Annotated in this window: 43 protein-coding genes (1 of these 43 only partly in view); 27 read left to right on the forward strand and 16 right to left on the reverse strand. The window is 71.0% G+C overall.

Annotated features, from left to right (window positions below; translation table 11 throughout):
* The first annotated feature begins 372 nt into the window (after positions 1-372).
* The 5 genes from tkt to AB0M26_RS20280 all read left to right on the forward strand — a co-directional run bounded on the left by tkt (position 373) and on the right by AB0M26_RS20280 (position 8,180).
* Positions 373-2,463 (forward strand): transketolase, encoded by a 2,091-nt coding sequence (tkt, locus tag AB0M26_RS20260; RefSeq protein ID WP_365262971.1) that lies wholly within the window; start codon positions 373-375, stop codon positions 2,461-2,463.
* A 14-nt stretch (positions 2,464-2,477) separates the two neighbouring features.
* Positions 2,478-3,491 carry a phosphogluconate dehydrogenase (NAD(+)-dependent, decarboxylating) gene (gnd, locus tag AB0M26_RS20265; protein ID WP_365263144.1) on the forward strand — a complete coding sequence of 338 codons (1,014 nt, stop codon included), beginning with the start codon at positions 2,478-2,480 and terminating at the stop codon, positions 3,489-3,491.
* Between the two features lie 3 nt (positions 3,492-3,494).
* The gene (zwf, locus tag AB0M26_RS20270) at positions 3,495-4,952 is read left to right on the forward strand and encodes a glucose-6-phosphate dehydrogenase (RefSeq protein WP_365262974.1); all 1,458 of its coding nucleotides are present in this window, start codon (positions 3,495-3,497) and stop codon (positions 4,950-4,952) included.
* A gap of 88 nt (positions 4,953-5,040) precedes the next feature.
* Positions 5,041-5,790 carry a beta-phosphoglucomutase family hydrolase gene (locus AB0M26_RS20275; protein ID WP_365262977.1) on the forward strand — a complete coding sequence of 250 codons (750 nt, stop codon included), beginning with the start codon at positions 5,041-5,043 and terminating at the stop codon, positions 5,788-5,790.
* Entirely contained in the window at positions 5,787-8,180 is a 2,394-nt protein-coding gene (locus AB0M26_RS20280) for a glycosyl hydrolase family 65 protein (RefSeq protein ID WP_365262979.1), read from the forward strand. Before AB0M26_RS20275 ends, AB0M26_RS20280 begins: the two co-directional genes overlap by 4 nt.
* A gap of 79 nt (positions 8,181-8,259) precedes the next feature.
* Here the strand turns inward: AB0M26_RS20280 and AB0M26_RS20285 are convergent, their stop codons facing one another.
* On the reverse strand, positions 8,260-8,907 hold the full coding sequence (locus AB0M26_RS20285; protein WP_365262981.1) for a DUF4360 domain-containing protein: 648 nt from the start codon (positions 8,905-8,907) through the stop codon (positions 8,260-8,262).
* Positions 8,908-9,439: 532 nt separating this feature from the next.
* On the opposite strand from AB0M26_RS20285, the gene AB0M26_RS20290 reads away from it, so the two are divergent.
* Positions 9,440-9,805, forward strand: coding sequence for a hypothetical protein (locus AB0M26_RS20290; protein WP_365262984.1), 366 nt, complete (start codon positions 9,440-9,442; stop codon positions 9,803-9,805).
* A gap of 125 nt (positions 9,806-9,930) precedes the next feature.
* Here AB0M26_RS20290 and AB0M26_RS20295 read toward each other — a convergent pair whose 3' ends face one another.
* Together AB0M26_RS20295 and AB0M26_RS20300 are read right to left on the reverse strand one after the other, a co-directional pair.
* Positions 9,931-10,854, reverse strand: coding sequence for a sugar kinase (locus AB0M26_RS20295; RefSeq protein WP_365263147.1), 924 nt, complete (start codon positions 10,852-10,854; stop codon positions 9,931-9,933).
* Between the two features lie 89 nt (positions 10,855-10,943).
* Entirely contained in the window at positions 10,944-11,861 is a 918-nt protein-coding gene (locus AB0M26_RS20300; RefSeq protein WP_365262986.1) for a pseudouridine-5'-phosphate glycosidase, read from the reverse strand.
* A gap of 581 nt (positions 11,862-12,442) precedes the next feature.
* On the opposite strand from AB0M26_RS20300, the gene AB0M26_RS20305 reads away from it, so the two are divergent.
* The 3 genes from AB0M26_RS20305 to AB0M26_RS20315 all read left to right on the forward strand — a co-directional run bounded on the left by AB0M26_RS20305 (position 12,443) and on the right by AB0M26_RS20315 (position 15,407).
* A complete protein-coding gene (locus tag AB0M26_RS20305; RefSeq protein WP_365262989.1) occupies positions 12,443-13,777 on the forward strand; it encodes a glycoside hydrolase domain-containing protein in 1,335 nt (444 codons plus the stop codon).
* Positions 13,778-13,801: 24 nt separating this feature from the next.
* The gene (locus tag AB0M26_RS20310) at positions 13,802-14,443 is read left to right on the forward strand and encodes a uridine kinase (RefSeq protein WP_365262992.1); all 642 of its coding nucleotides are present in this window, start codon (positions 13,802-13,804) and stop codon (positions 14,441-14,443) included.
* A gap of 379 nt (positions 14,444-14,822) precedes the next feature.
* Positions 14,823-15,407 (forward strand): hypothetical protein, encoded by a 585-nt coding sequence (locus tag AB0M26_RS20315; RefSeq protein ID WP_365262995.1) that lies wholly within the window; start codon positions 14,823-14,825, stop codon positions 15,405-15,407.
* Between the two features lie 429 nt (positions 15,408-15,836).
* Here the strand turns inward: AB0M26_RS20315 and AB0M26_RS20320 are convergent, their stop codons facing one another.
* Together AB0M26_RS20320 and AB0M26_RS20325 are read right to left on the reverse strand one after the other, a co-directional pair.
* On the reverse strand, positions 15,837-16,409 hold the full coding sequence (locus tag AB0M26_RS20320) for a methylated-DNA--[protein]-cysteine S-methyltransferase (protein WP_365262997.1): 573 nt from the start codon (positions 16,407-16,409) through the stop codon (positions 15,837-15,839).
* 199 nt (positions 16,410-16,608) lie between these two features.
* A complete protein-coding gene (locus AB0M26_RS20325; RefSeq protein WP_365263000.1) occupies positions 16,609-17,541 on the reverse strand; it encodes a glycerophosphodiester phosphodiesterase family protein in 933 nt (310 codons plus the stop codon).
* 234 nt (positions 17,542-17,775) lie between these two features.
* Between AB0M26_RS20325 and uvrB the strand changes: the two genes are divergently transcribed.
* From uvrB to AB0M26_RS20345, 4 genes are all read left to right on the forward strand, one after another.
* Positions 17,776-19,926, forward strand: a complete 2,151-nt coding sequence (uvrB, locus tag AB0M26_RS20330) for an excinuclease ABC subunit UvrB (RefSeq protein ID WP_365263003.1) — start codon at positions 17,776-17,778, stop codon at positions 19,924-19,926.
* Between the two features lie 131 nt (positions 19,927-20,057).
* Positions 20,058-20,636, forward strand: a complete 579-nt coding sequence (locus AB0M26_RS20335; RefSeq protein ID WP_365263006.1) for a TerD family protein — start codon at positions 20,058-20,060, stop codon at positions 20,634-20,636.
* A 200-nt stretch (positions 20,637-20,836) separates the two neighbouring features.
* On the forward strand, positions 20,837-22,792 hold the full coding sequence (locus tag AB0M26_RS20340) for a TerD family protein (RefSeq protein ID WP_365263008.1): 1,956 nt from the start codon (positions 20,837-20,839) through the stop codon (positions 22,790-22,792).
* Between the two features lie 222 nt (positions 22,793-23,014).
* Positions 23,015-24,103 (forward strand): TerC family protein, encoded by a 1,089-nt coding sequence (locus AB0M26_RS20345; RefSeq protein WP_365263011.1) that lies wholly within the window; start codon positions 23,015-23,017, stop codon positions 24,101-24,103.
* A gap of 600 nt (positions 24,104-24,703) precedes the next feature.
* Here AB0M26_RS20345 and AB0M26_RS20350 read toward each other — a convergent pair.
* The 4 genes from AB0M26_RS20350 to AB0M26_RS20365 form a co-directional block, all read right to left on the reverse strand.
* On the reverse strand, positions 24,704-25,990 hold the full coding sequence (locus AB0M26_RS20350) for an MFS transporter (RefSeq protein WP_365263014.1): 1,287 nt from the start codon (positions 25,988-25,990) through the stop codon (positions 24,704-24,706).
* A gap of 301 nt (positions 25,991-26,291) precedes the next feature.
* Positions 26,292-27,338 carry a S66 peptidase family protein gene (locus AB0M26_RS20355; protein ID WP_365263017.1) on the reverse strand — a complete coding sequence of 349 codons (1,047 nt, stop codon included), beginning with the start codon at positions 27,336-27,338 and terminating at the stop codon, positions 26,292-26,294.
* Between the two features lie 145 nt (positions 27,339-27,483).
* On the reverse strand, positions 27,484-28,140 hold the full coding sequence (locus AB0M26_RS20360; protein WP_365263020.1) for an MBL fold metallo-hydrolase: 657 nt from the start codon (positions 28,138-28,140) through the stop codon (positions 27,484-27,486).
* Between the two features lie 4 nt (positions 28,141-28,144).
* Positions 28,145-28,945: a maleylpyruvate isomerase family mycothiol-dependent enzyme gene (locus AB0M26_RS20365; RefSeq protein ID WP_365263023.1), complete on the reverse strand. Its 801-nt coding sequence runs from the start codon at positions 28,943-28,945 to the stop codon at positions 28,145-28,147.
* Positions 28,946-29,121: 176 nt separating this feature from the next.
* Here AB0M26_RS20365 and uvrA point away from each other — a divergent pair, with 176 nt between their 5' ends.
* Entirely contained in the window at positions 29,122-32,151 is a 3,030-nt protein-coding gene (uvrA, locus tag AB0M26_RS20370) for an excinuclease ABC subunit UvrA (RefSeq protein WP_365263026.1), read from the forward strand.
* Between the two features lie 514 nt (positions 32,152-32,665).
* Here uvrA and AB0M26_RS20375 read toward each other — a convergent pair.
* A complete protein-coding gene (locus tag AB0M26_RS20375; RefSeq protein WP_365263029.1) occupies positions 32,666-33,625 on the reverse strand; it encodes a carbohydrate kinase in 960 nt (319 codons plus the stop codon).
* A 211-nt stretch (positions 33,626-33,836) separates the two neighbouring features.
* On the opposite strand from AB0M26_RS20375, the gene AB0M26_RS20380 reads away from it, so the two are divergent.
* Together AB0M26_RS20380 and AB0M26_RS20385 are read left to right on the forward strand one after the other, a co-directional pair.
* Positions 33,837-34,955 (forward strand): histidine kinase, encoded by a 1,119-nt coding sequence (locus AB0M26_RS20380; protein ID WP_365263032.1) that lies wholly within the window; start codon positions 33,837-33,839, stop codon positions 34,953-34,955.
* Positions 34,952-35,608 carry a response regulator transcription factor gene (locus tag AB0M26_RS20385; RefSeq protein ID WP_365263035.1) on the forward strand — a complete coding sequence of 219 codons (657 nt, stop codon included), beginning with the start codon at positions 34,952-34,954 and terminating at the stop codon, positions 35,606-35,608. The genes AB0M26_RS20380 and AB0M26_RS20385 overlap by 4 nt, the downstream gene beginning before the upstream one ends.
* A gap of 171 nt (positions 35,609-35,779) precedes the next feature.
* Here AB0M26_RS20385 and AB0M26_RS20390 read toward each other — a convergent pair whose 3' ends face one another.
* The 3 genes from AB0M26_RS20390 to AB0M26_RS20400 form a co-directional block, all read right to left on the reverse strand.
* Positions 35,780-36,526, reverse strand: a complete 747-nt coding sequence (locus tag AB0M26_RS20390) for a hypothetical protein (RefSeq protein WP_365263038.1) — start codon at positions 36,524-36,526, stop codon at positions 35,780-35,782.
* 69 nt (positions 36,527-36,595) lie between these two features.
* Entirely contained in the window at positions 36,596-37,513 is a 918-nt protein-coding gene (locus tag AB0M26_RS20395) for an ATP-binding cassette domain-containing protein (protein WP_365263149.1), read from the reverse strand.
* Positions 37,514-37,786: 273 nt separating this feature from the next.
* Positions 37,787-38,749 carry a hypothetical protein gene (locus AB0M26_RS20400; RefSeq protein ID WP_365263042.1) on the reverse strand — a complete coding sequence of 321 codons (963 nt, stop codon included), beginning with the start codon at positions 38,747-38,749 and terminating at the stop codon, positions 37,787-37,789.
* Positions 38,750-39,786: 1,037 nt separating this feature from the next.
* On the opposite strand from AB0M26_RS20400, the gene uvrC reads away from it, so the two are divergent.
* From uvrC to pgi, 11 genes are all read left to right on the forward strand, one after another.
* Positions 39,787-41,871, forward strand: coding sequence for an excinuclease ABC subunit UvrC (uvrC, locus tag AB0M26_RS20405; RefSeq protein WP_365263045.1), 2,085 nt, complete (start codon positions 39,787-39,789; stop codon positions 41,869-41,871).
* Positions 41,868-42,803: an RNase adapter RapZ gene (rapZ, locus tag AB0M26_RS20410; RefSeq protein WP_365263048.1), complete on the forward strand. Its 936-nt coding sequence runs from the start codon at positions 41,868-41,870 to the stop codon at positions 42,801-42,803. The genes uvrC and rapZ overlap by 4 nt, the downstream gene beginning before the upstream one ends.
* A complete protein-coding gene (yvcK, locus tag AB0M26_RS20415) occupies positions 42,800-43,912 on the forward strand; it encodes a uridine diphosphate-N-acetylglucosamine-binding protein YvcK (protein ID WP_365263050.1) in 1,113 nt (370 codons plus the stop codon). The genes rapZ and yvcK overlap by 4 nt, the downstream gene beginning before the upstream one ends.
* On the forward strand, positions 43,903-44,892 hold the full coding sequence (gene whiA / locus AB0M26_RS20420) for a DNA-binding protein WhiA (protein WP_365263053.1): 990 nt from the start codon (positions 43,903-43,905) through the stop codon (positions 44,890-44,892). The genes yvcK and whiA overlap by 10 nt, the downstream gene beginning before the upstream one ends.
* Before the next feature lie 177 nt (positions 44,893-45,069).
* The gene (locus AB0M26_RS20425; protein ID WP_365263056.1) at positions 45,070-48,015 is read left to right on the forward strand and encodes a M14 family zinc carboxypeptidase; all 2,946 of its coding nucleotides are present in this window, start codon (positions 45,070-45,072) and stop codon (positions 48,013-48,015) included.
* 137 nt (positions 48,016-48,152) lie between these two features.
* Positions 48,153-49,157, forward strand: coding sequence for a type I glyceraldehyde-3-phosphate dehydrogenase (gene gap, locus AB0M26_RS20430; protein WP_365263058.1), 1,005 nt, complete (start codon positions 48,153-48,155; stop codon positions 49,155-49,157).
* Positions 49,158-49,259: 102 nt separating this feature from the next.
* Complete coding sequence (locus AB0M26_RS20435; protein WP_365263061.1) at positions 49,260-50,462, forward strand: phosphoglycerate kinase; 1,203 nt, start codon at positions 49,260-49,262, stop codon at positions 50,460-50,462.
* 135 nt (positions 50,463-50,597) lie between these two features.
* Positions 50,598-51,374: a triose-phosphate isomerase gene (gene tpiA, locus AB0M26_RS20440; RefSeq protein ID WP_365263064.1), complete on the forward strand. Its 777-nt coding sequence runs from the start codon at positions 50,598-50,600 to the stop codon at positions 51,372-51,374.
* Between the two features lie 164 nt (positions 51,375-51,538).
* A complete protein-coding gene (secG, locus tag AB0M26_RS20445) occupies positions 51,539-51,775 on the forward strand; it encodes a preprotein translocase subunit SecG (RefSeq protein WP_365263067.1) in 237 nt (78 codons plus the stop codon).
* A gap of 239 nt (positions 51,776-52,014) precedes the next feature.
* Positions 52,015-52,302 carry an RNA polymerase-binding protein RbpA gene (locus tag AB0M26_RS20450; RefSeq protein ID WP_365263152.1) on the forward strand — a complete coding sequence of 96 codons (288 nt, stop codon included), beginning with the start codon at positions 52,015-52,017 and terminating at the stop codon, positions 52,300-52,302.
* A 252-nt stretch (positions 52,303-52,554) separates the two neighbouring features.
* Positions 52,555-54,228: a glucose-6-phosphate isomerase gene (gene pgi, locus AB0M26_RS20455; RefSeq protein ID WP_365263155.1), complete on the forward strand. Its 1,674-nt coding sequence runs from the start codon at positions 52,555-52,557 to the stop codon at positions 54,226-54,228.
* 89 nt (positions 54,229-54,317) lie between these two features.
* Here the strand turns inward: pgi and pgl are convergent, their stop codons facing one another.
* The 3 genes in view from pgl to zwf (AB0M26_RS20470) are tightly spaced (each overlapping or abutting the next) and all read right to left on the reverse strand, a layout consistent with a single transcriptional unit that may run on beyond the window.
* Positions 54,318-55,100: a 6-phosphogluconolactonase gene (gene pgl, locus AB0M26_RS20460; RefSeq protein WP_365263070.1), complete on the reverse strand. Its 783-nt coding sequence runs from the start codon at positions 55,098-55,100 to the stop codon at positions 54,318-54,320.
* Entirely contained in the window at positions 55,097-56,185 is a 1,089-nt protein-coding gene (gene opcA / locus AB0M26_RS20465) for a glucose-6-phosphate dehydrogenase assembly protein OpcA (RefSeq protein ID WP_365263073.1), read from the reverse strand. Before opcA ends, pgl begins: the two co-directional genes overlap by 4 nt.
* On the reverse strand, positions 56,182-57,671 hold the 3' portion of the coding sequence (zwf, locus tag AB0M26_RS20470; protein ID WP_365263076.1) for a glucose-6-phosphate dehydrogenase. It continues 34 nt past the right edge of the window; only the last 1,490 of its 1,524 coding nucleotides appear in the window; its start codon lies beyond the right edge, outside the window; its stop codon occupies positions 56,182-56,184. The genes opcA and zwf (AB0M26_RS20470) overlap by 4 nt, the downstream gene beginning before the upstream one ends.

Genomic DNA, 57,671 nt, shown 5'->3' on the forward strand with positions numbered 1-57,671 from the left:
CGCTCCGCCCGGCCTCGGCGGAGGTCCGCTCCCGCCCCGCCCTGGCTCCGCCCGGCCTCGGCGGAGGTCCGCTCCCGCCCCGCCCTGGCTCCGCCCGGCCTCGGCGGAGGTCCGCTCCCGCCCCGCCCTGGCTCCGCCCGCCCCGGCGCCGCACCGCCCCGACGGGCCCTTCACCGGTGCATCGGGGCAGGCGGGAGGGCGACGGCAGGGCCCCGGGGCCGTTCACCCGCGCCGGGTGAAGTCCCCGCCGGCCCCGTCGGCCACCCTCGGAGCAGGCCCGCGGCCGGGCTCCCTGCTCGTGCCCGCGCGGCCGGCCGGGACGACTCGTCCCGGTGATCGTGCTCGATCCGGCGATCGGAAGAGGTGCCGCCCATGACCGACCCGGACACGCTGGCGGTGAACACCATCCGCGGCCTGTGCATGGACGCCGTCCAGCGGGCCGACTCCGGCCACCCGGGTACGCCCATGGGCATCGCGCCCGTCGCGTACACGCTGTGGCAGCGTTTTCTGCGCTTCGACCCGGGCAATCCGATCTGGCCGAACCGTGACCGCTTCGTCCTCTCCGAGGGCCACGCCTCCACCCTGCTGTGGTCCCTGCTGCACCTGACCGGTGTCCGCGCCGTGGACCCCGACTACGAGGTGCTGGGCCGCCCCGCGGTCACCCTGGACGACCTGAAATCGTTCCGCAGTCTCGACTCGCACTGCCCCGGCCACCCCGAATACCGCTGGACGAGCGGCGTCGAGGCAACCACCGGGCCGCTCGGACAAGGTGTGGCCATCTCGGTCGGCATGGCGATCGCCGGGCAGTGGCTCGCCGCGCGCTACAACCGCGACGGCTTCCCGATCTTCGACTTCGACGTCTACGCGCTCGCCGGTGACGGCTGCATGATGGAGGGCATCGCATCGGAGGCCGCCTCGCTCGCCGGCCACGAGCAACTGTCCCGTCTGTGCTGGATCTACGACGCGAACCGGGTCACCATCGAGGGCCATACGGACATCACCTTCACCGAGGACGTGGCGGCCCGCTTCCTCGCGTACGGCTGGAATGTGACGACCGTCGCCGACGCCAACGAACTCGACCAGGCCGCCCGCGCGTTCCACACGTTCAAGGCCGAGACCGAGCGCCCCACCCTTGTCCTGGTGCACAGCCACATCGGCTACGGCTCCCCCGTCGAGGACTCGCCGAAGGCCCACGGAGCCCCCTTCGGAGCCGAGGGAGTCCGCACGACCAAGCGCTTCCTCGGCCTGGACCCGGAGGCCGACTTCGTCATCGCCGACGGAGTACGCGACCACTTCGACCACGGCATCGGCGCCCGTGGCGAGGAGCTGCGCATCGAATGGGAGAAGCGGTTCGAGGACTACCGGGCCGCGTACCCCTCTCTCGCGGACGAGGTGGAGCGCATGCAGCGCCGCGAGCTGCCCGGAGGATGGGAGGAGGCGCTGCCCGCCTTCCCCCCCGACCCCACCGGCATGGCCACCCGGGCGTCCAGCGGCCGGGTGCTCAACTCCGTTGCGCAGGCCGTTCCGTGGCTTCTCGGCGGCTCGGCCGACCTGTCCCCGTCGACCAAGACGCGCCTGACGTTCGACGGAGCCGGGGACTTCGAGCCCGACGACCGGACCGGCCGCAATCTGCACCTGGGCATACGGGAACACGCCTCGGCCGCCGTCGCCAACGGCATGGCGCTGACCAAACTCCGCCCGTACTGGTCCGGGTTCCTAATCTTTTCCGACTACGCCAAGGCGGCCATCCGCCTGTCCGCGCTGATGGAGATCCCCACCGTCCACATCTTCACGCACGACTCCATCGGGGTCGGCGAGGACGGCCCCACCCACCAGCCGGTCGAGCAACTCGCCGGTCTCCGCGCGATGCCCGGGCTGCTGGTCTTCCGGCCGGCGGACGCCAACGAGGTCACCGAGACCTGGCGCGTCGTGGCCGCGCTGCGCCATGAGCCCGCCGCGCTGATCCTCTCCCGGCAGGCCCTGCCCACGCTGGACCGGTCGGAGCTCGCGCCCGCGTCGGGCGTGGCACGGGGCGCGTACGTGCTGGCCGACGCGCCGTCCGGCGCACCGGACGTGATCCTGCTCGCGACCGGCTCCGAGGTCGCGCTCGCACTCGCCGCGCGCGACGAACTGGCCGCAGGGGGCATCGGGGCCCGGGTGGTGAGCATGCCGTGCTGGGAGCTGTTCGACCGCCAGCCCCGGGATTACCGAGACGAGGTGCTGCCGCCCGGGGTGCGGGCCCGGGTCGCGGTGGAGCAGGCGTCCACCTTCGGCTGGGACCGCTGGGTGGGCGACCGCGGCTCGATCGTCGGCATGCACACCTACGGCGCCTCCGCGCCGCTCAGGCAACTGCTCACCAAGTTCGGGTTCACCCCTGAGCGGGTGTCCGCCGTCGCCCGCGACTGCGTCGCGGCCACCGCCGGCCACGGGCCGGAGCGACAGGAAACGGAGGACCGGTCATGACCACGGACGCGCCCATGCAGCTCGGCATGGTCGGGCTCGGCCGGATGGGCTCCAATCTGGTGCGCCGGCTGATGCGCGACGGACACCGCTGCGTCGTCTACGACATCGGCCCCGAGGCCGTCGAGGAGCTGGAACGCGAGGGTGCCACAGGGGCCTCTTCGCTCCAGGACTTCGTGGCGAAACTGGAGAAGCCCAGGGCCGTCTGGTTGATGCTGCCCGCCGGAGTCGTCCAGCCCACGCTCGAACTACTGGCGGGGATGCTGGAGCCCGGAGACACGGTCATCGACGGCGGCAATTCGTACTACCGCGACGACATGGCCCGTGCCCAGCAGCTCGCACCGAACGGCATCCACTACGTCGACTGCGGGACGTCGGGAGGCGTCTGGGGCCTGGAGCGCGGCTACTGCCTGATGATCGGCGGCGAGGACGAGCCGGTCCGGCGGCTGGACCCGCTCTTCCGCACCATCGCCCCCGGCGCCCGGAGCGCCGGGCCCACACCGGGACGGACCAAGAGCGACGGGACAGCGCCCGAGGGTTATCTGCACTGCGGGCCCAGCGGCGCCGGGCACTTCGTGAAGATGGTCCACAACGGTGTCGAGTACGGGATGATGGCCGCCATCGCGGAGGGCCTCAGCGTCATCGAGCACGCCGACGCCGGCATGAGCGACCGGACCGTGGACGCCGAGACGGCCCCGCTGCGCGAACCCGAGGCGTACCAGTACGACATCGATGTGGCCGAGGTCGCCGAGGTGTGGCGCCGCGGCTCGGTCGTCGGCTCCTGGCTGATCGATCTGATCGCCGATGCCCTGGCCCGCTCGCCGCACCTCGACTCGTACACCGGGCGTGTCTCGGACTCGGGGGAGGGCCGCTGGACGGTCCTGGCGGCGGTCGACGAGAGCGTGCCGGCCCCCGTCATCAACGCCGCGCTGACCGAACGCTACGAGTCGCGCGGGCTGGGGGAGTTCGGCGACAAGGTGCTGTCCGCCATGCGCGGCGAATTCGGCGGTCATGCCGAGAAGGCGGCGTGAACCATGATGTCCGCGCGCCAGTCCCGGTCGAGCAAGGGGCCGGTCCCCGACCCGCACGTCATCGTGCTGTTCGGTGCGACCGGCGACCTGGCCCGCCGCAAGCTGCTGCCCGGTCTGTTCCACCTCGCCAAGGCCGGGCTGCTGCCGTCCCGTTACCGGATCGTCGGCTCGGCGCCCGCGCGGGCCGCGCTCGGCGACGACGCCTTCCGCAAGCACGCCAGAGAGGCCGTCGAGGAGTTCGGGCGGGCGAAGCCCGATGGCCGCGCGTGGCAGGAGTTCGAGGAGACGCTGCACTTCGGCGCCGCGGACCCGGACGACCCCGAACCGCTCCTCGCGGCCGTACGGGAGGCCGAGCAGGCCATCGGGGGGAGTCCCCGCAGGCTGTTCCATCTGGCGGTGCCGCCCGCAGCGTTCACGAGTGTCGTCGAGATGCTCGGCGCGACGGGGGTCGCCGAGGGCGCCCGGCTGATCGTGGAGAAGCCCTTCGGCACGGATCTGCCCTCGGCCCGGGCGCTCAACGAGACGATCCACTCCGTCGTGGACGAGTCGCGGGTGTTCCGTATCGACCACTTCCTCGGCAAGGAGTCCGTGGACAACATCCTCGCGCTCCGTTTCGCCAACGGGCTGTTCGAGCCCATCTGGAACCGCGAGCACATCAGCCATGTGCAGATCGACGTCCCCGAGAGCATCGGCATCGAGGGCCGCGCCCAGTTCTTCGAGGGCACCGGAACCTTCCGCGACATGGTCGTGACGCATCTCTTCCAGCTCCTCGGCTTCGTCGCCATGGAGCCGCCGACCTCCCTGAACGCCAAGTGCCTGCGGGACGAGACGGAGAAGGTCTTCGAGACCATGGAACCGCTCGACCCCGCCCATGTCGTCCGGGGCCAGTACGAGGGGTACCGCGACGAGCCGGGCGTCGACCCGCACTCCGACACCGAGACCTTCGTCGCCCTGCGCGTCGCACTCGACAACTGGCGTTGGGCCGGCGTCCCGTTCTACCTGCGCTCCGGCAAATCCCTCGGGCAGGGCCGGCACATGGTCGCCCTCGGGTTCCGTGAGCCCGCCCTGCGCATGTTCCCCGACGAGGCGCGGCGGGGCGCCGACGCCCGCGGCAACCGGCTCGTCATCGACTTCGCGGACCCCGGCCGGATCTCCGCCCGTTTCCTGGCGAAGGACCCCGGCCCAGCCATGCGCCTCGGCACGGCCGAGATGACCTTCAGCTACGCCGAGTCCTTCAACACCCTGCACGCCCTGGAGGGCTATGAGCGCCTGATCCTCGACGCCATGCTCGGCGACCAGTCGCTCTTCACCCGTGCCGACGGGATCGAGCGCCTCTGGGAGGCGTCCACCCCGGTGCTGGAGGACCCGCCTCCGGTGCAGCCGTACGCGCCGGGCTCCTGGGGGCCCGCCGCCGCCCGCCGGCTGATCGCCCCCTACCACTGGCATCTGCCGGACGGGTAGAGCCGTCCCGGAGACGTACCGGCAGGAGAGCCCGCGGCCGCAGCGCGTCGTGCCCCGCGGCCCGCCGGTCGCTTCTAGGCTCGGTGCCATGCTCGGGCTTCCGGATCACGTGCGTACCTGCCTCTTCGACCTCGATGGTGTGCTCACCCGGACCGCTGAGGTCCACGCGGCCGCGTGGAAGGACATGTTCGACGCCTATCTGCGGCAGCGGTCCGACCGCGAGGGCGTCCCGTTCGTGCCCTTCGACCCGGTGCGCGACTACGACCAGTACGTGGACGGCCGCCCGCGCGCCGACGGGGTCCGCACCTTCTTCGCCGCCCGCGGAATCGACCTGCCCGAGGGCACGCCCGACGATCCCCCCGACGCCGAGACCGTGCACGGCCTCGGAAACCGCAAGAACGACCTGGTGCTGCGCAAGATCCAGGGACAGGGCGTGCAGACGTACGAGGGCTCGGTCGCCTACGTCCGGGCCGCCCGGGACGCGGGGCTGCGGCGCGCCGTCGTCTCCTCGAGCGCCAACTGCCAGGCGGTACTGGAAGCGGCGGGCATCGCCGACCTCTTCGAGACACGGATCGACGGGATCGTCGCCCGCGAACAGCGCCTGCGCGGCAAGCCGCAGCCGGACACCTACCTCGCCGCCGCCCGGGCCCTCGGCGCGGAGCCCGGCGATGCGGCGGTCTACGAGGACGCCCTCGCGGGAGTGGAGGCCGGGCGTTCGGGGAACTTCGGAGTGGTGGTGGGCGTCGACCGGGCCGGACAGGCCGATGAGCTGCGCCGGCACGGTGCCGACATCGTCGTCCAGGACCTCGCCGATCTGCTGGAGGGCCGGAAGAAATGATCAGCCACCCCAACTACGCGGTGGAACCGTGGTGTCTGCGCGAGATCGGGCTCGACCTGCCGGTACTGGCGCAGAGCGAGTCCGTCTTCGCCCTGGCCAACGGACACATCGGCTGGCGCGGCAACCTCGACGAGGGTGAGCCGCACGCCCTTCCCGGCACCTACCTCAACGGTGTCCACGAGTTGCACGACCTGCCGTACGCGGAAGCCGGCTATGGCTATCCCGAGTCCGGCCAGACGATGATCAATGTCACCAACGGGAAGATCATCCGGCTGCTGGTCGACGACGAGCCCTGCGACCTGCGCTACGGCGAACTCACCGCGCACGAACGCCTCCTGGACTTCCGCGCCGGAGTGCTGCGCCGCACCGCCGAGTGGACCTCCCCGGCCGGACGCAGCGTCCGCATCACCTCCACACGGTTGGTCTCCCTCACCCAGCGGGCCGTCGCCGCGGTCCTCTACGAGGTCGAGCCGCTCAACGGACCGGCCGACCTCGTCCTGCAGTCCGAGCTCGTCGCGAACGAGCAACTCCCCGGCAACGACGACGATCCGCGGAACGCCGCCGTCATCGAATCCCCCCTCCTGGCCGAGGAGGACTTCGCTCAGGGAACCCGGCTGCGCCTGGTCCACCGCACCAGGCGCAGCTCCCAGCGCGTGGCGGCCGCCGCCGACCACATCGTCGAGGGACCGCAGCCGACCGACTGGTCGGCGGAGAGCGAGCCGGACGTCAGCAGGCTCACCGTCACCAGCAGGGTCCGGCCCGGCCAGCGGCTGCGGCTGGTGAAGTTCGTGGCGCAGGGCTGGTCGGGGGAGCGCTCGCTGCCCGCCGTGCACGACCAGGTCGACGCGGCGCTCGCCGCTGCCCGTTCCACTGGCTGGGAGGGCCTGCTCCGCGACCAGCGCGCGTATCTCGACGACTTCTGGTCCCGTGCGGACGTGGAGGTGGAGGGCGACCCGCAGATCCAGCAGGCCGTACGGTTCGCGCTGTTCCATCTGCTGCAGGCCTCGGCGCGCGCCGAACGGCGGGCCATCCCCGCAAAGGGCCTGACAGGCCCGGGCTACGACGGACACTCGTTCTGGGACATCGAGTCGTTCGTCCTCACCGTCCTCACCTACACCGCCCCGGACGTCGTCGCGCCGGCCCTGTGCTGGCGGCACGAGACCCTTCCGGCGGCCCGGGACCGTGCGCACCAACTCGGGCTCAGAGGCGCGGCGTTCCCCTGGCGCACCATCACCGGACAGGAGTGCTCGGCGTACTGGCCGGCGGGCACGGCCGCCTTCCATGTGAACGCCGCCGTCGCCGACGCCGCACTGCGCTACGTGAAGGCCACCGGGGACGAGGACTTCGAGCGAGGGCCGGGGCTGGACCTGCTGGTCCACACGGCCCGCCTCTGGCGCTCGCTCGGCCACCACGACACCGAGGGCACCTTCCACATCGACGGGGTCACCGGCCCCGACGAGTACAGCGCCGTGGCCCGCGACAACCTCTACACCAATCTGATGGCCCAGCAGAATCTCGTCGCCGCGGCGGAGGCGGCCGTACGCCACCCGGACCGGGCACGGGAACTCGGGGTCGACGAGGAGGAGACCGCCGAGTGGCGGGACGCCGCCGTCCGGATCGCCGTGCCGTACAACAAGACGCTCGGCGTCCACGAGCAGTCGGAGGGCTCCACACGGCTGCAGGTGTGGGACTTCGAAAACACCACGCCCGACCAGTACCCGCTGCTGCTGCACTTCCCGTACTTTGACCTCTACCGCAAGCAGGTGGTCAAGCAGGCGGACCTGGTGCTGGCGATGCACGTCCGCGGCGACGCCTTCACCGCGGAGGAGAAGGCGCGCAACTTCACGTACTACGAGGCGCTGACCGTACGGGATTCGTCGCTCTCGGCGTGCACCCAGGCCGTGATGGCCGCGGAGACCGGCCATCTGCGCCTGGCCTACGCCTACTTGGGCGAAGCGGCCCTGATGGATCTGGAGGATCTGGAGCACAACACGCGGGACGGGCTGCACATCGCGTCCCTTGCGGGCACGTGGATCGCCCTGGTGTCCGGCTTCGGCGGTATGCGGCGGCCCGCCGACCACGACGACGGTGGGATCTTCGGATTCGCGCCGCGGTTGCCGGAGCGGCTGTCCCGGCTGGCGTTCAGCGTCGTCGTGCAGGGGCGGCGGCTGCGGGTGGAGATCGGCGGGGAGACGGCGCGCTACACGCTGGTCCACGGGGAGCCGTTGAGGATCCTGCACCACGGCGACCACGTGACCGTCTCGGCGAAGGAACCGGTCGAGCGGCCGGTGCCTCCGCTGCTGCAGCGCCCGGAACCGGGCCAGCCGAAGGGCCGGCGCCCCGCCGATCGCTCGGGCGGGACGCCGGGCCGGGGGGAAGCGGCGGACTGACGGCGCGCGTGATGGCGTGCCGGGTGCGTCCCCGGGTGCGTACGTGCCGTACCCACGGGCGCGCCCGCCCCGGCAGCGGTTACCGCTTCCCCTCGCACTCCTTCCAGGCCAGGTGGTAGACCGTGCTGACGCTGGTGTCGGTGGAGTCCATCGTCATGAAGCTGGTCTTGCGCGGATCGGAGGTGCCCCGGTTCACGCGCAGCTCGGTGTTGATGTTGAAGTTGCGCTGCTCACCGCAGGGCGCCCACACGAGCTGCGCGACGTCGGTCACGTCGGAAGCCTGCCAGTTGTCGTTGTAGGGGCCCTGGAAGCTGTGGCTCTTGGAGACCGTCTGCGGCATTCCCTGGAAGTAGTAGTTGGCCCGTGACTGGCCGCTCGCGCCGTTCTCGAGGTACGCGAACCCGCGGTAGTCGGCCCGGGCGATGGCGTAGGTGAAGCCGCCGGGGACATGGACGATCAGGTTGAGCTGACAGTTCTTGCGGAACCACGTCGGATCCGCGTTCCCGCCCGCCTGGGCGAGGTAGTCGCTGTACGTCACGGTGAAGGCCGTGTTGTCGGGCGAGACGGCCACGGCCGCGGTGCCCTCGGGGCACCCGGACCCGTTGACGGTCGCGAGCTCGATCACGATCTTGTCCGGCGGCACGTCGAGTGCGGGGGCACCGTGGGCAGACGTGGTCGCGCAGAACAGCGCGGCCACCGCACCGAGCACGGCCAGGGTTCTTCGCATGGGGGGTGCTCCATTCGTTCGTCGCTGGTCCCAAACACCCGCCTGCAGCACGGCAGATGGCGATGAACAGGGCGGGTGTTGGTGAAGGATGTGCTGAGATTTCGTGCACATGTCAGCAGGTTGCGACCGTCATGTGAAGGGCGCCCAGGGGTGACCGCACCCCCCGAGGCGCCCGCAGGAAGAGATCCGGCCGACTGCGGGAACGGCCGGAATTGGGGTGGTGGGCGGAATCGACCGGGGGTGTGCTCGGCGGCCGGACGTCCCCAGGTCGGGGTCGTCCGTGGCGCGGCGGTGGCGGCGGCCGGTACGGGGCGGCGGAAACCGGCCGACCCGGCCGCTTGTCCGGCCACGAGAAGAGCCCGGGAGTCGGCGAGATCGGCCAATTCCCGCTGCATGTCCCCGGATGCCCGGCCACCCACTGGGCGGTGCCGTCGCCGACAAGGCACCGACCATCCTGAAAGCGATGTACCCAGGCACTAGAATCCCGTATCCCCAGCCGGAATCGGTGGGCCAGGGCCGCAGAATCGTGGCCATGACGACCGTCGTCTCCGACCTCGGCACGGTCACGGGACCGCCCCGCTGCACCGCCCACGGCCGCACCGCCGACCACCCCGTGGCGATGGCCCCCGAGCGGGGATCCACGGCGGACATCGGCCCGGCGGACACGGACACGGACACGGGTACGGGCAAGGCGGGCACGGGCAAGGCGGGCACGGGCAGCGGCGATGTGACGGCCCCCGTCGTCTCCTGCTGTCCGCACCTGACCGGCCGGGCACCGGCGCCCTCCACTATGCCCTCGTCAGCGACGGCTCGCTCCCCTCGTCCGAACTGCACGCCGCCGCACAGCGCGAGCTCAACGAGGGGGCGGCCCGTTCCGGCTTCCCCGCCGTACCGGTGAGGTGACGCCGGCCCTGACGTGGGACGCACAGGCGCACACGGCCCCACGCGCGGGCCGCACTGCCTCCACCGGAGTCGGGTCCTGTCTTCGGATCACCGGGGATGCCGGGCCAGGCGGGGGCCACCTCAGCGGCAGGGAAGGCTGTCCCTCGTAGTGCCGGATCCCGACGCTCGCGCGGGCGGCCGCGCACCGATGCGTGTGACCGCTTCCGCCGCGGTCTCACACGCGCTCTCCGCCGCCGCGATCGGCGCGAGGCCCGAGAGGCGGGCGGAGAGGAAGGCGCCCGTGAACGCGTCGCCCGCCCCCGTCGTGTCCACGCACCGGGCGGTCACGGCAGCGACACGGGCACCGGACTTCCCGGTCTGCGCCAACAGGGCGCCGTCCGGCCCGAGTTTCATCACCACCAGCGCAAAACGACCGCCAAGGACGGAAGCCGCCTCCTCGGGGTCCCGTGTTCCCGCGAGAAGCCGGGCCTCCTCGAGGCTGGGGAGCAGGACGTCCACGCCGGAGAGGGCGTCGAGGAGCCGTTCGGTGCCGAAGGCGCTGATGAAGCCCGTCGACGCCGGGTCCACGCTCACCGGGATGCCGTGCGCCCGCGCCGACTCCGCCGCGGCGTGCGCCAACGCGCGGGAGGTGTCCGCGAAGAAGAGGTAGCCCGAGAGGTGGAGATGGGAGACCCCCTCCAGGAACGCGTCGTTCCAGTCCCCGGGGCCGAGGTTGAGGGCGGCACCGCTGTCGGTGACCAGGGTCCGCTCGGCCGTGGCGTCCACCAGGGAGATGACCACCGCCGTCGGGGCGTGCGGGTCGATACGGAGCATGGGACGTACGCCGGACCGGTGGAGCGCGTCCTCGTGCCAGGACGCCGAGTCCTCGCCCACGCACGCCAGCAGGCGTACGTCGGCCGCGCCCGTGTGGGCCGCCCAGCACGCGACGTTCGCGCCCGCGCCACCCGGCAGTGTCGAGATCCGTGCGGCGGTGTCGGTCGCCGGGGTCAGGGGAGTGGTGTGGCGGGCGACGACGTCCGTGACCACGTCGCCGATGACCAGCAGCGCGCCAGGAGTCCCGGTCCCGCCGCCCGCCGGTCGGCTCCCGCCGGCCGCCGGAGCGGTCCCTGTTCCGGTGGCCCGGCCGTCCCCGCTCACGCCGCCGACCACGCCGCAGCGATCTGCGCCGCCAGGCGCACATTGCCGCGGACCGCAGCGAGGTTGGCCTCCAGCGACGCTCCCGCCGTATGGCGGACCAGGTAGTCCAGGAGGAACGGGGTGACCGCCTGACCCGTGATGTCCTCGCGCGCGCACGCCTCCAGCGCGTCCTCCAGTACGCGGTCGTGGAGTGCCGGGTCGAGCTGATGGTGCGTCGGAACCGGGTTGGCCACGATGAGTGCCGACTCGCGTTCGCCCAGCTGGTCCTGGGCGGTCATGATCGACGCCACGCCTCTGGGTTCCTGCACGGTCCAGTCGACCGGTTCGCCCGAGCTGCTCACGTAGAAGCCGGGGAAGAAGTCGGTCCGGTAGCCCACCACGGCGACGCCGAGCGTCTCCAGGCGCTGCAGCGTCGCCGGCACGTCGAGGATCGACTTCACGCCGGCGCAGACGACCGTGATGCGCGTACGGGCCAGCAGCCCAAGGTCCGCCGACTCGTCCTGCGTCGTCGTCCACTCCCGGTGAACGCCCCCGAGGCCGCCCGTCGCGAACACGCGGATCCCCGCCCGCCGTGCCAGGAACGCCGTCCCGGACACCGTCGTCGCCCCGCTCGCCCCCGCCGCCAGCGCCGGCGCCAGGTCACGATGGCCCAGCTTGCGCAGCGAGGGGTCGTCGGCGATCCGCTCGAGCTGGGACTTGTTCAGGCCCACGTGGACGCGTCCGTCGAGGACCGCGATCGTTGCGGGCACGGCGCCATGGGCCCGGACGATCTCCTCCAGTTCCTCCGCCACCCGCAGATTGCGAGGACGTGGCAGGCCGTGCGCGATGATCGTCGACTCCAGGGCGATCACGGGGTGACGGTCCGCCAGCGCTCCCCGTACCTCCTCGGACTGGACCATCAAGGGTGTGGGCATCGCTGTTCGGCTCCCGTCTCGTCGGTGGTGCAGTGCTGCCGTCCGCTTCGGCGGCTTCCCTCTTCGGCGGCCTTCCCTCTCCCGCCCTTCGCGCAAGGCCCGTCCCGCGCGTCCGCCCAGTCGTCCGCGTGCGCCTGTCGTCCGCGTCCGCCCGTTGTCCGCGTGCGGCGTCCATATGGGTACGGTCGCCGCCTCCCTCGGCGCGGCCATACGGGTACGGCCTGGAGCCGCGTACAGCCGTCGTCCGTGAGCGGCGGTCCGCGTACGACCGTGCCGATCAGCCGCTTCCTACCCATCCCTGGCATGCGCGCCACGCGCCCAAACCTGCGTGGCAGTCCTTGACTCCGACGTCGTTTGGATGGAAAACCATGACACAAGATGACAAATGCTGATAGTCCGCTGCGATGCCTCGAGCGCGAGAGAGCTCACAAAAGCTCACGGGAGAGCTCACCGGATGAGCTCGACGGAACGCTCACGGGAAGACTCATGACCGAGGTCATGAGAACGCTCATGAGACAGCCCTCGTGTGAGCCGGAGAACTCGAGGACCGCCCGGACCCGGCCGACTCCACGGGGGCCTTCATGCGCAAGCTCCGCGCCACGCAGCGCACCAGACCGCGTCTCACCCTTCTCGTCGCCGCCGTCATCGGCGGCGCGCTGACGTTCGTCCTCGCCCCGCCCGCCGCCGCCGACCCCGCGACCCCGGTCGCCTATCCCTCGGGCGGGACCTCCACTCGCTACTCCGGGCTCGCCTTCGACACCTGCTCCGCGCCGGCCCTCGACGCCATGAAGGCCTGGGGCAGCTCGCCGTACCGCGCCGTCGGGATCTACTTCGGTGGCGTCAACCGCACCTGCGCCCAGCCGCGGCTCACACCGGACTGGGTCGGCGAGGTCTCCGGACTCGGCTGGCGGCTCCTGCCCATCTACAAGGGACTCCAGCCGGCTTGCGGTGCCCGCGACAGTGACCAGAAGATCACGTCCTCGGGAGCGGCCGCCGAGGGGAGGGCGGCCGCCAGGGATGCCGTCGCCAAGGCCAAGACGCTGGGCCTCCTCCCGGGAAGCGCGTTCTACAACGACATCGAGAACTACTCGCTGACCGACAGCGGCTGCCGTACCGCAGTCCTCACCTACCTCTCCTCGTGGACGAAGGAACTGCACGCCCGCGGCTACCTCTCCGGCGTCTACATGAACCTCAATCACGGGGCGAAGGACCTCGCGGACTCCTACAACTCCTCGTCCTACGCCCGCCCCGACGCCCTCTGGATCGCCCGCTACGACGGCACCCAGTCCCTCACCGGCTGGGAGGGCATCGCCGCGTCGAAGTGGGCCTCGCACCAGCGCGCCAAGCAGTACTCCAACAGCCACGACGAGACCTACGGCGGCGTGCGGATCAACATCGACAGCGACCGGCTGGACGCGCCGGTGGCCACAGTCGCCCACCCGTACAAGGTGACCAGCTCCTCCGCTCTCTCGGCGCGCAGCGGGCCCTCGACGACCGCGTCGGTCGTCCGCTCGCTCGAGGCGGGCGCGTCGGTGAACGTGGTGTGCCAGACGCCCGGTACCAAGGTCGGCAACAGCTCCGTGTGGACCAAGCTCTCGGACGGTACGTACATCGCCGACAGTTACGTGAACACCCCCTCGGACACCGGGTACAGCGCGATCCTGCCGCGCTGTGCGTACCCGTACCAGATCTCGGCCACCGGCGGGGTCAACCTGCGCACCGGCGCGGGCACCTCGAACGCCACCGCGGGCACGCTCCCCGGCGGCGCACTCGCCTGGGTCGTCTGCCAGGCACAGGGGACCTCGGTGAGTGGCACAAAGGTGTGGAACAAGCTCGACACCGGTCGCTGGGTCTCCGACCACTACGTGTCCAACGGCAGCAATACGACGTACAGCAAGCCCGCGCCGCGCTGCTGAGCCCGGCACAGGCATGATGGGGACGTGCGGCTCGAAGCGATCTCCTGGGAACGGCTGACCGGCTCCCTGGCCGGCCGGATCGCGGAGACGGAAGCCGCCGACGGCAGCCCATGGCTGCGCGTCGCCGTCGACGGAGCACCGGCCGCCGGCCCCGAGGGGCCGGCGGCCGCTCTCATGGACGCCCTGCGCCTGCTGGGCCGGCCGGTCCTCACGGTGGCCGCGGGCGGATTCCTCCGGCCGGCGTCCCTGCGCTACGAGTACGGGCGCGAGGACCCCGACACGTACTACGACGGGTGGCTCGACACGGGCGCGCTGTGGCGGGAGGTCTTCGACCCGCTGGAGCCGGACGGCAATGGACGGGTCCTGCCGGACCTGTGGGACCCGGACACCGACCGCGCCACGCGCACCCCCTACGCCGAACTGCCGGCCGGCGGCGTGCTGATCCTGCACGGGCCGCTCCTCCTCGGACGGTGGTTCCCGCTGGACCTGACGGTGCATCTGATGATGTCGCGCGCCGCGCTCGCCCGCCGGACGCAGGAGCGGGACCGCTGGACCCTTCCGGCCTTCGCGCGGTACGAGGAGGAGGTGGGGCCGGTGGAGACGGCCGACGTGGTCGTGCGCGTGGACGATCCCCGGCACCCGGCATGGAGCGGGTGGCGGGCGTAGGCGGCCGGGGTCGGGTGTCCCGAACGGTGTGCCGCAGTGCCAACTCCTTTGCGGGCGCGGCGCCGTGTTGATGGTGCGGTGCCGTGAGCGCAACCGCTTGTCGCATGTATCTGTCCCTGTACTGACAAGACTGGAGCCATCGTGCGCCTCCGTACGGCGCCGTCCAGTACCGGTCCTGCTCCGGAAACAGCCACGCCCGCGAGAGCAACCACTGGGACTGTCCCGTACTACGACTGCGGCGGCTGCTGACCGCGCGCAACCCCCCTGCTTCCGTGCTCCCTTTCGTTCCGCCGGGACGTGCTGGCGTACTGGTTGCCCGGGCTCGCCCCGGGCCGCGGGCAACCAGTGCCGGGCGGCACACAGGAGGGAGCGGTGTGCGGTGAAGTGGCGGCGGAAACGGCAGGAGCGGCGCGACCACGACCTCAACGAGGACGCCAAGCAGCTGTTCAACCGGGGCGACCGGGAAGGGGCGTTGCGCCTCTGGCGGGAGTTGGCCACAGCAGGGGACGGCACCGCGGCCGCGAACATGGTGATCGAGTGCGCCGCTGACGAGTTGTACGACGAGGCGTTGCGGTGGTGGGGCAAGGCCGTCGAACGCGGCATGGACATCCCGGTCCACGAACCCGGCGTACGGCTGCGCGCCATGCAGCGCAGGTCGGCGGCCGAGGGGTGGTGGCGCACGGCCGCCGAGGCGCGGAACGACGACACCAGCCGTGAGTACCTGGGCGCGGCCCTGCGTGAACAGGGGCGGCCGGACGAGGCCGAGGCGTGGCTGCGGCCGGGCGCCGAGCGGGGACACGGGGGCTGCGCCCGTGAGTTGGCGACGCTGTACGCGCTGCGGAAGGAGGAGGCGACCGGCGAGGCCAGGCGCGCTCATGCGGAGCGCGCGCTCAATTGGGCGCAGAGGGCGGCGGTCGCGGGCGACGCCCGAGCCAGGGTGCTGCTGCTCCGCCTCGACCGCTGAGGGTGCGAAGGGCAGTCCCGAGTACGGCCGAGCGGTCGGACCCGGAGGGGGCTGGGCCGTGTCTTCTGGATCGGCTCGGATCAGCCTGCGGCGTCTGGTGCGGTGCATCGCAAGGCGGAGGAGTGTCCTCGTAGTGGGCCTACTCGGATGCGCCGACAACGCAGCGAGGTGCCGTGCCAGATGTCGCGGCCCGAGCTGATCCAGAAGACACGGCCTAGGGCTCAAGGGACGGAAGGGCTGGGCCGGGGGGCCCGGAGGGCAGGAGTATCGCGAGACCGGGGGCACGGCACGGCGCGGAACGCGGGCCACGCGCCGGGTGGTCGACCCGATGCGCGGTTCTGTGCCCCGGTCGGTGCGCAGCAGGGCACCGTCGGGCCGGGCACCGCGGCATGCCGGGCACGGCGCCGTGCGGTGCGCCGCGGACGCGGTTCAGAACAGCGGCTGCGGCAGCACGCCTTCGAGGGCGAGCAGGGCGCGCTTGGTCTCAAGTCCGCCGCCGAACCCCCCTATGCCGCCGTCGCTCTCGACCACACGGTGGCAGGGGACGACGACCGGCAGGGGATTGGACCCCATGGCCACGCCCACCGCGCGTGCCGCGCCGGGCTCACCGACCCGCTCGGCGAGGTCCGCGTAGCCGACCACCGTGCCGTACGGGACGCCGTCCGCCAGTTCGCGCAGCACCTGGCGGTTGAAGCCGCCGGACAGCGACCAGTCCAGCGGAAGACCGAAGGTGCGGAGCGTGCCGGCGAAGTACGCGCCGAGCTGATCCGTCGCCTCCTTCACGATGCGGTCCGCAGCCGTGCGGTCCCCGGCGGCCCCGCCGTCAGGGACAGCACCCGCCTCCACGGGCTCCGCGCCCAGCCGGGCCGCCAGGCGCTCCCGTGCCGTGCGGGCCGTCTCCTCGTCGGCGTGGAAGACGACGCTGACGAGCCCCCTGGGGGTCGCGGCGAGCAGCAGCGGCCCGATCGGGGTGGCTGTCACGGTCCAGCTCACGGTGGTCATGCTCCGGAGCGTAGTGCCGGGGTCCGACACTCCCGCCGCCGCGGCGGAACCGCAGACCGTACCGCCCCGGCGACGTGCTGCCGTCCGGGCTCCGGCGCGGTTCGGCCCGCAGTGCGGTTCCGCGGTGCGGCTCGCAGTGCGGCCGCGCCCCCGGCGGGGCGCGGCCGCGAGGGTCGCCGTGGGCTCCCGGGAGCAGGAGCTACGGCGTGGCGGTGGCGCCGGCCGGTTCGCGTGAGGCCCCGGGACCGGTGTCCGCGGAGACGCCCCCGGTGGCGTCGCGCACGACGTCGGGCTTGTTGGTGATGATGCCGTCGACCCCGTACCCGGCCAGGCGGGCTGCGGTGGGGCCGTCGTTCACCGTCCAGGTGAACAGCTCCAGCGAGTGCCCGTGCGGACCCCGGAGGCTGTGAACGGCCTTGACGTAGTCGGGGTTCACCGTCCCGTGGCTGGGGTTGATCTGGTCCGTGAACTCCGCGTACGCCGGGAGGTCGGCGACCGCCGGGGTGCCGAGGAATCCCGTCTTCACGTCGGGGCGGAACAGATGGACCGTCCTGATCGCGTCCGCGCTGAACGACTGGATGATCAGCTTGCTCCGCACGTGGCCCCGGTCGAGCCAGCCCTCGCGGAACAGCACCCATAGGGTCTGGACCTCGACGCCCGGGTAGAGCTCGGGCGCCTTCAGCTCCAGCAGCAGTTTCTGGTGGTTGTCCTCGACCCGGTCCAGGTACTCCCGGAGCGTGGGCACCCGCGCGCCCTCGTACTCCGGGGAGAACCAGCTCCCGGCGTCGAGCCGCTTGATCTCGGCCAGGGTGAAGTCGGCGACGTTCCAGGGGGAGCGGTCCGGGAAGACCTCCTCCGCGTCGGTAGTGCGCTTGAGATTGGTGTCGTGGATGACGACCAACGCGCCGTCCCTGGTCCGCTGGACGTCGTTCTCCACCCAGATGGTGTCGAGCTCGTCGGCCTTGTCGACCGCCTCGAGCGTGTTCTCGGGGGCGTACGCCGATGCGCCGCGGTGCGCCACGACCACAGGGCCGTGGTCCTTCTCGGCGGCGTGCGCCGTGGATGTCGGGACGATCAGAGCGGAGAACCCCAGAAGCGCACCAAGAGCGGCGGCGACAGCGCGTGTATGCACATGGACTCCTCGCGTCGGCAGTGCACGGACGCGAGGAGAGTCCCAGTCGGGTCCCAACGGGGGACAGGCGCAGAATGGCCAAAAGTTGAACGGGACACCTCAGGAAATGCGGAGTGCGGCAAACCACTCGCGGCGCTGTCCCGGCGCGCCCCCGAGCGCCCCTCGTACGCGCCCTGGGCGCCCCCTCGAGTGCTCCGGCGTCCGTTGTCAGTGGCGAGTCGTACGGTGGATGCCATGCGGCCCGTATCCCACATCGAACGCACCATGGCGCCCTTCGAGGTCATCAGCCCCTACCAGCCGAGCGGTGACCAGCCGACCGCGATCACCGAGCTGGAGCGGCGAATCAAGACCGGTGAGAAGGACGTCGTGCTGCTGGGCGCCACCGGCACCGGCAAGTCGGCGACCACCGCCTGGATGATCGAGAGGCTCCAGCGGCCGACGCTCGTGCTCGCTCCGAACAAGACGCTCGCGGCCCAGCTCGCGAACGAGTTCCGCGAGCTCCTGCCCAACAACGCCGTCGAGTACTTCGTGTCGTACTACGACTACTACCAGCCGGAGGCGTACGTCCCGCAGTCGGACACCTACATTGAGAAGGACTCCTCGATCAACGAAGAGGTCGAGCGCCTCCGCCACTCGGCGACGAACTCCCTGCTCACCCGGCGCGATGTGGTCGTGGTCGCCTCCGTCTCCTGCATCTACGGCCTGGGTACCCCGCAGGAGTACGTGGACCGCATGGTCCCGCTGGAGGTCGGCCAGGAGATCGACCGCGACGCGCTGCTGCGCCGCTTCGTCGACATCCAGTACACCCGCAACGACCTGGCCTTCACCCGGGGCACCTTCCGGGTGCGGGGCGACACCATCGAGATCTTCCCGGTCTATGAGGAGCTGGCCGTTCGTATCGAGATGTTCGGCGACGAGATCGAGGCACTCTCCACGCTCCACCCGGTCACCGGCGAGGTCATGAGCGAGGACGACCAGCTCTACGTCTTCCCGGCCAGCCACTACATCGCGGGGCCCGAGCGGATGGAGCGGGCCATCGCCGGCATCGAGGCCGAGCTGGAGGCGCGGCTGGCCGAGCTCGAGAAGCAGGGCAAGCTGCTGGAGGCGCAGCGGCTGCGCATGCGCACCACATACGACATCGAGATGATGCGGCAGATCGGCAGCTGCTCCGGCATCGAGAACTACTCGCTGCACATCGACGACCGTGAGACGGGCTCGGCACCGCACACCCTGCTCGACTATTTCCCCGAGGACTTCGTCCTGGTTATCGACGAGTCCCATGTCACGGTGCCGCAGATCGGCGCGATGTACGAGGGCGACGCCTCCCGCAAGCGGACACTGGTCGACCACGGTTTCCGGCTGCCCTCCGCCATGGACAACCGCCCGCTGAAGTGGGAGGAGTTCCTGCACCGCATCGACCAGACCGTCTACCTGTCCGCCACCCCGGGGCAGTACGAGCTGTCACGCTCCGGCGGCGACGTGGTCGAGCAGATCATCCGCCCCACCGGGCTCGTCGATCCCGAGGTGGTCGTCAAGTCCACCGAGGGTCAGATCGACGACCTCGTGCATGAGATCCGCACCCGCGCGGAGAAGGACGAGCGCATCCTGGTCACCACGCTGACCAAGAAGATGGCCGAGGATTTGACCGACTACTTCCTGGAGCTCGGCATCCGGGTCCGCTATCTGCACAGCGACGTCGACACGCTCCGCCGTGTGGAGCTGCTGCGCGAGCTGCGGTCCGGCGAGTTCGACGTCCTGGTCGGCATCAACCTGCTGCGCGAGGGGCTCGACCTGCCCGAGGTCTCGCTCGTGGCCATCCTCGACGCCGACAAGGAGGGCTTCCTGCGGTCCGGCACGTCGCTGATCCAGACCATCGGCCGGGCCGCGCGCAATGTCTCCGGCCAGGTGCACATGTACGCCGACAAGATGACCCCGGCGATGGAGAAGGCCATCGACGAGACCAACCGCCGCCGGGAGAAGCAGATCGCGTACAACACGGAGCGGGGCCTCGACCCCCAGCCGCTCCGGAAGAAGATCAACGACATCGTGGCGACCATCGCCCGCGAGGAGGTCGACACCGAGGAACTGCTGGGCTCGGGCTACCGCCAGGCCAAGGAGGCCAGGCAGAAGGCTCCGGTGCCCGCGCTGGGCGGCAAGGCGCGCGGCACGGGCAGGGCAGCGGCCGGCGGCAAGGGCGGCGCCAAGGACGGGGCGGTGCTGACGGACCGGCCCGCGACCGAGCTGGCTGAACTCATCGAGGAGATGACGGAGCGGATGCGGGCCGCGGCCGCGGATCTGCAGTTCGAGGTCGCCGCCCGTCTGCGGGACGAAGTCGGCGAGCTGAAGAAGGAGCTGAGGCAGATGAGAGAGGCGGGGTTGTCCTGATCCGCGGTTGTTGCAAGAAAGCCACAAAGTGGCACGGCCCGTGCACCCCGGTCCTTGCCGGTGCGTAGGGTTTCAGACGCGGCTGCCACAGGGAGGGCGGCTGCGATGGATTTGTTGAGAGGGGACAGCGCGTGAGCGTCAACTTGTCCAAAGGGCAGGGCATCAGCCTGCAGAAGTCCGACGGGGGCACCCTGAGCGCGGTGCGCATGGGCCTGGGCTGGCAGGCGGCTCCCCGGCGCGGACTGTTCGGCTCCCGCACACGGGAGATCGACCTCGACGCATCGGCCGTGCTGTTCGCCGACAAGCAGCCCGTGGACGTCGTCTTCTTCCGTCACCTCGTCAGTGACGACGGTTCCGTGCGGCACACCGGCGACAACCTGGTCGGCGGTGCCGGACAGGGCGGCGACGACGAGGCCATCCTCGTCGACCTCCAGCGCGTCCCGGTCCACATCGACCAGATCGTCTTCACGGTGAACTCCTTCACCGGCCAGACGTTCGCCGAGGTGCAGAACGCCTTCTGCCGTCTCGTCGACGAGTCCAACGGCCAGGAGCTCGCGCGCTACACGCTCACCGGCGGCGGCCAGTACACCGCGCAGATCATGGCCAAGGTCCACCGGTCAGGGAACGGCTGGCAGATGACGGCGGTCGGAAATCCCGCCAACGGCCGTACGTTCCAGGACCTGATGCCGGCGATCCTGCCCCATCTCTGACCGGAGGCCGGCCCGCGGTGACGCGGCGCCGGCCATCGCAGCACCGACGGCTCCCGGAGGCACCGCCCCCGGGAGCCGCGTGGCACCGGCGGAGTCGCGCAGTGCCCGCGGAGTCGCGCGGACCGGAGGCGTACCGGCTGCGCGGCACCGGAGCGCGCACCAGCACCACCGACACGTAGCACACAACGAGGGGGAGCACGATGACGGTCGAGCTGGTGCGCGGGCAGAACCACCCACTGCCCGGGGCCCGTTGGGAGATCCGGGTCTCGGCGGGCAAACCGGTCGTGGCCGGGGCCACGCTGAGCGACGACCGTGGCAACATCCGCGGCACCGACTGGGTCGCCCACCCCGCCTCGCCGAACACCCCCGGCCTCGAAGTCCCCAAGCAGGCCGCGGCCGACCACCGGCTCGCTGTCGATCTCGACGCGATACCCGCGGCCGTCCACCGGGTGAGCGTGCTGCTCGCCCTGCCGGTCGGGGTTGGCGGCCCGGTGAGCTTCGCCGGCCTCGCCGCCCCCTTCGTCGCCGTCACCGGCCTTGACGGCACCGAGGTCGCCAGCTACACCATCACCGGACTCGACGCCGAGTCCGCCGTGATCGCCCTCGAGCTCTACCGCAGGCAAGGGGCCTGGAAGGTGCGGGCCGTCGGCCAGGGGTACGCGGGCGGGCTGGCCGCCATGTTCCAGGACCAGGGCCTGGCGCAGGCCGCCGACCTCGCCGCCGCGATCAACGAGGCCGTCGCCGACGGCATCGCTCGCTCCGTACCGGCGCCACCACCCCGGCCGTCCGGCGAGGGCGGCCGTCTCAGGACCGTCACGGCGGGCGGCAGCACGGGCAACGGCAGTGCTGTCACCGGGGCCGCGCCGCCGGGTCCGGAACCAGCGACACCGGGTCAGTCACCCGTACCGGCCGCACAGCCCGTGACCGGCGGTGGCCCGGTCAACTACCAGCATCCGGGGCGCACTCCGGCGGCACCCCCTTCCCCGCCTCCGGCCGCTCCGCCTGCCGAGCCGGGCCGCCCGGCGCAGCCCGTCGCCGGGGACGCCACCGGGTGGACCATGGAGGAGCGGCTCTACAACCAGGTCTGGGGCATGTTCGAGGACCTGGCCCGGACGACCGCCGCCTACCGCAGCGCGGTCGACTTCGCCGATGCGCGGATGGAGCAGGAGCTCGACCGGGTGCTCTCCGACCCCCGCTCACGGATCGGCAGCTCGGGCGACGCGGCGCGCACCGAGGCCCGCGCCAAGCACACCCGGCTCGTCGACCAGGCACGCGCCGCCCTCGACCGGGACCTTGCGCAACTCGTCGCCGAGGCCGAAGTCGTCGAGCCCGCGCTGCCCCCGGCCTTCGCCCGCTGGGACAGCCCGGTCTGGCAGGGCTACCGCGTGCCCATGGAGATCCCCATGGCCCTGCGCCTGGGGGACCTCCATCTTCCCGAACGACCCGATCTGCGCATCCCCATGCTCGTCCGGCTGCCGCTGGAGCGTGGGCTCTGGGTGGACAGCGGCCGGGCGGCGTCGAGCGAGGGCGCACTGGCCGACCCCGCCGAAATGCGCCGTCTGGCCATGGACACCGCCGTCGCCCATGCCGCGCGCATGCTCGCGGTTTACCCTGCGGGCGAGTTCACGGTCCATGTCATCGACCCGGCGGGGTCCGCCGGGCCCTCACTCGCGCCGCTGACCGGCACCGGCGCGCTCCATGAGCCGCCGGCGTCGGGCGCCGGGGGTGTGGCGGCCGTGCTGGCCCGGCTCACCCAGCGTGTGGACCTGGTGCAGATGGCCGTGCGGGGCGGGGCGTCCGACGCGTTGCCGCCCGATCTGGACACCGCCGAACAGCTCCTGATCGTCCATGACTTCCCGCACGGCTTCGACGACCGGGCGGTCACCCAGCTCCGCTACCTCGCGGACGAAGGGCCGGCCGTGGGCGTGCACCTCATGATGGTGGCCGACCGGGAGGACGCGCAGGCCTACGGGCCGGTGCTCGACCCGCTGTGGCGGGCGCTGCTGCGGATCACGCCGGTCGCCGACGATCATCTGGCCGACCCCTGGGTCGGGCACGCCTGGACCTATGAGCCCTTGCTGGCCCCGGCCGGCAGCTCCGTGCTGCACCACGTGCTCGGCAAGGTGGTCGAGGCCCGGCGTGCCTGGGGGCGCTGAGCTGCCGTCTTACCGCTCCTTTGCCTATTCCTTTACCTTTCCTTGGTGTTGCGTGTACTCTTCTGGGTGCGGAGGGGAGTACTCCTGCTACGACGTTCCCGTCAGTACGGACCGCTGTGCGGTCCCGGGGCGTCGGCCCGGCGCGCGGTGCGCACCCCGGGTGGAAGAGACCTCCGGCAGCTACGACGCTGACCTTTGCCGTATGACTCTGCCGGAGGAGTAGTGGACATCTCCATGGGCCTGTGGGCGCTGACCATCGGTGGTCTGTGCGCCCTGATCGCGGCCGATTTCTTCATCGGGCGCAAGCCCCACGACGTATCGATCAAGGAAGCAGGAATCTGGACGATCGTCTGGATCGTGCTGGCCGTCCTGTTCGGCGTCGGCCTGTTGATCTTCGCGGGCGGGCAGCCCGCGGGCGAGTTCTTCGCCGGATTCATCACCGAGAAGTCGCTGAGCGTCGACAACCTCTTCGTCTTCGTCCTGATCATGGCGAAGTTCTCGGTGCCCTCGCAGTACCAGCAGCGCGTGCTGCTCTTCGGCGTACTGATAGCCCTGGTGCTCCGCGCGGTCTTCATCGCGGCGGGCGCGGCCATCATCGCCAGCTTCTCCTGGGTCTTCTTCATCTTCGGCGCATTCCTCATCTGGACCGCCTGGAAGCTCATCCAGGAGGCGCGCTCCGGCGGGGAGGACGAGGAGTACGAGGAGAACCGCCTGCTCAAGGCGGCCGAGCAGCGTTTCGGTGTGGCCGACCGCTACCACGGCACCAAGCTGTTCATCCAGAAGAACGGCAAGCGCATCATGACCCCGATGCTCGTGGTCATGCTGGCGATCGGCACCACGGACGTCCTCTTCGCGCTGGACTCCATCCCGGCGATCTTCGGCCTCACCCAGGACCCGTACATCGTCTTCACCGCCAACGCCTTTGCGCTGATGGGTCTGCGGCAGCTCTACTTCCTCATCGGCGGGCTGCTGAAGAAGCTGGTCCACCTGTCGTACGGCCTGTCGGTCATCCTGGGCTTCATCGGCGTGAAGCTGGTGCTCCACGCCCTGCACGAGGCAGGGGTCCATGTCCCGGAGATCAGCATCCCGGTCTCGCTTGCCGTGATCTGCGGCGTGCTGATCGTGACCACGATCACCAGCCTCCGTGCCTCGAAGAAGCAGGCGGAGGCCGAGGCGAAGGTGGTCGAGGTGCAGCCGGAGTCCGGTGCGTCCGGTGCATCCGGTGCGTCCGGTGCGGGGACGCAGGCCGCGACAGGCGGCGGATCGCCGTCCGCGTCCGGCGGCCGGGGCGAGGAGCGGCTCGACGCCTGACGGCCCCGCTCGACGACGGAGAGCAGGCTCCGCGCCTGACGGCCCGCTCGACGACGGAGAGCCGGCTCTGCGCCCGGGCGTACTCGACGGCCGACGGGGCAGGCGTATCGATGTCCTCCGTATCCGGGGCGGCCGGGGTTCTTCCCGGCCGCCCCGCGGTGCTTCGGGGCGGTGGGCCACCGGGGGCGGTACGGGCGTTGCGGACCGTCTCCCGCGGGGTACACGAGGCCGGACGGAAGGCCCCGACATGCACCCCATCGACACTCTCGAGACGGCCGGCCTCGGCAACCGCAGCTATCTGGTCCCGGGTACGGACACGGCCGCCGTCGTGGATCCCCCAGCGCGACATCGACCGAGTGCTCTCAGCGGCTGCACGGCACGGCGTCCGCATCACGCTCGTCGCCGAATTGGTGGTCCTGTTGGACGACGACTTCGGGGCGGCCGAGGACGCGGGGCTGGTGACGAAGGGATCGTGCGCGGCGCATATCGCGCCCGGGGGTGCTTCCATGCGCTCGTGCGCCTCGCGCCCGCGCGCCTCGCGCCCCTACGCGGCGCCCCCTCGTGCCCGTACGGCAGCCGGGGGCCGTAACCCGTTCGGGTTCACGCCGTGGTGCCTGCCACCGCCTCACCGCCCGCGGCCGCCACCGGCCGGGTCTCCGGCAGCAACGCGAAACAGCCCAGGCTCACCAGCGCCACCGCCGTCAGATAGGCGGCGACGCCCCAGGGCGGTCCCACCCCGTCCGACGCGGCCGTTGCCACGACCGGGGTGAGCGCACCGCCCAGAACGCCCCCCAGGTTGTAGCCGACGGCAGCACCCGTGCACCGCACCCGTGCCTCGTACAACTCGGGGAGATACGCCGCCACGACCGAGAACATGACGATGAAGGCCAGCAGCGCGCCGAGGACGCCCAGGAACATGAGCAACGGTTCGCCCGTGCCGAGCAACGAGATCAGCGGGAACATCCACAGCGCCGAAGCGGCGCACCCGGCCAGGCACATGAGCCGCCGCCCGTAGCGGTCGCCGAGCGCCGCCAAGAATGGCGTGCATACCCCCTTGACGGCCACCGCGGCCATGATGCACCCCAGCATGACGGTCCGGCTCACCCCCAGCCGCTCCGTCGCGTAGGCGAGGGACCACGTCGTCACGGCATAGAAGACGGCGTACCCGACGGCGAGCGCCCCGGCCGTCAGCAGCACCAACCGCCAATGATCACGGAGCACTTCGGCGAGCGGGGCACGGGAACGCGCACCTCGTTCCGCCAGTTCCTCGAACTGCGGGCTCTCGGCGAGCGAGGCGCGCAGCAGCAGCCCGGCCAGCGCCAGCAGACCGGCCGCCCAGAACGGCACCCGCCAGCCCCAGGAGCGGAACTCCGCGTCCGTGAGCAGGGCGGACAGCGCCAGCATCACCCCGTTCGCCAGCAGAAAGCCCACCGGCGGGCCCATCTGCGGAAAACTCGACCACAGGGCGCGCCGCCGCTCGGGCGCGTGCTCGACGGCCAGCAGCACCGCGCCGCCCCACTCGCCGCCCAGCCCCAGACCCTGCAGAAAGCGCAGGGCGATCAGCAGCACGGGAGCGGCGGTGCCGATCGAGGCGTACGACGGGACGCATCCGACGCTCACGGTCGCGATGCCCGTGAGAAGGAGGGACGCGACGAGAACGGGCCGCCGACCGTGACGGTCCCCGATGTGCCCGAACAAGACCGAGCCCAAAGGGCGGGACACGAACCCGACGGCGAACGTCCCGAAGGCCGCCAGCGTGCCCGCCAGTGGGGAGAATGCCGGGAAGAACAGCGGTCCCAGGACCAGGGCCGCGGCCGTGCCGTAGACGAAGAAGTCGTAGAACTCGATGGCCGTGCCTGCCAGCGACGCGGCTGCCAGACGCCGCATCGACGGTCTCGCCGGTGCCTTCCCCGGGTGGTCCGGCGCAGGCGTGTCCGACGCGGGGCCGGCTGCGGGCGCAGGCGTGTCCGATGCGGGGCCGGCTGCGGGCGCAGGCGTGTCCGATGCGGGGCCGGCTGCGGGCGCAGGCGTGTCCGACGCGGGGCCGGCTGCTGTGCGGTGATCATCCACGCTGCGCCCAACGAGGCGCCGACCGGACCGGTTACCGGGCGCGCGGAGGCACGGGCGCCGGCCGGTGTCCGCCCGGCGCCCGTGCCGTCTCCCCGACCCGGGACGGGGGCCCGCGCGGTCAGTAGGTGACCGTGATTCGGCGCGCCGGGCCGTCGACGCGAATGCGGCCGCCGTACGGGATGACCTGCTGCGGATCCGTGTGTCCCAGGTCCACGTCGAAGACCGCCATGGTCTCCGGGGCGTACGCCTCGAGCGCCCGCAGGACCGCCGCGCGCTGCTCGCGCGCGTAACCCGCCTTCGTCTCCGGGTCGTTCCTCTTCTCCAGTGACCAGGCCTTGGCGCGCCCCATCAGCAGCGCGGGGAACCGCTGGAGGAGGCCCCTCTCGCCCATGGCGCGGAGAATGCCGAAGACCTCCTCCGCTGCGGGCAGTTCCTCAGAGGTCTCCAGGAAGAGGACGCAGCCGTCGTAGGCGGCGGTGTCCCGCTGGATCTCGCGGCCGGCCGTCAGCATCCGGGAGAGGGTTTCGAGGTTGCCTCCCCAGCTCGCGCCCTCGACGATCGGCTCAGGCCGATGCCACCACCAGCTGTCGCACGGCCGTAGCAGCGGCTCGGCGGCGAAGGTCTGCGGGTCGGCCCAGTCGGTCACCTCGTCCCCGTACCGGTCCACCGGAGTCAGGTCGTACGGCCCGGAGGTGAACAGCGCGGCGCGCAGCGAGCCGGCGGTCAGCGGGTGCATCGCCCCGGGGCGGCCCAGTTCCGTCATCACGCTCGCGCCGTGGTAGCCGACGATGCCGCTGTTCCACAGAAAGGCGAGCAGATTGGTGTTGTCGCTGAATCCGAAGAACGGCTTGGGGTGGGCGCTCAGCAGCGCGCGGTCGAGCAGCGGCAGCACGGAGATCTGGTCGTCGCCGCCGATGCTGGCCATGACGGCGGCGACGGACGCATCGCCGAAAGCCGCATGGATGTCGTCCGCCCGCTGCCGCGGCGTGGAGTTCATGCGGCGCGTGCCCGGATACTCCACCGGCACGAGCCCGAAGTCCTTCTCCAGCCGCTCGAGGCCGAGTTCGTACGGCAGCGGCAGCACGCCGGGCAGGCCCGAGGACGGCGAGATGACGGCGATACGGTCGCCGGGGCGGGGCTTCGGCGGGTACGCGAGGGTCGGCATCACCGGAGAATAGCCACGCCGGAACGGGGGTGGCATCCGGTTTCCGGCGTGGTCACCCAGGGACGCCGCGGACGCCGGACGTCCGCGGGCCGGGGGCGAGAGCGGGGCTCGTACCGCCGACGGCCCCGGCCCCCGCGGCGCGGTCCTACCAGCCGCGCTTGCGCCAGTCCGGCAGGTTGGGGCGCTCGGCACCGAGCGTGGTGTCGTTGCCGTGCCCGGGGTAGACCCAGGTCTCGTCCGGGAGTTGGTCGAAGAGCTTGGTCTCCACGTCGTGGAGGAGGCTGGCGAACGCCTCCGGGTCGTCGTGGGTGTTGCCGACACCACCCGGGAACAGGCAGTCGCCGGTGAAGACATGCGCATGACCGTGCGGGTCGTCGTAGATCAGGGCGATGCTGCCCGGTGTGTGCCCGACCAGATGGCGCGCCGTCAGCTCGACCCTGCCGACGCGGATGATATCGCCGTCGTCGACCAGGACGTCCGTCTCCACGGGAATGCCCACCGCATCGTGGCGGCCCGCGTAGGTCCGCGCGCCGGTGGCCTCCACGACCTCGGCCAGGGCCTGCCAGTGGTCGCCGTGCCGGTGGGTGGTGACGACGGAGGCGATGCCGCCGTCCCCGATGAGATTCAGCAGGGTCCGCGGCTCGTTCGCCGCATCGATGAGCAACTGCACGTCCGTGGCGCGACAGCGCAGCAGATAGGCATTGTTCTCCATGGGGCCCACGGCCACCTTGGAGATCATCAGGTCCGTGAGCTCGTGCACATCCGCGGGTCCGCCGACCGTCACCACTCCGCTGTAGGTCATGTCGTCAGCCTAGTGGGGGAAGGGCGGGCAGGGCCGAGCCGCCCGCGTCGAGAGCGGCGCCGTCCGAGCGGCCCGTGAGCCAGCCGAGCAGGGCGGCCGGGGATCCGCTGACGATGGTCGGCTCACCGGCCTCACCGGCCTCACCGGCGTCAGGGGCGGCACCGGAGTCGTCGGCCTCATCCGTCCCACCGGACCCTCCCGCCCCGCGGCCCGTACGCCACGAACGGCCGTCATCGACGCGGATGACGAGGGCGGGGACGTCCGCGCGGCCTGCGAAACGCTCCCCTGCCACGTACTCCAGGTCGCGGTCGACGAACGAGGCCGGCAGGTCCGCGACGGTGCAGCCGGCACCGAGATCGACGTGGTGCAGTTCGACCTCGATCAGGCGGCGGAAGGGGACCCGTGCAGCGACGTCGGTGACGCCGTTGCGGAGCTCGACCGTCCGCGGCCACGCCGCGGAATGAAGTGCGGCGGCTTCGTTGTTGAAACGTTCCGCACTGGCGGCCAGGTCCTGGATCTGGGTACCGAGGGGGCGGGGTGCGTCGCGCTCGATGTCCGCGGTCCGGCTCTCGGCGCTCGCGTACATCGGTACGTGGGTGCCGGTGCGAGCCGCGGTGAGGACATTGAGCAGCGCATCCGCGTTCCGGGCGATATGGGCGAGCACATGGCCGCGTGTCCAGCCGGTGAGCCGGGAGGGCTCGCGGAGGGCCGCGTCGTCGAGCCCGCGAGCGGTGACGAGCAGGCGGTCGGTGGCCTCCCGCACGGCGGCCATGTCCTTGATGGGGTCGATCCCATGATCGGTCATGGGCCGACGCTATCGCCGCCACACGTTCGGGTGAAGGAGGGCCAACGGCGACCTAAATCGAATGTGCGTGCTATAAGCTCGATCCGGTATCAGGAAGACGTCGCCGTGGCGTCCCCCATACGCTTGACCGGGGGTGCGGCGCATCTCCGCTTCTCTCAAGAAAGGTCCCGACCGGCGTGGCCGACCGTCTCATCGTCCGTGGCGCTCGCGAGCACAACCTGAGGAATGTCTCGCTCGACCTGCCCCGGGACTCCCTCATCGTCTTCACGGGCCTGTCGGGCTCCGGCAAGTCCTCCCTCGCGTTCGACACGATCTTCGCCGAGGGGCAGCGGCGGTACGTCGAGTCCCTCTCCTCGTACGCCCGGCAGTTCCTCGGCCAGATGGACAAGCCCGATGTCGACTTCATCGAGGGCCTGTCCCCGGCGGTCTCCATCGACCAGAAGTCGACCTCGCGCAATCCGCGCTCGACGGTCGGCACGATCACGGAGGTCTACGACTACCTCCGGCTGCTCTTCGCCCGTATCGGCAAGCCGCACTGCCCCGCGTGCGGCCGTCCCATCTCGCGGCAGTCGCCGCAGGCGATCGTCGACAAGGTGCTGGGTCTGGAGGCGGGCAGCCGCTTCCAGGTCCTCTCGCCGCTGGTGCGCGAGCGCAAGGGCGAGTTCGTCGACCTCTTCTCCGACCTCCAGACCAAGGGCTACAGCCGGGCGCGCGTCGACGGGACGACGATCCAGCTCGCCGACCCGCCGAAGCTGAAGAAGCAGGAGAAGCACACCATCGAGGTGGTGGTCGACCGCCTCACCGTCAAGGAGAGCGCCAAGCGGCGGCTCACGGACTCCGTCGAGACCGCGCTCGGGCTCTCCGGCGGCATGGTCATCCTCGACTTCGTCGACCTCGACGAGGAGGACCCGCAGCGCGAGCGGATGTTCTCCGAGCACCTCTACTGCCCGTACGACGACCTGTCTTTCGAGGAGCTGGAGCCGCGGTCCTTCTCCTTCAACTCGCCCTTCGGTGCCTGCCCCGACTGCACCGGTATCGGCACACGCATGGAGGTCGACCCCGAGCTGATCGTCCCCGACCCGGAGAAGTCCCTCGACGAGGGCGCCATCCACCCCTGGTCGCACGGTCACACCAAGGACTACTTCTCCCGGCTCGTCGGCGCGCTCGCCGGTGAGTTGGGCTTCCGCACCGACATCCCGTGGGAGGGGTTGCCGCAGCGTGCCCGGAAGGCCCTCCTCAATGGGCACCGGACACAGATCGAGGTGCGCTACCGCAATCGCTACGGGCGGGAGCGCGCGTACACCACCTCGTTCGAAGGCGCCGTGCCCTTCGTGAAGCGGCGTCACTCGGAGGCGGAGAGCGACAGCAGCCGGGAGCGCTTCGAGGGCTATATGCGCGAGGTGCCCTGCCCGACCTGTGAGGGCACGCGGCTCAAGCCGATCGTCCTGGCGGTCACCCTGCAAGGGAAGTCGATCGCCGAGGTCGCCGCGATGTCCATCAGCGACTGCGCCGACTTCCTGCGGGACATGAAGCTCTCGGCACGGGAGAAGACGATCGCCGAGCGGGTTCTGAAGGAGGTCAACGAGCGGCTCCGCTTCCTGGTGGACGTCGGCCTCGACTATCTGTCCCTGAACCGTGCCGCCGGCACGCTCTCGGGCGGCGAGGCCCAGCGCATCCGGCTGGCGACGCAGATCGGCTCCGGCCTCGTCGGCGTGCTCTACGTGCTGGACGAGCCGTCGATCGGACTCCACCAGCGCGACAACCACCGCCTGATCGAGACGCTCGTACGCCTGCGGGACCTCGGGAACACACTGATCGTCGTCGAGCACGACGAGGACACCATCAAGACGTCGGACTGGGTTGTGGACATCGGCCCAGGGGCGGGCGAGCACGGTGGCAAGGTCGTGCACAGCGGGCCCCTGAAGGAACTGCTGGACAACGAGAAGTCGGTGACCGGGCAGTACCTGGCCGGGCGCAAGGCGATCCCGACGCCGGACATCCGGCGGCCGGTCAACGGCACGAAGCACCTCACCGTGCGAGGCGCCCGGGAGAACAACCTGCAGGACATCGACGTGTCCTTCCCGCTCGGCGTCTTCACCGCCGTGACCGGGGTGTCGGGTTCCGGCAAGTCGACGCTCGTCAACGACATCCTTTACACGCACCTGGCGCGCGAGCTGCAGGGCGCGAGGACGGTGCCGGGGCGCCACACCCGTGTCGACGGGGACGACCTCGTCGACAAGGTGGTGCACGTCGACCAGTCGCCCATCGGCCGCACGCCCCGGTCCAACCCCGCCACGTACACCGGCGTCTTCGACCACGTCCGCAAGCTCTTCGCGGAGACGATGGAGGCGAAGGTGCGCGGCTATCTGCCGGGCCGCTTCTCCTTCAACGTCAAGGGCGGCCGCTGCGAGAACTGCTCGGGCGACGGCACCATCAAGATCGAGATGAACTTCCTCCCGGACGTGTACGTCCCGTGCGAGGTCTGCCACGGCGCCCGTTACAACCGGGAGACCCTGGAGGTCCACTACAAGGGCAAGTCCATCGCCGAGGTGCTGGACATGCCGATCGAGGAGGCGCTCGACTTCTTCGAGGCGGTGCCCACGATCTCACGTCATCTGCGGACCCTGAACGAGGTCGGGCTCGGCTACGTCCGCCTCGGCCAGCCCGCACCGACGCTCTCCGGCGGTGAGGCGCAGCGTGTGAAGCTCGCCAGCGAACTTCAGAAGCGTTCCACGGGCCGGACGGTCTACGTCCTGGACGAGCCCACGACCGGTCTGCACTTCGAGGACATCAGCAAGCTGATCAACGTTCTGTCGGGACTGGTCGACAAGGGCAACACCGTGATCGTCATCGAGCACAACCTCGATGTGATCAAGACGGCCGACTGGATCGTCGACATGGGGCCGGAGGGCGGCAGCGGCGGTGGCCTGGTGGTCGCCGAGGGTACGCCGGAGCAGGTCGCGGCGGTCCCCGCGAGCCACACCGGCAAGTTCCTCCGGGATCTGCTGGGGGAGCGGGTCAGCGACGCGGTTCCGCAGCAGCGCTCGGCGAAGCCGAAGAAGGCGGCGGCGAAAAAGGTCTCGGCCGCGAAGGCGTCGTCGGCCAGGACGAAGGCGGTGAACGCGACCGCCACGGGCGAGAAGCGGGCCGCCACGAAGAAGACAGCCGGAACGAGAAAGTCGTCGGCGCGCACGCGCCGCGCCTGACGCGCGGGGAGGGGCGCGGAGTCCAGCCGGCCCTCCAGGACCGAACCAGCCGGCCCGGACCCCGTCGGCGGTCCGGGCTGACGGGCCCGGGGCGGAGCGGGCCGAACGTCCCCTCGGTGCGGAGCGAGCCGAATGCCGCCCGGGGCTGGGGGCAGAGCGGAACGGTCCCCGGGGAGGGCGAAACCGTCCTGGGGTAGAGCGGAACCGTCTCCAGGGGCGGCGGAACGCCCGGCGTACAGCGGAAACCGTCCCCCGGGGAGGGCGAAACCGTCTCAGGGGTGGAACGGAACCGTCTCCGAGGGTGAGCGGACCGCCCGGGGAGGGCGGGACGGTCTCAGGGGCAGAGTGGAACCGTCCCCGGGGTGAGCGGAACGCCCGGGGGAGAGCGGAACGTCCCCGGGGGAGCAGAACCGTCATGGGAGCAGAACCGTCATCCCGGGGCAGAGCGGCCGGGCGTCGGCCTCCACTCACCGACGTCCCCCGCGTGGGCTGAGCCGTCCGTGCGCCGGCGCCGTCAGAGCTCCGACGCGTACGGCGGTTCCGCGCCCGCGCGGGAGCAGGTGATCGCGGCCGCGCGCGCCGCGAAGCCGAGGATGTCCTTCCACTCCTCCTCGCCCAGGCGCGACAGCGCGCCCGGCACGAAGGCGTCGTGTTCGCCGAGACGGTGGAGCAGCGCCGCGTTCACCGTGTCGCCCGCGCCGATCGTGTCGACCACGTCCACCTTTTCGCCCGGCACCGTGTACTCCCCGCCGTCGCGGGTTCGTACCCGCAGCCCGTCGCCCCCGTGCGTGAGCACCACCGCGGACGGCCCGGCCGCGAGCCACTCCCTCGGGGTACCGCCGAGCCAGTCCGCGTCCTCCTCCGACAGCTTCAGCAACGCGGTGTGCGGCAGCCAGGACCGGAAGCGGGCCCGGTACGCGTCCGCGTCCGGAATGAGGGACGCCCGGATGTTGGGGTCCAGCGCCGTGAAGATCCCGCGTCCGGCCTCGCGCCGCATCAGCTCCTCGTAGGCACTCGCGCCCGGCTCCAGCATCAGCGAGCACGTGCCGAACGACACCGCGCGCGTCGACTCGGGCAGCGCGCCCGGCAGGTCGAAGAGCCGGTCGGCCGTGCCCTCGACGTAGAAGCCGTAGCCCGCCGAGCCGTCGGTGCCGATCGCGGCCACTGCCAGCGTCGTCGGCTCCGGGCCCCGCTGAACCAGGGAGACGTCCACCCCATCCGTGGTCAGTCCGCTCAGCAGGGAACCCCCGAACACATCCGTCGAGACCCGCGAGCAGAATGCGACCGAGGAGCCGAGGCGCCCCAGGGCAACGGCCGTGTTGTACGGGCCGCCACCGCGTCGCGGCAGCAGGGCGGGCATACCACCGCCCCCGGCCGCCGCGGCCGGCCCGCTCCCGGGATCCGTCACCGGGCCGACGCCCGCCCCTGCGGCGGGAACCAGATCTATCAGCGCCTCTCCCGCTATGACGATCACCAGCCGGTCCTCCCTCTGCCTCTGCCCTGTGCACAGTCCTGCAGCTCACCGCGGTGAGCACGTGGCGTCGAGTCTGTCAGCAGGTAGGGTCGGGCCGCAGCACGGTCCCGACCTGTGAAACACGCTGGAGGGCGACATCGCCATACGCCTTCCCGGAGCGCTGCGGGGAACGGCCTCCGCGCGCCCGCTGTGGTGGGAGAGCCGCCGCGCCATGCTGTTCGACGTCGGCGTGGCGCTGAGCTGTGTTCTCGTCCCCGCCATGGTCATGGTCTACGACCACCCCTGGGGCATCCCGCCCGCCGTCCTCTTCGGCATGACGGTCGTGATGGGGCTCGCGACCCTCGTACGGCGCCACCGCCCCGTGGAGCTGTGTGCGGTCGCCGTCCTCCTCATCCCGCTGGGGCTCACCTTTCCCGTACTGCCGGTGGGCCTGTACTCGCTGGCCAAGTACGGGCGCAGGCGCCGCACGCTGCTGCTGACCGTCCTGGCGGCCGCTGCGGCCGTCCTCGCCACCGCGGTGTTCGTCCACCCCGTCGACGGTGTGCCCGGCTCACTGGTGAACGGACTCGGCCTCTTCATTGCCGTACCGGCACTGGCCGGGATGTATGCGGGAACGCGCCGCCAGATGCTGGAGGGCCTGCGCGAGAAGGCGGAGCGGCTGGAGCGCGAGCAGGTCTTGCTCGGCCGGCAGGCGCGCATGGCGGAGCGGACCCGTATCGCGCGCGAGATGCACGATGTGGTCGCCCACCGGGTGAGCCTGATGGTGATCCACTCCGGGGCCCTCGAAGTCTCGGTGGAGGACCGGAAGACCGCGGAGACCGCCGAACTCATCGGCGAGATCGGCCGCCAGGCGCTCGACGAACTGCGGCAGGTGCTGGGGGTGCTGCGCACCACGGACGCGGACGAGGACGACGCGCCGCGCTCCCCGCAGCCGACGCTGGAGGACCTGACGGCGCTGGTGGAGCAGTCGCGCGGCACCGGTATGCGGGTCGACCTGGAGCGGTCCGGCACCTCCCGCCCGCTGGACCTGGCGGCGGAGCGCACTGTGTACCGCCTCGTCCAGGAAGCGCTGACCAATGTGCTCAAGCACGCGGGAGGGGCCTCGGCCCGCGTACACCTCCGCTACGCGGCCGACGCGCTCCATCTCACCGTCGAGAACGACGTGCCGCCCAGGGTCCCTGGCCCCCGCCTCCCCAGCGGCGGCAACGGACTGGTGGGGTTGCGGGAGCGCGTCACGGTCCTGGGCGGATCGTTCGAGGCCGGCCCACGGGACGACGGCGGCTTCCGGGTCTCAGCCGTCATCCCCTCGAAAAAAGGAACACCGCCATGAGCATCCGCCTTCTGCTCGCGGACGACGAGGACCTCGTCCGGACCGGCCTGGCCATGATCCTCCGGGCCGACCCGGAGATCAGCCTGGTCGCCGAGGCCCGGGACGGGGCCGAGGCGGTGCATCTGACCCGAGCCCACCGGCCCGATGTCGTGCTCATGGACATCCGCATGCCGGCCATGGACGGGCTGCGCGCGACCCGGGAGATCACGCAACTCCCGGATGCCCCCAAGGTGGTGGTGCTCACGACGTTCGACATGGACGAGTACGTGCACGCCGCCCTGCAGGCCGGTGCGATGGGTTTCCTCCTCAAGAACACCCGTCCCCGCGACCTCACACAGGCGGTGAAGACCGTCCACGACGGGGACGCGCTGCTCGCTCCCTCGGTGACCCGCCGCCTGATCTCGACGTTCGCCGCGCGCGAGACGTCGAGGGAGGCGGACGCGCGAAGCCGTACCTCCGCGCTGACAGAGCGGGAGCGTGAGGTGCTCCGCCTCGTGGGCGACGGCCAGTCCAACGCCGAGATCGGCGCCCGGCTGCATTTGAGCGAGGCCACGGTGAAGACGCACATGACGCGGCTACTGGCCAAGTTGCAGTGCGCCAACCGCGTTCAGGCGGCGATCCTCGCCCACGACGCGGGGCTGCTGCGGACCTAGGCCAGGACGCCGGCCTTTCTGATGCCGGGCCTTTCTGATACCGGGCTTCCCAATGCCGAGCTTTCCTGATGCCGGGCCCTTCTTGTGCCGGGCTTTCCGGATGCCGGTCTCCGGACGCCCGGGGCGGACTGAGCGCGGGCCGGGCCCGTCAGTGACCCGGCCCCGTCCCGTTCAGGCGTCGCGCCGGCTCAGCGCCCACACCGCACCCGCCATCGCGGCCACGGCCCAGGCGCACAGCACCCCGTAACCGGTCCATGTCCCGAGTCCGTCCACCGTCTGCCCGACCCGTGTGACCGGCCAGCCAGCGCTCGGCGGCGCGACGCCGGGCAGGTACGCCGTGGCCCGGCGCAGCGGTGTGGGGGCGATGAGGACCGGCACGAGGAGGATCAGGGTGAACATCGCCACCACCCCTCCGGTGGTGCTCCGCAGCATCGTCGCCACACCGAGCCCGAGAACGGCGAGCGCACCGAGGTAGAGCCCCGCCCCGACCAGAGCCCGCAGGACGTCCGGATCCAGGACCGACCCGGACACCTCCGGTACCGACACGCGGACGACGGCGAATGCGGCGAAGCTCAGCAGTACCCCGGCGGTCAGGACGACAAGCGCCAGCACCGCCGCCTTCGCCGCCAGCCAGCGGGCCCGCCACGGTACGGCGGTGAGCGAGGAGCGGATCGTCCCCGTGCTGTACTCGCTGCCGACGGCAGTGACGGCCAGGACCACGACCGCGAGCTGGCCGGGCACCAGTCCGAACTGGCTGTGGGTCACCAGCCATTCGACCGGGAGCGGGCCGCGCGGCTTCTCGTCGACCGCGACGAGCCCGGCGACGCCGAGGATCGGGAGGGCGAGGGCGAACAGGCACCACGTCGTGGTGTTCACCGTACGGAACTTGATCCATTCCGAGAGGATCAGACGGGACATCGGACAGACCTGCCTCGAGGGGGATGGACGGAACGGTGGCCGGGAGTGGATGGGGGAGGGGGTGGGCGTTCAGGCCGGCCCCGGCTTGCTGGGGCGGTACTCCACGCTGTGCTCGGTGCGTTCCATGAACGCTGTCTCCAGTGACGCCCGCTGCGGGGAGAGCTCGTGCACTTCGGCTCCGCAGCGGGACGCGATCGACGCGATGTGCGCGGACTCCAGCCCGTTCACGAGCAGCGCGCCTTCGACGTCGGCGGTGACCTGCCCGCCCGCCTCGCGCAGCCGGGCCGCGAGCTGAATGGCCTGCGGGGAGCGGACCTTGACCGTGCCCTGCGAACCGGCCTCGATGAAGTCGCCTACACCGGCGTCGGCGATGAGACGGCCGCGGCCGATCACCACGAGGTGGTCCGCCGTCACCTCCATCTCGCTCATCAGATGGCTGGAGACGAACACCGTGCGGCCCTCTGCGGCCAGTGCCTTCATCAGATTCCTGATCCACCGCACGCCCTCCGGGTCGAGGCCGTTGACCGGCTCGTCCAGCAGGAGGACGGGCGGGTCGCCGAGGAGGGCGGTGGCGATGCCGAGCCGCTGTCCCATCCCGAGGGAGAAGCCGCCCACCCGCTGCCGTGCGACGCTCGTGAGCCCGGTGATCTCCAGGACCTCGTCGACGCGGCGGCGCGTGATCCCGTTGCTGCTCGCGAGCCCCAGGAGGTGGCCGTACGCGGTGCGGCCGGGGTGTACGGCCTTGGAGTCGAGCACCGCGCCGACCTCGCGCAGCGGATACCGCAGTGCGTGGAAGGGGCGGCCCTGGACGAGTGCCCGGCCCGCGTCCGCGCGGTCGAGGCCCAGGAACAGCCGCATGGTCGTCGACTTGCCCGCGCCGTTCGGCCCGAGGAAGCCGGTGACCCGGCCGGGGCGGACCGTGAACGACAGATCCTCCACAGCTCCCTTCCCGCCGTAGAACTTGGTCAGGCCCCGGGCCTCCAGCATCGCTGCGCTCAACACGCGCTCCCTTCCTCGGGTCCGGAAGCGGCTGTTCGCGTCCGGACCGGGAGCACCGTAGGCAGGCGGAGGTTCCTGCCGGGACGCCCGGAAGTCGACGGTTCGTTCATCCGTTGGTCGGGATCCGAGTCCGTCCGAGGGACGACGGGGGAGCTCGGGCCGGGCACTCGCGGGCCTGCCCGTGCGTGGGTACGCACGCACGCGTGCCCGGGAGGCGAGCCCGCGTAAAGCCTGTCGTGCGAACCGCGCCGGCGCCCCGTATCAGCCCCAGTTCCAGCCGATCCCCAGCAGCCCCGGCCGCACGCGCTGCTCGACCAGATGCACCGTGCGGTTCAGCCTGCTCAGTGCCAGTTCCTGCCGGCCGGTGCGGGGTGCCCCCGCCGACGTCTGGGCGAAGCGGTGGCAGCGGACCGGCAGCGCCGCGTCGTCGAACCGCACCTGCAGCATGTACTGACCGTCGGCGAGCGTGAAGCCACGGACGTGCTCGGTGCTCGTCCCGCCCGTGCCGTCCTCGAAGCCGTACCCGAAGACGAAGGTCTCCCCGGACCGCAGCCGGGTTTCGAACAGCAGCTCCGCGACCATGACGCCCGACCCGGCGTGCCAACGCACCCGCCCCACCCGACAGTTCTCGGTCGCGTGTACGGCCACGTGCTCGCGGGCCCATCCCGCGTCGCCGTAGTGGATGGCGAGGTAACGGTCCACCCCCTCCCGGTGCGCGCGTACGACCTGCTGGGAGTTGCGCGTGAGCAGTTCGCGCCGCGGACCGAGGCGTACGCGCTCGTGGTGGGCGACGGTGTGCAGTCCGCCGTCCACCGGTGATCCGAGCGCGGCGAGGATCCGCTCGAGCTCCGAGGAGGACTCTTTCAGCGTGCGGTACGAGCGGGCCGCCGGCCGCTCAGGGCCCCCGCACCGCCCGGACGCCGGTTCGAGCAGCCGTGCCAGCGAACGCGCCGGAAGGTCGAGCACTTCCTCCAGTACGCGGACCGCGCGCAGCGACTCGGGCCGCTGCGGGCGCCTCGCTCCCTGCTGCCAGTAACTCAGGCTTGTCACACCGATCGTGACGCCGCGCTGGGCCAGCCGGTGCTTTACGCGGTGCAGTGGCAGCCCGCGAACCGACAATGCCGTGCGCAGGGCGAGCGGGAACGGACCGGTGGCCAGGGCCTGTTCCAGCTCGCGTTCGGCCGCGCTCCGCTGCGCATGGCTCTGCGAGCTGCTCTGCGCCATGGGTTCCACCCTTCGGTGCGTCCCTGGCGCAGCGATGCGCGGGCGCGCGGTGAATGTTCACAACCGGGTGCGCCCCTGCACGCGGTACTGACGAGCCTGTCGCAGCTCGCCGTAGCTCTGATGTTCACATCCGGCCAGTGCCGTTCACACCCCTGCGCCCCCCCGGATTCGCACCCGTTGACCCACGCCGGACATTGCGTCCGATGCTCCTGCTCGGCGTCCGGACGCGCTCCTCCCTCCACCCCACACCTTCAGGAGGATCGCGATGTCCACTGCTGTTCCACGACTCCGCCGGGCTCGGCCGCCCGGTCGCAGACGGCTCACCCGGGCCGTTCTCGTCACCGCTGCGGCCGCGCTGGTCCCTGTCATCGCTCCGCCGGCCGCTGCGGCGAGCACACTGGCACACCTGCCGGAACCACGGCCACCGGGCGGGTGCCGCTCTCGTCGTCGCGGCCGCGCTCATCGGCTTCGCGCCGCCGGCCCAGGTCCACACCGCGCCAGGCCGGAGCATCCGCCCCTCCGCGCCCCTCCGCACCCGCGGCCGGGAGCACTGAAGCGCGCTCGACGCCGCGCGTGCGCCGGAGATGCTGGACACGCTCTCCCGTTTCTTCGCTCACGCCGGTACGCGCACCGGTACGCAGCGTGGGTTCACACACCGGTGCGCCCCCCGGCTCCCTCCCCGTCTTTCCCTGGCCGGGTAGGGAGCCCGCACCCGAGCCCGCGCCGTGGGCACCCCGCGTTGTATCCGCGCCCCGCGCCCGTCCACCCCCGCACGCCCCGCGCCCTGTCCACCCCCGCACACCCGCGTCGTATCCACGCCCGCGCGCACCCTGCCTTCCGCACACCCTGCCCCCCGCTCACCCACCCGCGTCCACGCGCCGTCCCGCCGGCGCGCGCCCCCTGAATCCCACAACTCCCACCGGCCACGCACGCCCCTTCCTCTCCCGGCCGCCCGTCGCCAGTCCGTCACCTCCCGTCGTCTCTCAACGTCCGCCGCACGCGACCCGCTGTCATCCCACGCCAGTAGGGTGAGTGACATGGCCGACCCCAGCAGCTACCGACCCAAGCCGGGACAGATCCCCGACTCGCCGGGGGTCTACCGATTCCGCGACGCACACCGCCGCGTGATCTACGTCGGGAAGGCGAAGAGCCTCCGCCAGCGGCTCTCCTCCTACTTCCAGGACCTCGCCGGTCTGCACCCGCGCACCCGCACCATGGTCACCACCGCTGCCTCGGTCGAATGGACCGTCGTCTCGACCGAGGTCGAGGCGCTGCAGCTCGAGTACTCCTGGATCAAGGAGTTCGACCCGCGGTTCAACGTCAAGTACCGCGACGACAAGAGCTATCCGTCCCTCGCCGTGACCCTGGGCGAGGAGTTCCCCCGAGTCCAGGTGATGCGCGGGACCAAGCGCAAGGGCGTGCGCTACTTCGGCCCGTACGCCCACGCCTGGGCGATCCGCGAGACGGTCGACCTGATGCTGCGCGTCTTTCCCGTACGCACCTGCTCCGCGGGGGTGTTCAAGCGCTCGCACCAGATCGGCCGTCCCTGCCTCCTCGGCTACATCGGCAAGTGCTCCGCCCCCTGCGTCGGCCGGGTCAGCCCCGAGGAGCACCGTGAACTGGCCGAGGAGTTCTGCGACTTCATGGCCGGCCGCACCGGAACGTATCTGCGTCGCCTCGAGAAGCAGATGCACGAGGCGTCCGAGGAGATGGAGTACGAGAAGGCGGCCCGCCTCCGGGACGACATCGAGGCCCTGCGCCGTGCGATGGAGAAGAACGCCGTCGTGCTCGCCGACGCCACCGACGCCGACCTCATTGCGGTCGCCGAGGACGAACTCGAGGCCGCCGTCCAGATCTTCCACGTCCGCGGCGGCCGGGTGCGCGGTCAGCGCGGCTGGGTCACCGACAAGGTGGAGGCCGTCGACACGGCGGGGCTCGTCGAGCACGCCCTCCAGCAACTCTACGGCGAGGAGACCGGCGAAGGCGTTCCCCGCGAGGTGCTGGTCCCCGCGCTGCCCGACCCCGTGGAGCCCATCGCGCAGTGGCTCACCGAGCACCGCGGGGCAGGCGTCAGCCTGCGCATCCCGCAGCGCGGCGACAAGAAGGACCTCATGGCGACGGTGCAGCGCAACGCCCAACAGGCGCTCGCGCTGCACAAGACCAGGCGCGCCTCGGACCTCACCACCCGCTCCCGCGCGCTGGAGGAGATCGCCGAGGCCCTGGAGCTGGACTCGGCGCCCCTGCGCATCGAGTGCTACGACATCTCCCACCTCCAGGGTCAGGACGTCGTGGGCTCCATGGTCGTCTTCGAGGACGGCCTCGCCCGCAAGAGCGAGTACCGGCGGTTCCAGATCAAGGGACGAGTCGGGGACGAGCAGGTCTGGCACGGCGAGGGCCAGGACGACGTACGGTCCATGCACGAGGTCATCAGCCGGCGGTTCCGCCGTTACCTGCTGGAAAAGCAAAAGACGGGCGAGTGGGACGAGGAGCCGGGCGGTGAGGTCGGCGCGGATGACGAGGGCGTGCCCGGCGGGCCCGTCGACCCCGAGACCGGCAAGCCGCGCCGGTTCGCCTACCCTCCGCAGCTCGTGGTCGTCGACGGCGGCAAGCCGCAGGTCATGGCGGCGCAGCGGGCCCTGGACGAGCTGGGCATCGACGATGTGGCCGTCTGCGGTCTCGCCAAGCGGCTCGAGGAGGTCTGGCTGCCGGAGCAGGACGACCCGGTCGTGCTGCCGCGCACCAGCGAAGGGCTCTACCTCCTGCAGAGGATCCGGGACGAGGCGCACCGGTTCGCCATCGCCTACCAGCGCGGCAAGCGCGGGAAGCGGATGAAGGCCGGACCGCTGAACTCCGTCCCGGGGCTGGGCGAGTCCCGCCGCCAGGCGCTGCTCAAGCACTTCGGATCGCTGAAGCGCCTTCGCGCGGCGACCGTCGAGGAGATCTGCGAAGTGCCCGGCTTCGGGCGGAAGACGGCGCTGACGATCGTGGCCGCCCTGGCCGGGGCGGCGCCCGGCGCGCCCGCGGTGAACACCGCGACAGGAGAGATCATTGAGGATGAGGAGGCGGACGGGATCGCGTCCCGCGCATCCTCATCCTCATCCGAACAGGGGCAGGACAGATGACCGGCATCGACGGAGACGGAGCACAGGTGAGTACGGGTACGACGGCCGAGGGCGGCGGCGCCGATGCGGCGGCCATCCCCGAGCTGGTGATCATCTCCGGCATGTCCGGCGCGGGCCGCAGCACCGCCGCCAAGTGCCTGGAGGACCTGGGCTGGTTCGTCGTCGACAATCTGCCGCCCGCCCTCATCCCGACCATGGTGGACCTCGGGGCCCGCTCCCAGGGCAATGTCGCCCGGATCGCTGTCGTCGTGGACGTCCGCGGCCGCCGCTTCTTCGACAACCTCCGCGAATCCCTGGCCGCCCTGGACGCCAAGAGCGTCAAACGCCGGGTGATCTTCCTCGAGGCGTCGGACGAGGCCCTGGTCCGCCGCTTCGAATCCGTACGCCGTCCGCACCCCCTCCAGGGCTCCGGCCGCATCGTCGACGGTATCGCCGCCGAGCGCGAACTCCTGCGCGAGCTGCGCGGCGACGCCGACATCGTGATCGATACCTCCAGCCTCAACGTCCACGAGCTGCGGGCCAAGCTGGACGCCCAGTTCGCGGGTGAGGAGGAGCCGGAGCTGCGCGCCACGGTGATGTCGTTCGGCTACAAGTACGGCCTGCCCGTGGACGCCGACCTCGTCGTCGACTGCCGCTTCCTCCCCAACCCGCACTGGGTCCCGGAGCTGCGGCCCTTCACGGGCCTGAGTGCCGAGGTCGCCGCCTATGTGTTCAACCAGCCCGGTGCCAAGGAGTTCCTGGACCGCTATGCCGAGCTGCTCCAGCTCATCGCCACCGGCTACCGGCGCGAGGGCAAGCGGTACGTGACCATCGCCGTGGGCTGTACCGGCGGCAAGCACCGCAGCGTCGCCATGTCGGAGAAGCTCGCCGCCCGCCTCGCCGCCGAAGGCGTGGAGACCGTCGTCGTCCACCGCGACATGGGGCGCGAGTGACGCCCGGCAGGCCCTCGCGGCTGGGCCGCGTACGGCGGCTGGTTCCCGAGCGCAGGGCGGACGGAACCAGCCGCGGCCCGGCCCGCACCCCCGCCCGGACGTTCCGCAAGCGCGGCGCGCAGCCCAAGGTCGTCGCGCTCGGCGGCGGCCATGGCCTGTCCGCCTCGCTCGCCGCACTGCGTCGTATCACCGGCGATCTGACCGCCGTCGTCACCGTCGCCGACGACGGCGGCTCGAGCGGCCGGCTCCGCGACGAGCTGGGTGTGCTGCCGCCGGGCGATCTGCGCAAGGCGCTGGCCGCGCTGTGCGGCGACGACGAGTGGGGCCAGACCTGGGCCCGGGTCATCCAGCACCGCTTCGCGAGCGAGGGCGATCTGCACGGACACGCCGTCGGCAATCTGCTGATCGTCGCCCTCTGGGAGCAACTCGGCGACCACGTCCGGGCACTGGAGTGGGTGGGCAGGCTGCTCGGTGCGCACGGCAGGGTGCTGCCCATGTCCGCGGTCCCGCTGGAGCTGCAGGCGCTCGTCCGGGGCCACGACCCGAAGTTCCCCGACGAGGTCACGACCGTACGGGGCCAGGCCACGGTGGCGCTCACCCGCGGCGAGGTCCAGTCCGTCCACCTGGTGCCGAACGATCCGCCCGCCGTGCCCGAGGCCGTCGAGGCGGTCCTCGACGCCGACTGGGTGATCCTCGGCCCCGGCTCCTGGTTCTCGTCCGTGATCCCTCACCTTCTGGTGCCGCAGCTCCTCGACGCCCTCACCGAGACGAAGGCCCGGCGCGTACTGTCGCTGAACCTCGCGCCGCAGCCCGGCGAAACCGCGGGCTTCTCCCCGCAGCGTCATTTGGAGGTTTTGGCCCGACACGCCCCTAAACTCGCCTTCGACGTGGTGCTGGCCGACGAGGCCGCCGTCCCCGACCGGGACAGCCTGATCGACGCCGCTGAGCGGCTGGGCGGGACGGTCGAGCTGGCTCCGGTGGCCTCGGCCCAGAGCGTCTCCCGGGCCGGTGGCTCCGGGGGAAGCTCTCCGAGGCACGATCCGGAGCTGCTGGCGGCCGCGTACGACCGTATTTTTCGGATGCATGGAAGGATCGGCCCATGGCGATGACGGCAGCGGTGAAGGATGAAATCTCCCGGCTCCCCGTCACCCGTACCTGCTGCCGGAAGTCGGAGGTTTCGTCGGTCCTGCGCTTCGCGGGCGGACTGCACCTGGTCAGCGGCAGGATCGTGATCGAGGCCGAACTGGACACGGGCATCGCGGCCCGTCGGCTGCGCAAGGACATCCTCGAGATCTTCGGGCACGCATCCGACCTCGTGGTGATGGCTCCCGGCGGACTGCGCCGCGGCAGCCGCTACGTGGTGCGGGTCGTGGCCGGAGGGGACCAACTGGCCCGGCAGACCGGCCTGGTGGACGGACGCGGCCGGCCGATCCGCGGCCTGCCGCCGCAGGTGGTCTCCGGCGCCACGTGCGACGCCGAAGCGGCCTGGCGCGGCGCCTTCCTCGCGCACGGTTCCCTCACCGAGCCCGGTCGGTCCTCCTCACTGGAGGTCACCTGCCCTGGTCCTGAGGCCGCGCTGGCGCTGGTCGGCGCGGCACGGCGGCTCGGCATCGCCGCGAAGGCCCGCGAAGTGCGCGGCGTGGACCGGGTGGTCGTACGGGACGGGGACGCGATCGGCGCACTGCTGACCCGCCTCGGTGCGCACGAGTCCGTACTGGCGTGGGAGGAGCGGCGGATGCGCCGCGAGGTGCGCGCCACGGCCAACCGCCTGGCCAACTTCGACGACGCCAACCTGCGCCGCTCGGCGCGTGCGGCCGTCGCCGCCGGGGCCCGGGTGCAGCGGGCGCTGGAGATTCTCGGCGAGGACGTGCCGGAGCACTTGGCGGCCGCGGGACGGCTGCGCATGGAGCACAAGCAGGCGTCGCTGGAGGAGTTGGGGGCGCTCGCCGACCCGCCGCTCACCAAGGACGCCGTGGCGGGCCGTATCCGCCGCCTGCTCGCCATGGCGGACAAGCGCGCCCAGGACCTCGGAATCCCGGGCACGGAATCGAACCTCACGGAGGAGATGGCCGACGGCATGGTCGGCTGACGCAACCTCACTTCACGGGCCGGGGACGACCGCAGTCGTCCCCGGCCCGTTCGATGTCCGTTTTGACGTCCGTGGTCGGGACCGTGGTACCGCGCTATTGACATGATCATGTGGCATCACGAGTCTGTCGTCCGCTCACACGCACACAAACGTGGCGGACAACAGCAAGGGGGGCTCATGAGACGCAGAGCGAGACCGATCCTCGCCGCGGTTTCACTGCTGCTCGGCGGACTGGCGGCGGCACCCGCCGCCCAGGCGGACCCGGGCACGGGCGGCGGCGACCGGCTGACCGCATGGACGGCCGAGGTCACCAAGGTAGACATCCCGCTCCTCCTCGAGGCCGGCGCCGACGGCCACGAACTGGGCGAACGGGCACGGGACAAGGGCACCACCGAGGTCGAACTCTTCCTCACCGGCAAGCAGGCGAAGAAGCTCAGGAGCAAGGGGGTCGACCTCACCGAGCGCGCCCTCTCCGAGCGGACCGAGAAGCGTCTCGCGGCCGCGGGCGACGGGGTCTTCCGCCCGTACAGCGGCGACGACGGCATCCAGAGGGAGATCCTCCGGACCGCGCGGGAGCATCCCTCCCTCACCAAGGTCGTCAGCATCGGCAAGACGCTGAAGGGCCAGGACATCCTCGCGCTGAAGGTCAGCAAAGGGGCCGACCGCATCCGGGACGGCGCCAAGCCGGCCGTGCTGTACGCCTCCAACCAGCACGCCCGTGAGTGGATCACCCCGGAGATGACCCGGCGGCTGATGCACCACTACCTCGACGGCTACGGCGAGGACCGTCGCCTCACCCGGATCGTGGACTCCACCGAACTCTGGTTCGTCATCTCCGCGAACCCCGACGGCTACGACTTCACCTTCAGCCCCGGCAACCGGCTGTGGCGCAAGAACCTGCGCGACAACAACGGCGACGGGAGGATCACGCCCGGCGACGGCGTCGACCTCAACCGCAACTTCGCCTACAAGTGGGGCTACGACAACGAGGGTTCCTCGCCCGACCCCGCCGACGAGACCTTCCGCGGCACCGCACCCATGTCCGAGCCCGAGACCAAGGCGCTCGACCGCTTCGAGAAGCGCATCGGCTTCGAGTACGGCATCAACTACCACTCCGCCGCCGAACTGCTCCTCTACGGCGTCGGCTGGCAGGTCGCCACCCCGACCCCGGACGACGTCCTCTACAAGGCCCTGGCCGGCACCCCCGAGAACTCCGCGATACCCGGCTACCGCCCCCAGGTCTCTTCCGAGCTCTACACCACCAACGGCGAGGCCGACGGCCACGCCGCCAACGTCAACGGGATGATGATGTTCACCCCGGAGATGTCGACCTGTGCCACCGCCTCCCGTATCGACCCGAACGACGCCTGGAACCCGGCCGACTGTGAGTCCGGCTTCAACTTCCCCGACGACGAGAAGCTGATCCAGCAGGAGTTCGCCAAGAACGTTCCCTTCGCGCTCGCCGTCGCCGAGACCGCCGCGCACCCGGACCGGCCCTCCTCCCCGGTCGGTATCGACGCCCCGGACTTCACTCCCGACACCTTCACCACCTCTTACGCGCGCGGAGCCGATCAGGAGGTCTCCGTCACCGTACGCAGGAGCGTGCGCGACAAGAAACTCAACTACCGCATCGACGGCGGCCGTACGCACACCGATCGCCTCACGGCCTGGCAGGGCGGCCAGACCTACGGCGGCGAGGACAACATCCGCTTCGACCAGTACCGCGCCACGGTGGAGAACGCCGCCCCGGGCGAGAAGGTCCGGGTCTGGTTCACCGGCCGGACCGCGAGCGGCAAGCGCACGGCGAGCGAGCCGTTCACGTACACCGTCGCCGAACGGCCCCGCGCCGACACCCTGGTGATCGCCGAGGAGGGCGGCACCGGTCACGCACGCCACACCGCCGCGTACACCCAAGCGCTGGCGGCGAACCACCACAGGGCCGTGGTCTGGGACGTCGCCACGCAGGGCACGCCGCACGCGCTCGGTGTCCTCGGCCACTTCCGCACCGTCCTCTGGTACACCGGCGCGTCCGAGCCCGGTGGTGCGACCCTCCTCGCGGTACGCGACTACCTCAACGAAGGCGGCAAACTCATCAACGCCGGTGAGAAGGCGGGCGGCAGCTCGCGCGTCGGCCGGGCCGCCACCGATGACTTCAGCCAGTACTACCTGGGCTCCGGAGGCCGGATCGCGCTGAAGAGCCCGCCGGACTTCGCGGGCACCGGGAAGCTCGGCGGTACGAAGGCCGGACTCGGTGACGCTGCGGGCAATCCGCTGGACGCCGCGGGCGCGTACACCGTCATATCCGACGAACTGCCGCCGGAGGATTTCCCGCAGTTCCGCAGCGCGGCGGCGGGCGACTACCCGGGCGTCCGCACCCCGTTCCAGCCGTACGAGGGCGAGTGGTTCGCCGCGGCGGAGCACGCCGACAACTCCTGGATGAGGCTGTCCCGCACCGTCGACCTGACCGGCACCCAGGCATCGGCGAAGCCGGGCCTCGCGTTCATGCTCAGCTACGACACCGAGGGCGACTACGACAACGTGGTCGTGGAGGCCCACACGGTGGGCGAGGGCGATTGGACCACGCTGCCCGACACCCGCGGCGGCACCGCGACCGACGTCCCCGCCGAGTGCTCCGTGGGCTTCTACGTCCGCACGCACCCGTTCCTGAAGCACTACCTCACCGTGGGTGACGACGGCTGCGCCGCCGAGGGCACCACCGGACGCTGGAACCGCTTCACAGGTGCCTCCGACGGCTGGCAGCCCGTGGCCTTCGACCTCAGCGCCTACGCCGGGAAGAAGGTCGAGTTGTCGGTCTCGTACATCAGCGACCCCGGTACCGGCGGTCGTGGTGTGTTCGTCGACGAAACCCGTCTCGTCACGGGTGGTGACGCACAAGGCGACGGAGGGTTCGAGACGGACCTCGGCCCCTGGTCCGTGCCCGGCCCGCCCGCGGACAGTCCCGCGGCCGGCGCCGACTGGGCGCGTTCGCAGGAGCTGTTCCACTCCTCGGCCGCCGTGACGACCCGCGACACCGTGCTCCTCGGGTTCGGTCTCGAGCACGTACAAGAGAGGAAGGCGCGTTCCGACCTGGTGAAGGCCGCGCTGCACGCGCTGCGGCGCTGACCACGGAATCCCGGGCCGTGTCCCCGGCCGCCCGATGTCACCCCGCGCCTCCGGGAGGGGTAGGGTCGTGGGTGGTCGGGGACTTCCCATACAGCTCGCCGGAGTGCACACCGGCGTACCAACGAGGAGATCGGTTCGTGACGATCCGCGTAGGAATCAACGGCTTTGGCCGTATCGGCCGCAACTACTTCCGGGCGCTCCTGGAGCAGGGTGCGGACATCGAGATCGTCGGTGTCAACGACCTGACCGACAACGCCACCTTGGTCCACCTGCTCAAGTACGACTCCATCCTGGGTCGGCTCCAGCACGAGGTCAGCCACACCGAGGACACCATCACGGTGGGTAACCAGACCTTCAAGACGATGGCGGAGCGTGACCCCGCGCAGCTCCCGTGGGGCGAGCTCGGTGCCGACATCGTGATCGAGTCCACCGGCATCTTCACCAAGCGCGACGACGCCGCGAAGCACCTCGCGGCAGGGGCGAAGAAGGTCCTCATCTCCGCGCCCGCCAAGGACGAGGACATCACCGTCGTCATGGGCGTCAACCACGACAAGTACGACGCCGCCCAGCACCACGTGATCTCCAACGCCTCCTGCACCACCAACTGTGTGGCGCCGATGGCCAAGGTCCTCGACGAGAGCTTCGGCATCGTCAAGGGCATGATGACGACGGTCCACGCCTACACCAACGACCAGCGCATCCTGGACTTCCCGCACAAGGACCTGCGCCGCGCCCGTGCCGCCGCGGAGAACATCATTCCGACCTCCACCGGTGCCGCGAAGGCGACCGCGCTGGTCCTCCCGCAGCTGAAGGGCAAGCTGGACGGCATCGCGATGCGCGTCCCGGTCCCGACCGGCTCGGTCACCGACCTCGTCCTCGAACTCGACCGCGAGGTCACCAAGGACGAGATCAACTCCGCGTTCCAGAAGGCCGCCGAGGGCCAGCTCAAGGGCATCCTGGAGTACACCGAGGACCCGATCGTCTCCTCGGACATCGTCAACTGGCCGGCCTCCTGCACCTTCGACTCGCAGCTCACGATGGTCCAGGGCAAGCAGGTCAAGGTCGTCGGCTGGTACGACAACGAGTGGGGGTACTCCAACCGCCTGGTTGATCTCACCACTTTCGTCGGCGGCAAGCTCTGATCGCTGCCCACGGCACCGAGATGTAAGGGACAGGGCTCGAATGACGCGAGGACGCGTCGTCCGGGCCCTGTCCTGTTTGAGAGAAGACGACACGGAGTCTCCATGAAGACGATCGACGACCTTCGGGTCAGCGGCAAGCGGGTGTTCGTCCGCGCCGACCTGAACGTGCCGCTGGACGGCACCACCATCACCGACGACGGCCGCATCCGCGCCGTCCTGCCGACCATCACCAAGCTCGCCGACGCGGGCGCCAAGGTGATCATCGCCTCCCACCTGGGCCGTCCCAAGGGCGCACCGGACCCGCAGTTCTCGCTCGCGCCCGCCGCCAAGCGCCTGGCCGAACTCCTCGGCAAAGGCGTCGCGTTCGCCACCGACACCGTCGGTGAGTCGGCCCGCTCGACCGTCGCCGGACTGGCCGGCGGCCAGGTCGCGCTGCTGGAGAACCTGCGCTTCAACCCCGGGGAGACAGCCAAGGACGACGCCGAGCGCGGTGCCTTCGCCGACGATCTCGCCGCCCTGGCCGATGTGTACGTGGGTGACGGCTTCGGCGCCGTGCACCGCAAGCACGCCTCGGTCTACGACCTCCCGGCCCGTCTGCCGCACGCCGCGGGGCTCCTCATCGCCGCCGAGGTGGCGGTACTGAAGCGGCTCACCGAGGAGGTCAAGCGGCCGTACGCGGTGGTTCTCGGGGGGGCCAAGGTCTCCGACAAGCTCGGGGTCATCGACCACCTGCTGGAGAAGGCCGACCGCATCCTCATCGGCGGCGGCATGGCGTACACCTTCCTCAAGGCCCAGGGCCACGAGGTCGGCAAGTCCCTCCTCCAGGAGGACCAGGTCCCGGCGGTTCAGGAATATTTGCGGCGGGCCGAGGAGCGGGGCGTGGAATTCGTGCTCCCCGTCGACGTCCTGGCCGCGGGCGAGTTCCCGGACCTCAAGACCAAGGCTCCGGCGAACCCCACGATCGTGCCCGCGGACGCCATCCCGGCCGACCAGGAGGGTCTGGACATCGGCCCCGAGTCACGCAAGCTGTACGCCGGCAAGCTCGCCGACGCCGCGACGGTCTTCTGGAACGGCCCGATGGGCGTCTTCGAGCACCCCGACTACGCCGACGGCACCCGGGCCATCGCCCAGGCTCTCATCGACAGCCCGGCCTTCACCGTCGTCGGCGGTGGCGACTCGGCCGCCGCGGTGCGCATCCTGGGCTTCGACGAGAAGGCCTTCGGCCACATTTCGACCGGCGGCGGCGCGAGCCTCGAGTACCTCGAGGGCAAGACGCTCCCCGGCCTCGCCGCACTGGAGGACTGACCCTCCCGTGATGCGCGACGCGCGCGCGGCCGCAGGGCCGCAGTCCCACACGAATCCCGCACCTCTGCGCCGCGCGGGCGGAGACCGGGGCACCTCCCGGACGACAGCTCCGGAAAAGAATTCAGAAGGAGGGGCATGAGCACCCGCACCCCGCTGATGGCCGGCAACTGGAAGATGAACCTCAACCACCTCGAGGCCATCGCGCACGTCCAGAAGCTCGCTTTCGCCCTGAGCGACAAGGACTACGAAGCCGTCGACGTGGCCGTCCTGCCGCCCTGCACCGACCTGAGGTCGGTGCAGACCCTGGTCGACGGCGACAAGCTGAAGATCGCCTATGGTGCGCAGGACCTGTCCGCGCACGACTCCGGTGCGTACACCGGCGAAATCTCCGGCCCGATGCTGTCCAAGCTGAAGTGCACCTACGTCGTCGTCGGTCACTCGGAGCGGCGGCAGTACCACGGCGAGGACGAGGAGATCGTCAACGCCAAGGTGAAGGCTGCGTTCCGTAATGACCTGACTCCGATCCTGTGCATCGGCGAGGGCCTCGATGTCCGCAAGGCGGGCAACCACGTCGCGCACACCCTCGCGCAGCTCGACGGCGCCCTCAAGGACGTCCCGGCCGAGCAGGCGGCGACGATCGTGATCGCCTACGAGCCGGTCTGGGCGATCGGCACCGGGGAGGTCGCGACGCCCGAGGACGCGCAGGAGGTCTGCGCGGCCATCCGCGGCCGTCTGGCCGAGCTCTACAGCCAGGACGTGGCCGATGCGGTCCGGATCCAGTACGGCGGCTCGGTGAAGTCCGGGAACGTGGCGGCGATCATGGCGCAGCCGGATGTGGACGGCGCTCTGGTCGGCGGGGCCTCGCTGGACGCCGACGAGTTCGTCAAGATCGTCCGGTTCCGCGACCAATAGGCTGACCAGCGAGTAGGCCACAGGGCCTCCTCCGTCGTACCCTGTCGGGGGTCGGGTCGCGAGGACCGCGTCAGGTCCCTGCCCGGCCCCCGGCTCCGCCGCCGCACAGTCCCGAAGCCGAGTCCGAAGTCAAGCCCGAGATTTCCGAGAGAGTGGGTCCAGCCGTGACTGTTGGGTTCTCCATCGCCTTGATCGTCTTCAGCCTGCTGCTGATGCTGCTGGTGCTGATGCACAAGGGGAAGGGCGGCGGTCTCTCCGACATGTTCGGCGGCGGCATGCAGTCCTCCGTCGGTGGATCGTCGGTTGCCGAGCGCAACCTCGACCGCATCACCGTTGTGGTCGGTTTGCTCTGGTTTGCGTGCATCATCGCCCTCGGTGTGCTGATGAAGGTGGGCAGCTGACCTCAGTCGTACGGACCACGCGCTCCGGCAAACGCGGCATATCATGAGGTCGGCGTTCCGGGGGGACTTCCCGGGGGCGGGTGTAACTCCTGTCACTGGACGCGCGTTGAGCCTTACGTAGACTGGGGCGCCTCGGGCAGCGGAGCTGCCGACAGAAGCTTTGCGGCACCATGACGCAGGGAGATACGACCGTGGCAAGTGGCAACGCGATCCGTGGAAGCCGGGTCGGAGCGGGGCCGATGGGTGAGGCCGAGCGAGGCGAGTCCGCGCCGCGTCTCCGCATCTCCTTCTGGTGCTCGAACGGGCACGAGACGCAGCCCAGCTTCGCCAGTGACGCGCAGATTCCCGACACATGGGACTGCCCCCGGTGCGGCTTCCCCGCCGGCAAGGACCAGGAGAACCCGCCGGACCCGCCGCGCACCGAGCCGTACAAGACGCACCTCGCCTACGTACGGGAGCGGCGCAGCGACGCCGACGGCGAAGCGATCCTCGCCGAGGCGCTCGCCAAGCTCCGCGGCGAGATCTGACCACCCGGTCCGGCTCCGCGGCACCCACCGCGGCACAGGCGTACGGCCCGGCCCGGCAGCCACTTCAGGGTTGCCGGGCCGGGCCGTTTCCTGCGCGGCGACGCTCGTACGGCGCCGCGTCCCCGGCGTTCGGCGCCACGTCCCCGGCGCGGCGGCCCACGTGCCCTCCCTCCGCATCTCGCCGAGCGTCATCGATTAGGTTGGGGCGGGCAGCGGGGGCTACGCACGAGAAGAAGTGGGCTGATGTCGGAGATGAACGCAGAAGGCCGTACCAGGCTCGACCGGATGCCCGAGTGGACCGCGCTCGCCGGGCACCGGGAACGGCAGGGGGAGGTGTCGCTGCGTCAGCTCTTCGCGGCCGAGCCGGACCGCGGCGAGCGCTACTCCCTCCGTGTTGGGGACCTGTATCTGGACTACTCCAAGCATCTGGTGACGGCCGAGACCTGGACGCTGCTGCGGGAGCTGGCGGCGGCGACCGGTGTGGCCGAACTGCGGGACGCCATGTTCCGCGGCGAGAAGATCAACTTCACCGAGAACCGTGCCGTGCTGCACACCGCCTTGCGCGCCCCGCGCGACGCGGTCGTCGAGGTCGACGGCGAGAACGTCGTTCCCCAGGTGCACGCCGTACTCGACAGGATGGCGAGCTTCGCCGAAGCCGTCCGGTCGGGCAAGTGGGTCGGCTCGACGGGCGTACGCATCCGCAATGTCGTCAACATCGGTATCGGCGGCTCGGATCTGGGCCCGGCGATGGCCTACGAGGCCCTGCGGCCCTTCACCGACCGCTCCCTGACGTTCCGTTTCGTCTCCAACGTCGACGGCGCGGATCTGCACGAGGCGGTACGGGACCTGGACCCGGCCGAAACGCTGTTCATCGTCGCCTCGAAGACCTTCACCACCATCGAGACGGTCACCAACGCGACGTCCGCCCGCTCCTGGCTCCTGGACGGTCTGCAGGCCGAGGGCGGGCCGAAGGCCGGGGACGAGTCCGCGGTGCCCTTCCACTTCGTCGCGCTCTCCACGAACGCCGCCGAGGTGCAGAAGTTCGGCATCGACACGGAGAACATGTTCCAGTTCTGGGACTGGGTCGGCGGCCGCTACTCCTTCGACTCGGCCATCGGACTGTCGCTGATGATCGCCATCGGCCCGGAGCGCTTCCGTGAACTGCTCGACGGGTTCCACCTGATCGACGATCATTTCCGCACCGCGCCCCCCGAGGCCAACGCCCCCCTGCTGATGGGCCTGCTGGGCATCTGGTACCGCGGCTTCCACGACGCGCAGTCGCACGCCGTCCTCCCGTACAGCCACTACATGTCGAAGTTCACCGCGTATCTCCAGCAGCTCGACATGGAGTCCAACGGCAAGTCCGTGGACCGTGAGGGCCGTCCGGTGGACTGGCAGACCGGGCCGGTCGTCTGGGGCACCCCTGGTACCAACGGCCAGCACGCCTACTACCAGTTGCTGCACCAGGGGACCGAGCTCATCCCGGCCGACCTCATCGGCTTCGCCCGGCCGGTCAAGGAGCTGATGGCCGAACTCGCCGCCCAGCACGACCTGTTGATGGCCAACCTGTTTGCCCAGGGGCAGGCGTTCGCGTTCGGCAAGACCGCCGAGGAGGTCCGCGCGGAGGGCGTCGCCGAGGAGCTGGTGCCGCACCGCACCTTCCCCGGCAACCGTCCCACGACCACCATCCTGGCGAAGGAGCTCAGCCCGTCCGTGGTGGGCCAGCTCATCGCGCTGTACGAGCACAAGGTCTTCGTGCAGGGCGCGGTGTGGAACATCAACTCGTTCGACCAGTGGGGTGTCGAACTCGGCAAGGTGCTGGCCAAGCGGATCGAACCTGTGCTCACCGAGGGCACGGGTGCCGACTCCCTGGACAGCTCGACGGCAGCGCTCGTGGGCACCTACCGCGCTCTGCGCGGCCGTTAGGGGCCGCTGGGGCCGCGCGCCCGCACCCCCCCACGCGAAACGGCCCCCGCACCGGTGTGCGGGGGCCCTCCCGTGGAACCTTCAGCGCCTCACGGCGAGGCCGGCGGGTAGAGCCCGCGCGGCAGTTGCGACGCCGCGGCCGAATCCAGCAGCCACAGCGTGCGCCTGCGCCCGTGGGCCCCGGCAGCCGGAGCCTGCACCTCACCCGGACCCGACAGGGCGATCGCGGCCGCCCTCGCCTTGTCCTCGCCTGCGGCGAGCAGCCACACCTCGTTGGCCGACCGGATCGCCGGAAGCGTGAGCGAGATCCGGACTGGCGGCGGCTTGGGCGCCCCCCGTACGCCGACGACGGTGCGCTCGGTCTCCCGTACCGCCGGCATCTCGGGGAACAGAGACGCCACGTGCGTGTCCGGGCCGACCCCCAGAAGGAGCACGTCGAAATGCGGTACGGGCGCGTGGTTCTCGGGCCGTGCCGCGGTGGCGAGTTCGGTGGCGTACCCCTCCGCCGCCGCCTCAACGTCGGCCCCGTACGGTCCGTCGGAGGGCGGCATCGGATGCACCCGCTTCGGGTCGAGAGGAACCGCGTCGAGCAGCGCCTCCCGCGCCTGGGTCACATTGCGGTCGGGGTGGCCATCGGGCAGGAAGCGCTCGTCGCCCCACCACAGGTCCAGGCGCGACCAGTCCACGGCGTCGCGGGCCGGGGAACCGGCGAGCGCCGCCAGCAGGCCGTTGCCGTTCCGGCCGCCGGTGAGCACCACGGACGCGGAGCCGCGCGCGGACTGCGCATCCACGATCCTGGTGAGCAGCCGGGCCGCCGCGGCTTTCGCCATCAGATCCTTGTCCCGGTGGACGACGACCTGCGGAGTGCTCACGAGGCCTTCGCCTTCCTGGCCGTGGCCCCGGACTTGCGCGCCCCGGCGGGCCGTTCGGCCCCACGAGTGGTTCCGGTCGTCCCGTCGCCCGGACGAGCGGACCCGGTCGTCCCGTCGCCCGCGTCCGCCGGCGGCGCCTCCGCACCGGCTTCCACGACCTTCCGGCCCTTCCTGGTCTCCCCGAACCTGACCGTGTCCGCGTACATCTCGTCCGGGTCCAGCCGCCGCAGCTCCTCCGCGATCAGCTCTGAGGTGTCCCGGCGGTGCAGGGCCACATGCCGGTCCGGCTGGCCGGGCATCGCCAACTCGGCCATCGGGCCGTCGGCGCGGTCCAGGCAGATCGGCCCGTCGGCTGTCTCCAGCCGTACGGCCGTCACTCCCGGGCTCTCCGACATCTCGCGTTCCACCGGCACACCGAGCCGGTGGCAGAGCCAGAGCGCGAGGAGCTCGTTGCTGGCGTTGAACGACTCGCCCTCGACCACGGCGGAGGTGATCGTCGAGTGCCGCTGGTCCAGCGCGGCCGCCAGCACACTCCGCCACGGTGTGATCCGCGTCCATGCCAGGTCCGTGTCGCCGGGGCTGTACGTACGGGCGCGCAGCGCGAGCGTGGCGACCGGCTCCTCGGTGGCCGCCGCATCCGTGATACGCCGCTGCGCGAGCTGCCCGAGCAGGTCCTCGGCGGGGTGCTCGGGCGCGTCGTCCGGCCACCACACGACTACAGGGGCGTCCGGAAGCAGCAGGGGCAGGACGACGGAGTGGGCGTGGTTGGCGAGTTCGCCGTGCAGCCGCAGCAGCACCGTCTCACCCGTACCGGTCTCACCGCCGACCCGCACCTCCGCGTCCAGGCGTGCCGCCGTACGGTCGCGCTGCGAGCGCCCCGGCCGCTTGATGACGACGAGGATGCGGGACGGGTGCTCCCGGGACGCGTCGCTCGCGGCCTTCAGGGCGTCGTAGTGATTCCCCTCGTCGGTGACGATGACGAGGGTCAGCACCATGCCGATGGCCGGGGATCCTATGGCCCGGCGCGCCTTGACCAGCGAGGCGTTGATCTGGCTGGAGTTGGTCTCCGTGAGATCGATCTTCATGGCCTGCGCCAGGACCTTCCGTCGCGTGCGAGCATCTCGTCGGCCGCCTTCGGCCCCCAGGTGCCGGAGGTGTACTGCTCCGGCCTGCCGTTCTTCTCCCAGTGCTCCTCGACGGGGTCCAGGATGCGCCAGGATTCCTCGACCTCCTGGTGGCGGGGGAAGAGGTTCGCGTCGCCGAGGAGCACATCGAGCAGCAGCCGCTCGTACGCCTCCGGGCTGGACTCGGTGAAGGACTCGCCGTATGCGAAGTCCATCGTCACGTCACGGATCTCCATGGAGGTGCCCGGCACCTTGGAGCCGAATCTGATGGTGATCCCCTCGTCCGGCTGCACCCTGATGACCAGGGCGTTCTCGCCCAGCTCCTGGGTGTCGGAGGTGTTGAAGGGGGAGTGCGGGGCGCGCTGGAAGACCACCGCGATCTCCGTGACCCGCCGGCCGAGACGCTTGCCCGTCCGCAGATAGAACGGGACGCCCGCCCAGCGGCGGTTGTCGATCTCCAGCTTGAGCGCGGCATAGGTGTCGGTGCGCGAATCGGGGCTGATGCCCTCTTCCTCGAGGTAGCCGGCCACCTCCACGCCGCCCTGCCAGCCGTGGGCGTACTGCCCGCGCACGGTGTGCTCGTCCAGGTCCCGGGGCAGCTTGACCGCCTTGAGGACCTTCAACTTCTCGGTGACCAGCGCGTGGGCCTCGAACGAGGACGGCTCCTCCATGGCGGTCAGCGCCAGGAGCTGGAGCAGGTGGTTCTGGATCACGTCACGGGCGGCACCGATGCCGTCGTAGTAGCCCGCGCGGCCGCCGATGCCGATGTCCTCGGCCATCGTGACCTGCACATGGTCGACGTAACTGCGGTTCCATACAGGCTCGAACATCGTGTTGGCGAAGCGCAGCGCCAGGATGTTCTGGACCGTCTCCTTGCCCAGGTAGTGGTCGATCCGGAAGACGTCGGACGGCCGGAAGACCTCGTGGACGACCTGGTTGAGCTCCTGGGCGCTCTTCAGGTCGTGACCGAAGGGCTTCTCGATGACGGCACGCCGCCAGGAGTCGCCGGGCCCCTCGGAGAGGCCGTGGGCCTTGAGCTGCCGGACGACGGTGGGGAAGAACCTCGGCGGGACGGACAGGTAGAAGGCGAAATTGCCGCCCGTACCGCGCGCCTTGTCCAGCTCGTCTATGGTCGTCCGCAGCCGCTCGAAGGCCGCGTCGTCGGAGAACTGGCCGGGCACGAAGCGGAAGCCCTCGGCCAACTGCTGCCAGACGTCCTCGCGGAACGGGGTCCTGGCGTGCTCCTTGACCGCGTCGTGCACGACCTTCGCGAAGTCCTCGTCCGCCCAGTCGCGGCGGGCGAAGCCGACCAGGGAGAAGCCCGGCGGCAGCAACCCGCGATTGGCCAGGTCGTAGACCGCGGGCATCAGCTTCTTGCGGGACAGATCGCCCGTGACCCCGAAGATGACCAGGCCGGACGGCCCCGCGATCCGCGGGAGCCGCCGGT

Source organism: Streptomyces sp. NPDC051776 (genome assembly GCF_040681345.1).
Classification (GTDB): Bacteria; Actinomycetota; Actinomycetes; order Streptomycetales; family Streptomycetaceae; genus Streptomyces.

Bases quoted from the DNA above. Each gene is read 5' to 3' on its own strand.
- tkt (WP_365262971.1), top strand. From the start codon at position 373: ATGACCGACCCGGACACGCTGGCGGTGAACACCATCCGCGGCCTGTGC.
- gnd (WP_365263144.1), top strand. From the start codon at position 2,478: ATGCAGCTCGGCATGGTCGGGCTCGGCCGGATGGGCTCCAATCTGGTG.
- zwf (WP_365262974.1), top strand. From the start codon at position 3,495: ATGATGTCCGCGCGCCAGTCCCGGTCGAGCAAGGGGCCGGTCCCCGAC.
- AB0M26_RS20275 (WP_365262977.1), top strand. From the start codon at position 5,041: ATGCTCGGGCTTCCGGATCACGTGCGTACCTGCCTCTTCGACCTCGAT.
- AB0M26_RS20280 (WP_365262979.1), top strand. From the start codon at position 5,787: ATGATCAGCCACCCCAACTACGCGGTGGAACCGTGGTGTCTGCGCGAG.
- AB0M26_RS20285 (WP_365262981.1), bottom strand. From the start codon at position 8,907: ATGCGAAGAACCCTGGCCGTGCTCGGTGCGGTGGCCGCGCTGTTCTGC.
- AB0M26_RS20290 (WP_365262984.1), top strand. From the start codon at position 9,440: ATGACGACCGTCGTCTCCGACCTCGGCACGGTCACGGGACCGCCCCGC.
- AB0M26_RS20300 (WP_365262986.1), bottom strand. From the start codon at position 11,861: ATGCCCACACCCTTGATGGTCCAGTCCGAGGAGGTACGGGGAGCGCTG.
- AB0M26_RS20305 (WP_365262989.1), top strand. From the start codon at position 12,443: ATGCGCAAGCTCCGCGCCACGCAGCGCACCAGACCGCGTCTCACCCTT.
- AB0M26_RS20320 (WP_365262997.1), bottom strand. From the start codon at position 16,409: ATGACCACCGTGAGCTGGACCGTGACAGCCACCCCGATCGGGCCGCTG.
- uvrB (WP_365263003.1), top strand. From the start codon at position 17,776: ATGCGGCCCGTATCCCACATCGAACGCACCATGGCGCCCTTCGAGGTC.
- AB0M26_RS20340 (WP_365263008.1), top strand. From the start codon at position 20,837: ATGACGGTCGAGCTGGTGCGCGGGCAGAACCACCCACTGCCCGGGGCC.
- AB0M26_RS20350 (WP_365263014.1), bottom strand. From the start codon at position 25,990: ATGCGGCGTCTGGCAGCCGCGTCGCTGGCAGGCACGGCCATCGAGTTC.
- AB0M26_RS20355 (WP_365263017.1), bottom strand. From the start codon at position 27,338: ATGCCGACCCTCGCGTACCCGCCGAAGCCCCGCCCCGGCGACCGTATC.
- AB0M26_RS20360 (WP_365263020.1), bottom strand. From the start codon at position 28,140: ATGACCTACAGCGGAGTGGTGACGGTCGGCGGACCCGCGGATGTGCAC.
- AB0M26_RS20365 (WP_365263023.1), bottom strand. From the start codon at position 28,945: ATGACCGATCATGGGATCGACCCCATCAAGGACATGGCCGCCGTGCGG.
- AB0M26_RS20380 (WP_365263032.1), top strand. From the start codon at position 33,837: ATGCTGTTCGACGTCGGCGTGGCGCTGAGCTGTGTTCTCGTCCCCGCC.
- AB0M26_RS20385 (WP_365263035.1), top strand. From the start codon at position 34,952: ATGAGCATCCGCCTTCTGCTCGCGGACGACGAGGACCTCGTCCGGACC.
- AB0M26_RS20390 (WP_365263038.1), bottom strand. From the start codon at position 36,526: ATGTCCCGTCTGATCCTCTCGGAATGGATCAAGTTCCGTACGGTGAAC.
- AB0M26_RS20395 (WP_365263149.1), bottom strand. From the start codon at position 37,513: ATGCTGGAGGCCCGGGGCCTGACCAAGTTCTACGGCGGGAAGGGAGCT.
- AB0M26_RS20400 (WP_365263042.1), bottom strand. From the start codon at position 38,749: ATGGCGCAGAGCAGCTCGCAGAGCCATGCGCAGCGGAGCGCGGCCGAA.
- uvrC (WP_365263045.1), top strand. From the start codon at position 39,787: ATGGCCGACCCCAGCAGCTACCGACCCAAGCCGGGACAGATCCCCGAC.
- rapZ (WP_365263048.1), top strand. From the start codon at position 41,868: ATGACCGGCATCGACGGAGACGGAGCACAGGTGAGTACGGGTACGACG.
- whiA (WP_365263053.1), top strand. From the start codon at position 43,903: ATGGCGATGACGGCAGCGGTGAAGGATGAAATCTCCCGGCTCCCCGTC.
- AB0M26_RS20425 (WP_365263056.1), top strand. From the start codon at position 45,070: ATGAGACGCAGAGCGAGACCGATCCTCGCCGCGGTTTCACTGCTGCTC.
- AB0M26_RS20435 (WP_365263061.1), top strand. From the start codon at position 49,260: ATGAAGACGATCGACGACCTTCGGGTCAGCGGCAAGCGGGTGTTCGTC.
- tpiA (WP_365263064.1), top strand. From the start codon at position 50,598: ATGAGCACCCGCACCCCGCTGATGGCCGGCAACTGGAAGATGAACCTC.
- AB0M26_RS20450 (WP_365263152.1), top strand. From the start codon at position 52,015: ATGGGTGAGGCCGAGCGAGGCGAGTCCGCGCCGCGTCTCCGCATCTCC.
- pgi (WP_365263155.1), top strand. From the start codon at position 52,555: ATGAACGCAGAAGGCCGTACCAGGCTCGACCGGATGCCCGAGTGGACC.
- opcA (WP_365263073.1), bottom strand. From the start codon at position 56,185: ATGAAGATCGATCTCACGGAGACCAACTCCAGCCAGATCAACGCCTCG.